General features: G+C 41.0%; 52 protein-coding genes, 1 tRNA gene and 1 pseudogene. 10 read left to right on the top strand and 44 right to left on the bottom strand.

The genetic code is table 11. The features are described from left to right. Positions 1-439: 439 nt before the first annotated feature. The 14 genes from lysS to spoIIE form a co-directional block, all read right to left on the bottom strand. The gene (gene lysS / locus GN217_RS14610) at positions 440-1,924 is read right to left on the bottom strand and encodes a lysine--tRNA ligase (RefSeq protein ID WP_156857398.1); all 1,485 of its coding nucleotides are present in this window, start codon (positions 1,922-1,924) and stop codon (positions 440-442) included. Positions 1,925-2,037: 113 nt separating this feature from the next. Then, a complete protein-coding gene (gene folK, locus GN217_RS14615; RefSeq protein WP_156857399.1) occupies positions 2,038-2,526 on the bottom strand; it encodes a 2-amino-4-hydroxy-6-hydroxymethyldihydropteridine diphosphokinase in 489 nt (162 codons plus the stop codon). Next, complete coding sequence (gene folB, locus GN217_RS14620; protein WP_156857400.1) at positions 2,526-2,888, bottom strand: dihydroneopterin aldolase; 363 nt, start codon at positions 2,886-2,888, stop codon at positions 2,526-2,528. The genes folK and folB overlap by 1 nt, the downstream gene beginning before the upstream one ends. Further along, complete coding sequence (folP, locus tag GN217_RS14625; protein ID WP_156857401.1) at positions 2,881-3,708, bottom strand: dihydropteroate synthase; 828 nt, start codon at positions 3,706-3,708, stop codon at positions 2,881-2,883. The genes folB and folP overlap by 8 nt, the downstream gene beginning before the upstream one ends. Positions 3,709-3,975: 267 nt before the next feature. Beyond that, positions 3,976-4,902 (bottom strand): cysteine synthase A, encoded by a 927-nt coding sequence (gene cysK, locus GN217_RS14630; protein WP_156857402.1) that lies wholly within the window; start codon positions 4,900-4,902, stop codon positions 3,976-3,978. A gap of 139 nt (positions 4,903-5,041) precedes the next feature. Next, a complete protein-coding gene (locus tag GN217_RS14635; RefSeq protein WP_156857403.1) occupies positions 5,042-5,947 on the bottom strand; it encodes a peptidylprolyl isomerase in 906 nt (301 codons plus the stop codon). Between the two features lie 21 nt (positions 5,948-5,968). Next, the gene (gene hslO, locus GN217_RS14640; RefSeq protein WP_156857404.1) at positions 5,969-6,838 is read right to left on the bottom strand and encodes an Hsp33 family molecular chaperone HslO; all 870 of its coding nucleotides are present in this window, start codon (positions 6,836-6,838) and stop codon (positions 5,969-5,971) included. Positions 6,839-6,851: 13 nt separating this feature from the next. Continuing rightward, positions 6,852-7,628, bottom strand: coding sequence for a type III pantothenate kinase (locus GN217_RS14645; protein ID WP_156857405.1), 777 nt, complete (start codon positions 7,626-7,628; stop codon positions 6,852-6,854). A gap of 153 nt (positions 7,629-7,781) precedes the next feature. Next, a complete protein-coding gene (ftsH, locus tag GN217_RS14650) occupies positions 7,782-9,863 on the bottom strand; it encodes an ATP-dependent zinc metalloprotease FtsH (RefSeq protein ID WP_156857406.1) in 2,082 nt (693 codons plus the stop codon). A gap of 104 nt (positions 9,864-9,967) precedes the next feature. Continuing rightward, positions 9,968-10,510, bottom strand: a complete 543-nt coding sequence (gene hpt, locus GN217_RS14655; RefSeq protein ID WP_156857445.1) for a hypoxanthine phosphoribosyltransferase — start codon at positions 10,508-10,510, stop codon at positions 9,968-9,970. A 28-nt stretch (positions 10,511-10,538) separates the two neighbouring features. After that, on the bottom strand, positions 10,539-11,927 hold the full coding sequence (gene tilS / locus GN217_RS14660; RefSeq protein WP_156857407.1) for a tRNA lysidine(34) synthetase TilS: 1,389 nt from the start codon (positions 11,925-11,927) through the stop codon (positions 10,539-10,541). Positions 11,928-11,984: 57 nt separating this feature from the next. After that, complete coding sequence (locus GN217_RS14665) at positions 11,985-12,902, bottom strand: protein kinase domain-containing protein (RefSeq protein WP_156857408.1); 918 nt, start codon at positions 12,900-12,902, stop codon at positions 11,985-11,987. Continuing rightward, positions 12,865-13,605, bottom strand: coding sequence for a vWA domain-containing protein (locus GN217_RS14670; protein WP_156857409.1), 741 nt, complete (start codon positions 13,603-13,605; stop codon positions 12,865-12,867). Before GN217_RS14670 ends, GN217_RS14665 begins: the two co-directional genes overlap by 38 nt. Before the next feature lie 199 nt (positions 13,606-13,804). Further along, positions 13,805-16,249 carry a stage II sporulation protein E gene (spoIIE, locus tag GN217_RS14675; protein WP_156857410.1) on the bottom strand — a complete coding sequence of 815 codons (2,445 nt, stop codon included), beginning with the start codon at positions 16,247-16,249 and terminating at the stop codon, positions 13,805-13,807. 434 nt (positions 16,250-16,683) lie between these two features. Here spoIIE and GN217_RS14680 point away from each other — a divergent pair. Then, positions 16,684-16,757: transfer RNA gene (locus tag GN217_RS14680), tRNA-Met, on the top strand. Positions 16,758-17,012: 255 nt separating this feature from the next. On the opposite strand, the gene GN217_RS14685 is transcribed toward GN217_RS14680, so the two are convergent. From GN217_RS14685 to GN217_RS14785, 21 genes are all read right to left on the bottom strand, one after another. Then, positions 17,013-17,396 carry a S1 domain-containing RNA-binding protein gene (locus GN217_RS14685; RefSeq protein ID WP_156857411.1) on the bottom strand — a complete coding sequence of 128 codons (384 nt, stop codon included), beginning with the start codon at positions 17,394-17,396 and terminating at the stop codon, positions 17,013-17,015. Positions 17,397-17,468: 72 nt separating this feature from the next. Beyond that, a complete protein-coding gene (locus GN217_RS14690) occupies positions 17,469-17,849 on the bottom strand; it encodes a septum formation initiator family protein (RefSeq protein ID WP_156857412.1) in 381 nt (126 codons plus the stop codon). Positions 17,850-17,854: 5 nt separating this feature from the next. Continuing rightward, complete coding sequence (gene yabQ, locus GN217_RS14695; RefSeq protein ID WP_156857413.1) at positions 17,855-18,454, bottom strand: spore cortex biosynthesis protein YabQ; 600 nt, start codon at positions 18,452-18,454, stop codon at positions 17,855-17,857. Then, the gene (yabP, locus tag GN217_RS14700; RefSeq protein ID WP_156857414.1) at positions 18,451-18,756 is read right to left on the bottom strand and encodes a sporulation protein YabP; all 306 of its coding nucleotides are present in this window, start codon (positions 18,754-18,756) and stop codon (positions 18,451-18,453) included. The genes yabQ and yabP overlap by 4 nt, the downstream gene beginning before the upstream one ends. A 52-nt stretch (positions 18,757-18,808) precedes the next feature. Then, positions 18,809-19,063, bottom strand: a complete 255-nt coding sequence (locus GN217_RS14705; RefSeq protein WP_156857415.1) for an RNA-binding S4 domain-containing protein — start codon at positions 19,061-19,063, stop codon at positions 18,809-18,811. A 2-nt stretch (positions 19,064-19,065) separates the two neighbouring features. Beyond that, entirely contained in the window at positions 19,066-20,511 is a 1,446-nt protein-coding gene (gene yabN / locus GN217_RS14710) for a bifunctional methyltransferase/pyrophosphohydrolase YabN (protein WP_156857416.1), read from the bottom strand. After that, positions 20,508-22,091 carry a putative polysaccharide biosynthesis protein gene (locus GN217_RS14715; protein WP_156857417.1) on the bottom strand — a complete coding sequence of 528 codons (1,584 nt, stop codon included), beginning with the start codon at positions 22,089-22,091 and terminating at the stop codon, positions 20,508-20,510. Before GN217_RS14715 ends, yabN begins: the two co-directional genes overlap by 4 nt. Positions 22,092-22,192: 101 nt before the next feature. Further along, on the bottom strand, positions 22,193-22,729 hold the full coding sequence (spoVT, locus tag GN217_RS14720) for a stage V sporulation protein T (RefSeq protein WP_156857418.1): 537 nt from the start codon (positions 22,727-22,729) through the stop codon (positions 22,193-22,195). A 114-nt stretch (positions 22,730-22,843) separates the two neighbouring features. Further along, the gene (mfd, locus tag GN217_RS14725) at positions 22,844-26,368 is read right to left on the bottom strand and encodes a transcription-repair coupling factor (protein ID WP_156857446.1); all 3,525 of its coding nucleotides are present in this window, start codon (positions 26,366-26,368) and stop codon (positions 22,844-22,846) included. 70 nt (positions 26,369-26,438) lie between these two features. Further along, a complete protein-coding gene (gene fin, locus GN217_RS14730) occupies positions 26,439-26,669 on the bottom strand; it encodes an anti-sigma-F factor Fin (protein WP_156857419.1) in 231 nt (76 codons plus the stop codon). Between the two features lie 73 nt (positions 26,670-26,742). Further along, positions 26,743-27,306, bottom strand: coding sequence for an aminoacyl-tRNA hydrolase (gene pth, locus GN217_RS14735; protein ID WP_156857420.1), 564 nt, complete (start codon positions 27,304-27,306; stop codon positions 26,743-26,745). 303 nt (positions 27,307-27,609) lie between these two features. Continuing rightward, complete coding sequence (locus GN217_RS14740) at positions 27,610-28,239, bottom strand: 50S ribosomal protein L25/general stress protein Ctc (protein WP_156857421.1); 630 nt, start codon at positions 28,237-28,239, stop codon at positions 27,610-27,612. A 98-nt stretch (positions 28,240-28,337) separates the two neighbouring features. Further along, positions 28,338-29,291 carry a ribose-phosphate diphosphokinase gene (locus GN217_RS14745; protein WP_156857422.1) on the bottom strand — a complete coding sequence of 318 codons (954 nt, stop codon included), beginning with the start codon at positions 29,289-29,291 and terminating at the stop codon, positions 28,338-28,340. A gap of 18 nt (positions 29,292-29,309) precedes the next feature. Beyond that, positions 29,310-30,683 (bottom strand): bifunctional UDP-N-acetylglucosamine diphosphorylase/glucosamine-1-phosphate N-acetyltransferase GlmU, encoded by a 1,374-nt coding sequence (glmU, locus tag GN217_RS14750; protein ID WP_156857423.1) that lies wholly within the window; start codon positions 30,681-30,683, stop codon positions 29,310-29,312. 191 nt (positions 30,684-30,874) lie between these two features. Then, positions 30,875-31,165: a septation regulator SpoVG gene (gene spoVG, locus GN217_RS14755; protein ID WP_156857424.1), complete on the bottom strand. Its 291-nt coding sequence runs from the start codon at positions 31,163-31,165 to the stop codon at positions 30,875-30,877. 133 nt (positions 31,166-31,298) lie between these two features. Then, positions 31,299-32,108, bottom strand: a complete 810-nt coding sequence (purR, locus tag GN217_RS14760; RefSeq protein WP_156857425.1) for a pur operon repressor — start codon at positions 32,106-32,108, stop codon at positions 31,299-31,301. A gap of 64 nt (positions 32,109-32,172) precedes the next feature. Then, a complete protein-coding gene (gene ispE, locus GN217_RS14765; RefSeq protein ID WP_156857426.1) occupies positions 32,173-33,027 on the bottom strand; it encodes a 4-(cytidine 5'-diphospho)-2-C-methyl-D-erythritol kinase in 855 nt (284 codons plus the stop codon). Positions 33,028-33,178: 151 nt separating this feature from the next. Further along, positions 33,179-33,358 carry a small, acid-soluble spore protein, alpha/beta type gene (locus GN217_RS14770; protein ID WP_156857427.1) on the bottom strand — a complete coding sequence of 60 codons (180 nt, stop codon included), beginning with the start codon at positions 33,356-33,358 and terminating at the stop codon, positions 33,179-33,181. 232 nt (positions 33,359-33,590) lie between these two features. Then, a complete protein-coding gene (veg, locus tag GN217_RS14775) occupies positions 33,591-33,833 on the bottom strand; it encodes a biofilm formation stimulator Veg (RefSeq protein WP_156857428.1) in 243 nt (80 codons plus the stop codon). 443 nt (positions 33,834-34,276) lie between these two features. Further along, complete coding sequence (yabG, locus tag GN217_RS14780) at positions 34,277-35,188, bottom strand: sporulation peptidase YabG (protein ID WP_156857429.1); 912 nt, start codon at positions 35,186-35,188, stop codon at positions 34,277-34,279. A gap of 76 nt (positions 35,189-35,264) precedes the next feature. After that, the gene (locus GN217_RS14785; protein ID WP_198042677.1) at positions 35,265-36,575 is read right to left on the bottom strand and encodes an alpha/beta hydrolase; all 1,311 of its coding nucleotides are present in this window, start codon (positions 36,573-36,575) and stop codon (positions 35,265-35,267) included. A 495-nt stretch (positions 36,576-37,070) separates the two neighbouring features. On the opposite strand from GN217_RS14785, the gene GN217_RS14790 reads away from it, so the two are divergent. Next, positions 37,071-38,870: a cation:proton antiporter gene (locus tag GN217_RS14790; protein ID WP_156857431.1), complete on the top strand. Its 1,800-nt coding sequence runs from the start codon at positions 37,071-37,073 to the stop codon at positions 38,868-38,870. A gap of 206 nt (positions 38,871-39,076) precedes the next feature. On the opposite strand, the gene GN217_RS14795 is transcribed toward GN217_RS14790, so the two are convergent. Further along, positions 39,077-39,337: a metal-sensitive transcriptional regulator gene (locus tag GN217_RS14795; protein ID WP_156857432.1), complete on the bottom strand. Its 261-nt coding sequence runs from the start codon at positions 39,335-39,337 to the stop codon at positions 39,077-39,079. Positions 39,338-39,547: 210 nt separating this feature from the next. Here GN217_RS14795 and GN217_RS14800 point away from each other — a divergent pair, with 210 nt between their 5' ends. Continuing rightward, entirely contained in the window at positions 39,548-41,242 is a 1,695-nt protein-coding gene (locus GN217_RS14800) for an FAD-dependent oxidoreductase (protein ID WP_156857447.1), read from the top strand. A gap of 12 nt (positions 41,243-41,254) precedes the next feature. After that, the gene (locus GN217_RS14805) at positions 41,255-41,500 is read left to right on the top strand and encodes a glutaredoxin family protein (protein WP_156857433.1); all 246 of its coding nucleotides are present in this window, start codon (positions 41,255-41,257) and stop codon (positions 41,498-41,500) included. Between the two features lie 52 nt (positions 41,501-41,552). On the opposite strand, the gene GN217_RS19260 is transcribed toward GN217_RS14805, so the two are convergent. The 3 genes from GN217_RS19260 to GN217_RS14815 all read right to left on the bottom strand — a co-directional run bounded on the left by GN217_RS19260 (position 41,553) and on the right by GN217_RS14815 (position 43,490). After that, positions 41,553-41,681 (bottom strand): hypothetical protein, encoded by a 129-nt coding sequence (locus GN217_RS19260; protein ID WP_255454408.1) that lies wholly within the window; start codon positions 41,679-41,681, stop codon positions 41,553-41,555. A 763-nt stretch (positions 41,682-42,444) separates the two neighbouring features. Then, positions 42,445-42,768, bottom strand: a complete 324-nt coding sequence (locus tag GN217_RS14810) for an AzlD domain-containing protein (RefSeq protein ID WP_156857434.1) — start codon at positions 42,766-42,768, stop codon at positions 42,445-42,447. Further along, the gene (locus tag GN217_RS14815; protein ID WP_156857435.1) at positions 42,765-43,490 is read right to left on the bottom strand and encodes an AzlC family ABC transporter permease; all 726 of its coding nucleotides are present in this window, start codon (positions 43,488-43,490) and stop codon (positions 42,765-42,767) included. Before GN217_RS14815 ends, GN217_RS14810 begins: the two co-directional genes overlap by 4 nt. A 98-nt stretch (positions 43,491-43,588) precedes the next feature. Between GN217_RS14815 and GN217_RS14820 the strand changes: the two genes are divergently transcribed. Continuing rightward, positions 43,589-44,140 (top strand): helix-turn-helix domain-containing protein, encoded by a 552-nt coding sequence (locus GN217_RS14820; RefSeq protein WP_156857436.1) that lies wholly within the window; start codon positions 43,589-43,591, stop codon positions 44,138-44,140. A 252-nt stretch (positions 44,141-44,392) separates the two neighbouring features. Here the strand turns inward: GN217_RS14820 and GN217_RS14825 are convergent. The 3 genes and pseudogenes from GN217_RS14825 to GN217_RS14835 form a co-directional block, all read right to left on the bottom strand. Then, positions 44,393-44,609 (bottom strand): annotated as a pseudogene (locus GN217_RS14825) (DUF896 domain-containing protein). A gap of 1 nt (position 44,610) precedes the next feature. Further along, positions 44,611-45,561, bottom strand: a complete 951-nt coding sequence (locus tag GN217_RS14830; RefSeq protein ID WP_156857437.1) for a ring-cleaving dioxygenase — start codon at positions 45,559-45,561, stop codon at positions 44,611-44,613. A gap of 54 nt (positions 45,562-45,615) precedes the next feature. Further along, a complete protein-coding gene (locus GN217_RS14835) occupies positions 45,616-46,059 on the bottom strand; it encodes a MarR family winged helix-turn-helix transcriptional regulator (RefSeq protein WP_156857438.1) in 444 nt (147 codons plus the stop codon). Between the two features lie 288 nt (positions 46,060-46,347). On the opposite strand from GN217_RS14835, the gene GN217_RS14840 reads away from it, so the two are divergent. From GN217_RS14840 to GN217_RS14850, 3 genes are read left to right on the top strand one after another with little or no spacing between them, the layout of a single operon-like run. Beyond that, complete coding sequence (locus tag GN217_RS14840; RefSeq protein ID WP_156857439.1) at positions 46,348-47,118, top strand: MerR family transcriptional regulator; 771 nt, start codon at positions 46,348-46,350, stop codon at positions 47,116-47,118. Beyond that, positions 47,111-48,025: an ABC transporter ATP-binding protein gene (locus GN217_RS14845; RefSeq protein WP_156857440.1), complete on the top strand. Its 915-nt coding sequence runs from the start codon at positions 47,111-47,113 to the stop codon at positions 48,023-48,025. The genes GN217_RS14840 and GN217_RS14845 overlap by 8 nt, the downstream gene beginning before the upstream one ends. Next, entirely contained in the window at positions 48,022-48,780 is a 759-nt protein-coding gene (locus GN217_RS14850) for a hypothetical protein (protein WP_156857441.1), read from the top strand. Before GN217_RS14845 ends, GN217_RS14850 begins: the two co-directional genes overlap by 4 nt. A 303-nt stretch (positions 48,781-49,083) precedes the next feature. Here GN217_RS14850 and GN217_RS14855 read toward each other — a convergent pair whose 3' ends face one another. After that, the gene (locus GN217_RS14855) at positions 49,084-49,497 is read right to left on the bottom strand and encodes a MarR family winged helix-turn-helix transcriptional regulator (protein ID WP_156857442.1); all 414 of its coding nucleotides are present in this window, start codon (positions 49,495-49,497) and stop codon (positions 49,084-49,086) included. A 93-nt stretch (positions 49,498-49,590) separates the two neighbouring features. On the opposite strand from GN217_RS14855, the gene GN217_RS14860 reads away from it, so the two are divergent. Together GN217_RS14860 and GN217_RS14865 are read left to right on the top strand one after the other, a co-directional pair. Further along, positions 49,591-50,637 carry an NADH:flavin oxidoreductase/NADH oxidase gene (locus GN217_RS14860; RefSeq protein WP_156857448.1) on the top strand — a complete coding sequence of 349 codons (1,047 nt, stop codon included), beginning with the start codon at positions 49,591-49,593 and terminating at the stop codon, positions 50,635-50,637. Positions 50,638-50,747: 110 nt separating this feature from the next. Next, positions 50,748-51,296 (top strand): short-chain dehydrogenase, encoded by a 549-nt coding sequence (locus tag GN217_RS14865; protein ID WP_156857443.1) that lies wholly within the window; start codon positions 50,748-50,750, stop codon positions 51,294-51,296. Here the strand turns inward: GN217_RS14865 and GN217_RS14870 are convergent. Further along, a complete protein-coding gene (locus GN217_RS14870; RefSeq protein ID WP_156857444.1) occupies positions 51,293-51,652 on the bottom strand; it encodes a GNAT family N-acetyltransferase in 360 nt (119 codons plus the stop codon). The two genes, GN217_RS14865 and GN217_RS14870, sit on opposite strands and share 4 nt — an antisense overlap. Between the last annotated feature and the right edge of the window lie 104 nt (positions 51,653-51,756).

The raw sequence follows: 51,756 nt of genomic DNA on the forward strand, positions 1-51,756 counted from the left end.
AAGATCAAACTCTCCATAAAAGTGTTTGTAATAGATGACACCGTCATCTATTCTTAGCTTCAAAAATTGATTCAAGGGATAAAAAGCTCTCGTTAGATAAATCCAACGTTTCTTCTTACCTCTTTTTCATACTGGTTGTTTTGTTCAGTTTTCAAAGAGCAAATTTTGTTTGTCGTTTCCTAACGGCGACTTTTCTAATATACCACGTTAGAAAAATTATGTCAACAACTTTCTTCAAATCTTTTTCGCTGTTTCCATTTAATCCGTTGCAGCTGTTTTGGCAACGAATATAAATGTATCATGTTTGAGTTTTAAATGCAAGGACATTTTTTTAAAAAATACCTAGAAACTTTTCCTTCCTATATATATTACCTAAGAAACAAATACAAAATAAAATACCCAGCTTACTATGAAAGTAAACTGGATATTCCTTTTATATTTATTTCGTACGCATTTGCGGGAATAACAAGACATCACGAATGGATGGTGCATTGGTCAGTAACATTACTAAACGGTCTATTCCTATTCCTAATCCTCCGGTAGGTGGTAAGCCATATTCTAATGCCTCAATAAAATCTTCATCCATTAAGTGGGCTTCATCGTTTCCTGCATCTCTTTCAGCAACTTGGTCTTCGAAACGTTTGCGTTGTTCCATTGGATCGTTCAATTCACTAAAGGCATTTGCATGTTCACGACCAACAATGAATAGCTCAAAGCGATCTGTGAAACGAGGATCCTCTTTATTTGTTTTTGCTAACGGTGACACTTCTACTGGGTGACCGTAGATAAATGTAGGTTGAATGAGTGTATCTTCTACTTTTTGCTCGAAGAATTCATTTAAAATGTGTCCGAATGTCATATTTTCTGTAATCTTTACATTATGTTCTTTCGCCAACTTACGCGCCTCGTCATCTGACAGTTGCTCACGGAAGTCAACCCCGGTTGCTTCTTTCACCGCATCCGCCATATGGAGTCTCTTCCATTCCGGCTTCAGTTCGATTGTGTAATCTCCATATGTGATTTCGGTAGAGCCGAGCACTTCAAGTGCAATATGAGCAATCATGCTTTCTGTAAGTCGCATAATATCTTCATAGTCTGCATATGCTTCATATAGTTCAATCATCGTAAATTCAGGGTTATGACGGGTAGATACTCCTTCATTACGGAAGACTCGCCCGATTTCATATACTTTCTCCATTCCACCAACGACGAGTCGTTTTAAATGTAACTCGATAGCAATTCGCATGTAAAGTTCAATGTCGAGTGCATTATGATGAGTGATAAATGGACGTGCCGCCGCTCCACCAGGGATACTATGCATCATTGGCGTTTCCACCTCAAGAAATCCTTGGCCATTTAGATATTGTCTCATCGCTTGAATGATTTTACTGCGTAGAATGAAAGTTTCGCGACTTTCAAGATTCGTGATTAAATCTAGGTAACGCTGACGATAACGTTGTTCCACATCTTTTAGCCCATGGTACTTCTCAGGTAGGGGACGTAAAGCTTTCGTCATTAATTGAAGTTCTTCCGCTTGAACAGAAAGTTCTCCGGTATTTGTTTTAAACATTTTACCGGATACCCCAATGATATCTCCAAGATCCAGTGTTTTAAACATTTCATAAACATCATCACCAACCTCGTCTTTACGTACGTAGATTTGGATTTGACCGCTCATATCTTGAATATGCGTGAAGCTCGCTTTCCCTTTGCCGCGTTTTGTCATAATCCGACCTGCGACGACTGCTGGTATAGCTTTTTCCTCTAGCTCTGCTTTAGAAAAAACATCATATTTTTCAATTAAATCCGCTGCTAAATCGGTTCTTTCAAACTTATCACCGAACGGATCAATGCCCCGGTCTTGTAAATCTTTCAACTTATCTCTCCGCACCTGCATTTGTTCTGTAAGTTCTTCTGACACCATCAATCACTCCTGTCTTTGATATATGTAAACAATCAATTATCCTAGAATTTTATTTAAGCGTACCATAACGAAGAAAAACCTACCAGTAAACACCGGCAGAGCCCTTCTTTGAACTAGATCTTCTTTACCGTCTCCAGCTCTTTCTGCGGAAGTTCCGCTAGCTGTTCCCGAACAGTATTACCTGTATCCGGCAAGATAACATCACCTGCAATTTCTGCAAGGGGAACGAGCACAAAGGCACGTTCGGACATGCGCGGATGCGGCAATGTTAAACGGTCTACTGTACTATTTTCTTGATTATAGAGCAAAATGTCAAGGTCTATTGTTCGGGGACCGAAACGGATATCCCGAGTCCGGCCTAGCTTTTCCTCTATTCCTTGTGTCGTATCCAATAACTCAATCGGTTCAAGCAAGGTTTGGATTTCTATTACCATATTTAAAAAATCAGCTTGGTCTAAATAACCGACCGGTTCGGTTTCATAAATCGAGGAACGCTGTTGAATAGCGATTGATTCATGTGCTTCTAGTAAGTTTAAAGCTTCACTCAAATAGAAATCCCGCGGCTCGATATTTGTTCCAAGTGCGATATATACTTTATTCATTATTTTTTCTCCCTATATATTTCTACGGCGACTGAGTGATATTGTCCATCAATCGGAGGATTCGGTTTAATAACCTGGACACGGCAGGCAGATAACAAATGAAAACTTTCGAGTAGACTCTTCGCAATCGTTTCAGCAACTGTTTCAATCAGATTCTTCGGTTCGCCCTCTACAATGCTTTGAACGATATTAAATACTTCTCCGTAATGAACGGAATCCTCCATCGCATCCGTTGTACCGGCCTGCTGCAAATCGAGAAAGAGTTCAAGATCAACCATAAAGCGCTGACCAAGTTTCCGCTCTTCAGGAAATAGACCATGATAACCGTAGAACTGTAATTGCTTCAAAATTATTTTATCCATGATAAGCTCCTTTTCCAAGCATAGCGTCTGTCATCATTGCAAGTTCTGCATTCATTTTGACGTTATGGACCCGCACCATTTGGACACCCTTTACAATTCCGAGGCAAGTTGTTGCCCCTGTGCCAGTATCTCGCTCTGCCGGTGGAACGTCAAGAATATGACCAATCATTCGTTTCCGCGATGTTGCGAGTAACAATGGATAAGAAAGTTCTTGGAATCGCTCTAGCTGCTGCATGACGAGTAAATCATCCTCTCTAGACTTGGCAAAACCAATTCCAGGATCAAGGATAATATTTTCTTTGGGGATACCAGCCGCTTTAGCAATGGCAATACTTTCTCTAAGGTCCTCTAGCATATCCTCAATTAGATTGGTGTAATTTTCATCAGTCCGGTTATGCATCAATATAATTGGTACCTGATGTTTCGCTGCAACTTTAGCAATATCAGGATTTTTCTTTGCTCCCCATATGTCGTTAATGATATCCGCTCCAGCTTCAATTGCCGCTTCAGCTGTATCTGCTTTAAACGTATCTACCGAAATTGGCACATCTACTTTCGCTTTAATTGCTTGAATGACTGGAACAATCCGGAAGATCTCTTCTTCACTCGTAACCGGTATGTGCCCAGGACGAGTCGATTCTCCACCGATATCGATAATATCTGCCCCTTCTTCAACCATTCGAACTGCTTGTGCAACAGCCTTTTCCACCGTAGTATAGCTGCCACCGTCCGAGAAGGAATCAGGGGTTACGTTCAAGATTCCCATAATATGGGTTCGCTCCTGTAAATGCAACTGTTTCGTTCTTGTTTTTAAAATCATACCTTCTCCTTCTCCTTCTCCTCATCATCACTTTATTCCTATATCCTATCATATTCCTAAAACACAGGCATCTGTTTATCACGTATTAACGGTCTGTTATACCCCCACTGGATGAAGTTTCACTTTATTAATTCCCCAAAAACAAAAGAATAGCACCCAACGTAGAGAATGCTAGCATATATAGTTATTCACAGTTCCCACCTCATAACCTTCTATACAAAAAAAGGATTAACAGATCCAATCTGTTAATCCTCGTCATCAAACTTCTTATTCTTCATCAAATTGATATAGTGCGGTGGATAAGTAACGTTCCCCATTGTCTGGTAAAATAGCCAAAACCTTCTTACCCTTACCTAACTTATCTGCAACTTTTAGCGCTGCTGCCACTGCTGCCCCGGAGGAAATTCCGCCGAGAATACCATTTGTAATTGCAAGTTTACGGGATACTTCAAACGCCTCGTCATTCTCAATTTGAATGACCCCATCGTATAGCTCTGTGTCGAGTACTTTCGGTACAAAACCTGCACCTATCCCTTGAATCTTATGCGGGGACGGAGATCCGCCGGATAGCACCGGTGAGTCCTTTGGTTCTACAGCGAATAATTGCACTCCTTCAAAGTGAGATTTCAGCACTCTACCTGCACCTGTAATCGTTCCACCGGTTCCAATACCGGAAATGAATGCGTCAAGACCATCTTTCATTTGACGGGTGATCTCTTTTCCTGTTGTTCTTTCATGGATTTCCGGGTTTGCCGGGTTATCGAACTGCTGTGGCATGAAATAGCCGTGCGCTTCCTTCAGTTCATTAGCTTTACCGATTGCGCCTTTCATTCCATCCGCGCCCGGTGTAAGAACGAGTTCAGCACCATATGCGCGCAATAGATTACGACGCTCCTGACTCATCGTGTCTGGCATGACAAGAATAGCTTTATACCCTCTTGCCGCTGCTACCATCGCAAGTCCAATTCCAGTGTTTCCGCTTGTCGGCTCGATAATTGTATCTCCGGGCTTTAAATCCCCCGACTCTTCTGCAGCTTCAACCATTGCTACAGCAATCCGGTCTTTTACCGAGCTTCCTGGGTTCATGAATTCAAGTTTTACATAAACATCTGCTGAATCTTCGCCTGTCAGATTGTTTAACTTCACGATTGGTGTTTCACCGATTAATTTGGTAATATCATTTGCCACACGCATGTGATCACTCCTAATCCCTAGCATTTTTGTATGAATTGTTAATTACAATGTATGTTTAATTTATCGATTTGTCAACCATTTTAACGTATTCACTCATTGAATTAGCTGATTCGTTCCATGTTGTGGGCGGACCATGTATTTAGTTACCGTAGAGCCAATCTATTTCATGTTTTTCCCAAAGTGGGGCGGCTTGAAGCGGAAGATTCCCTTCATGCAGGGCAAGTTCATTTTCTACGTAAGGTTTAATTTCCTCATAGCTGAACTTGATTTTCGGAAGAGATTGATGTAAATAGATAATACCGACCCCGTTACCTGTTGTAAAAGGGGTACTATAGGAGTGCTCTTCCATCTCATTTGCAATTTCTTCATAACCATCCGGGAAGAACTGGCTGTTCGTATTGATGAAACCAAGATAGCCCCCGCTATTTTTTGTTTCTTCATCTATGGAATATTCCCTTGCCAGCTGGTCAAAATTCGCTCCCTGTTCAAGCTCCCCATGGATTTTTTCCGCTGTTTCCATATCCGATACAAGAATATGGGATAGCTGCATGGCCGGACTGAAATCATATTGATTCTTATACACGTCATAATACTCTTCCACTTCACCTTCCGGAATGGAAATATCTTCTGTCAGTAAAAACTCAAGCTGGTAGCGATAAACAATCTCTTCCCGCCATTTCTCCTCCGCCTTTGCAAGTTCATCTTCTGCAAGCGGTCCTTGCATGGATGTCAGATAAGCAAGTTCTCTTTCAATGACCTTCTCACTGATTTCAATGTGCTTCTCATTGGCCAATTTGGAAACGAGGTGGCGATCAATTAATGATTGCAGCGTCTTTTCCCCATGGGTTTCGCGAAGAGCAGTCATCCATTCTGCATAAGTTATATCTTCTCCGTCAATCGTTGCAACAGGTTCATTGCTTCTAATGGCCGTTTCTTCACCGTCTTCACTCACAATTACATTCTCATTTTGATTCATGAACAGGAGAGTGGCTATGTTTGTAATAAGGAGGACCGTGATAATTCCCCATAATAATTTTCTTGACATACGATTCCCTTTCTCCCTCGTTTATTGTTTCAACTCTTCCAATTCTTCTGTTGTAAAATCATACTTTTCATTACAGAAGTGACAGGTTGCACTTGCTCCACCGTCTTCCTGGATCATGGCATCAATTTCCTCGTTGCCAAGACCGCTTATCGCATTTGCAATTCTTTCTCTTGAGCAGCGGCAGCGGAATTCAAGGGGCATCTTCTCATGAATTGTAAACTCTTCACCTTCGAACAGTTTTTCCAAGAGTTGTTCTGGTGAGTATCCTTCTTCAATCAACTTGGAAATTGGCGGGAACGCTTGAATCTGTTCCTCTAACCGTTCGATTACCTCTTCATCCGCACCAGGCATGACTTGCACAATGAATCCGCCAGCCGCAAGAATGGTATGATCCGGGTTTACTAACACACCTGCTCCGACCGCTGAAGGAACTTGTTCTGATGTCGCAAAATAATACGTGAAATCTTCACTAATTTCGCCTGAAACAATCGGAACCTCGCCTGTAAAATGGTCTCTCAATCCAAGATCTTTCACAACACTTAAATTACCTGACGTTCCTACAGCTCTAGCAACATCCAACTTACCTTTGTCATTTAATTCAAAGTCTACGTGCGGATTCGTAACATAGCCGCGCACATGACCAGATGCATTCGCATCTACTACAATCGCTCCAAGTGGTCCGCCGCCTTCAATTTTAATTGTATTGGAGTTGTCATCTTTTAGCATCGCTCCCATCATAGCAGCAATCGTCAGGGTTCGACCTAATGCAGCAGAGGCTGTTGCCCAAGTATCCTGTCTTCTCCTTGCCTCCTCCACTGTCGCAGTAGATGTTGCTGCATATGCACGGATTCTCCCGTTATAAGCAGTTGTCTTTATTAAATAATCCTTCATGTTCGTATCTCCTTTAACGAATATCTTTTAACCTGCGATAAATAATGTTCAATCCTTTTAGTGTCAGATGGCGATCTACCACATCAATTGTTCGTGAACCCTTCCCGATTAAACCAGATATCCCGCCGGTAGCAATTACCTGAACATCTTGATTAATATCCTCTTTCACTCTGTCAACTATACCATCTACCAAGGATACATAGCCGTTATATATTCCGGACTGCATCGCTTCAACTGTTGATGTTCCAATAACTTTCTCCGTCCCCTTGATTTCAATCTTCGGCAGTTTGGAAGCTTTACTATACAATGCTTCCATGGAAATATTAACTCCCGGAGAAATGATGCCACCGTGATAAGAGCTATTCTCATCGATGTAGCAAAAAGTGGTCGCCGTTCCAAAATCAATCACAATAACCGGCGCCCCGTAATTTTCTATCGCACTTACCGCGTTGACAATCCGGTCTGCCCCGACCTCCTTAGGATTAGGGTAACTCATGTTAATATATTTAGAAATATCCTGCTTCCCTACCACGACTGCATCAATTCCGAAATAATTCCGGCTCATTTTTTCCAGTGCATACATAATCGGTGGTACAACAGAAGAAATGATAACTCCATGGATATCAGAAAACGTGATTCCTTTATAGTCAAACAAGGAATGAATGAGTACGCCGAATTCATCCTCTGTTTTATGGCGATCTGTTTTAATCCGCCACTCATATAGTAGGTTGTCCCCTTCAAAAACCCCTAAAACGGTATTTGTATTCCCCACATCCAGAACAAATAACATAACAATCAAACCTTCCTATTTTTCTATGTTTAAATATAGCATAGGTAACAGTGAAAAAGAAAATCACAGGTACCCAATAGTAATGTTAAGCGCGCTTCAGCTTTTGAAACAAAAAAGCAGCCATATATATTAGCATGGCTGCTTTTTAATTTGTTATTTATCTTTATAATTATTGTCTTCTTCATCTACTGGAGATATTGGTTCTTCGCCCATGATCGGGTCATTGATATGTCGTTTATTCTTGGAGTCGCCTTTAGCTTCATCTGCATGTTCTTCATGCTTTTTCTCCTCGACTTCTTTTTTCACTTCTTCAAAAGATTTCCCGATCTTTTCTCCATCGTCTTCATCTTCTTTTGAATTGATAGAAACCTTCACATCATCTTCGTCCACGATATCTTCCAGTGGTTCTGGTAAAACACCTTTATGGAAAAGAGATTCAATCTGACGGCGGTCGAGTGTTTCGACATCAAGGAGTGTCTGAGCGATTAACTCCAACTGTCCGCGATGCTCAGTAAGGATCTTCTTCGCACGTTCATAACAGTAATTGATGAAGTTCTGCATTTCCTTATCAATTTCATAAGCGATTTTCTCACTGTATGTTTGGTTATTCTGCAAATCACGACCAAGGAACACATTGCCACCGTCCCCACTGGAGAATTGTAGTGGGCCAATTTCATCACTCATACCATACTCGGTAATCATCTTATGAGCGATGCTTGTTGCACGCTGGAAGTCATTATGTGCTCCCGTACTCACTTCGCCAAAGATGATTTCCTCGGCGACACGTCCACCAAGCAGTCCGGTTATCTTATCAAACAGTTCCGGTTTCGTCATGAAGTAACGGTCTTCTTTAGGAAGCATGACCGCATAACCGCCGGCCTGGCCTCGAGGTACAATCGTTACTTTGTGTACGACATCTGCATCGTCAAGTACCATCCCGATTACGGTGTGCCCACTTTCATGATAGGCAACAATATTTCTTTCTTTATCCGAAATAACGCGGCTCTTCTTCGCAACCCCGGCAATCACCCGGTCGGTTGCTTCATCGACATCCAGTGAAGATATCGCTTTTCGGTTATCCCTTGCAGCAACAAGCGCTGCTTCATTTAACAGGTTCTCAAGGTCCGCACCAGAGAAGCCTGGGGTACGCTGGGCAATTACTTTCAAATCGACTGTATTATCCAATGGTTTATTACGTGCGTGAACTTTAAGCACTGCTTCCCGTCCTTTAACATCCGGACGGTCCACCATGATTTGACGGTCGAAACGGCCTGGGCGCAGCAAAGCAGGGTCAAGAATGTCTGCACGGTTTGTAGCTGCGATAATAATGATACCTTCATTTGCGTTAAAGCCATCCATTTCAACAAGCAACTGGTTCAATGTCTGTTCACGTTCATCATGTCCACCACCGAGACCCGTACCACGTTGGCGTCCTACTGCATCAATCTCGTCAATAAAGATGATACATGGCGCATTTTTCTTCGCGTTTTCAAATAGATCACGTACACGGGATGCACCGACCCCGACAAACATTTCAACGAAGTCCGAACCACTAATAGAGAAGAATGGAGTTCCCGCTTCCCCTGCGACGGCACGGGCAAGTAATGTTTTACCTGTTCCTGGCGGTCCTACTAAAAGAACCCCTTTTGGAATTCGAGCACCGACTGCCGTGAATTTACGTGGATCTTTCAGGAATTCCACAACTTCAACTAATTCCTGTTTCTCTTCATCCGCTCCGGCTACGTCTTTGAAACGCACCTTTTCCTTTTCGCCGGAAACCATCTTAGCCTTACTTTTCCCGAAGTTCATCACACGGCCGCCACCGCCGCCACCTTGTGCTTGACTAAGAATGAATAAGAAAAATAGACCTATTAATAGGAAGGGAACTAAAGTCGTAAGGAATGTAACCCATGGACTTGGCCGTTCTTCTTCCTCTGCAGTTAATATACTTTGATCTCTTGCAATTGTTGTAATTTCAGCAATTACATCTGTGTTATCTGGTACTTGGGCAACAAAAGATTGGCCACCATCATTCAATGTACCGAAGAAACGGACGATTCCGTTTGCCGGCTGCAGTGTCAATTCTTTTATTTCACCATTATTTAAAGCACTTATAAATTGCTCCACATCATATTGTTCACTTTCTTCTCCTGGGCCATTTATGATGCCGAATACGCCGATTATGACGAAGAAAATCAGGACCCAAAAGAACACATTACGAAATATCTGACTCATTGCTTACCTCCTCCCATACCGGGAAAAACTATATTACATAGTACCATATGAAAAAGTCATTACACAACTAATTTAGCTTTATCATCCATTTTTATTTTTCAGGACTATTTTTCCTGATAAATCTCTTCTTTTAACACCCCGATATACGGAAGGTTTCGGTAACGTTGGTCATAATCTAAACCATAACCGACGACGAAAGCATCCGGTACTTCAAATCCAACCAAGTCTGCGGATATCGCAGCAGTGCGCCCTGATGGTTTATTCAGCAGGGTTACAATTTTAATAGAATTCGCTTTCCGGTACTTGAAGAGGTCGACTAAATAACTAAGCGTCAGTCCGCTGTCAATAATGTCCTCAATAATAAGCAGGTCGCGCCCTTCTACTTTTGTATCCAAGTCCTTTACAATTTTGACTTCCCCACTTGACTTCGTTCCGCTTCCATAGCTCGACACATCCATAAAATCGAGTTCCACATGGATATCCATGTGGCGAACGAGGTCCGACATAAAGGGTAGAGCACCTTTTAATACACCAATTGCAAGGGGAAACTTGCCATCGTATTCTGTAGAAAGCTGTGCTCCGATTTCTTTACATTTTGCCCGAATTTCTTCTTCTGTAATTAGAATATCCTTTATATCCTTATGCATACTGTCCTTTAGCATCCTTATCCTCCTACTAGTTGCCTTTATCCAATTGAATATATATAAACTGCTTAGCATTTACTTCTCTTCGTACACCTTTTTTTAATCCAATTAACCAAAGTATATGATCATCGTCATCCACGACGATAGGCCACGTTTCACGTTCATGAAGGGGAACTTTTGCATCGATAAAGATATCTTTCAGCTTCTTTGTTCCTTGGAGCCCTTTCCAGCTCATCCGGTCTCCATTTTTACGCGTTCTCACATGAAGAGGTAAGGTAACCTCTTTCGTGGGAATATAGAGCGAGAAGGGGTGGGCTCTATCACGTGTTGCTGTATATGTAGCTGTAAGTACCGATCCGTTTGGCAAGTATGTTTTGCCGGGAATGGTTAAGGTTAGGTTAAAGGACTGCTGCCCGGGATTATTCGCTTCGAAGTAAAGTGTCAGTCTGTCATATGCCCGATTCAGCTTCAAACCGTGCGGGAAATCTAGGGTTGCGTTCCCAGTGCGGCTTTTAATGAGGGTAAGAAATTGCTCCTCATGTTCATAAGAAAGTTGATTGGGTAATATTTCATACAGATAGTTCAATATTAGATGAAAGGCGCGTCTTTGTAAAGATTGGGAGTACTTTTTAAATAAATTAATTTCAACTGTTACCTGCCGCTTTCCCTTTTCAAAAATTACCGCACGTTGAAGTACTTTTTCCGCCTCTTTTTGCAGGAATTCTTCATCTTCCGCAAGCGTCATACTAAGATGCTGTGCTGTCACCTGGATATTTGTATTGCGTTCCTTTAGCAGCGGAACGACATGGTGGCGGTAATAGTTTCTTGTAAAATCACTTTCCAAATTCGTTGCATCGATCCGCGGCTTGATTTCGTTCTCTGCGCAGTAAGATTCTATCGCTTCTTTTGTAACAGCAAGGAGTGGCCGGATAAGCATTCCCCTCCCAATTGGACGTGTAATCGGAATTCCTTGGAAAGCTTGGGAAGATGCAGTCCGAACAAGTTTCATGATAAGCGTTTCCACCTGGTCATCCCCATGATGACCTAAAGCAAGATAGTCGGCTTCAAGATCTGCCATTTTCTCTTCAAAAAACTGATACCGAATTTTTCTTGCTGCGACTTCCGTACTAAGCCGCTCCTTATCCGCAAATGCCTGCACATCAAAGGAGGCACCATGAAACGGGATGCCCCAGCTTGCGCAAATATTCTTCACATAAATAAAGTCATCCTCCGCATCCTTCCCACGCAGCTGGTGATTAAGAGAAAGGGCATGTATATCCAACTCCCATTCCTTCCTCCACTTCACCAACAAATGCAATAGACCGATGGAATCCGGTCCGCCCGAGACTCCGACAAGTACCCGCGCGCCTTTATGTAAAAGCCGATGTTTTTTAATAAAGGATTGTACTTCTTTTTCCATTTCCTCGCTCCGTCCATAATCGATACTGTTCTTATCTTATCATAGTTACCGCTGCCTCTAAAAGCACAATGAGGTAAGGATGGAAAGGATACTAAATAGGAAAATCCACATGGCCTCCGATAAGCCGATTTTCCCTGTTTTACTTCTGCTCTGATTTTTCCGGGAAAAGATAATTTGTTTTAATTCTCGCTGCATTTCAGCACTTGTTGTATATTTGCCGGTAATTGCCTTCTTTAGCACAGGTGCGTAGGGTTGTAGTGCTTTCACTTTATCGATCTTTTTAAATAAAAGATTTGCTCTCTTCGTTTCTGGCCGCGCGAACCGCTGTGGGTAGAAGATTTCGAGGAAGATGATTGCAACCGAGAATAAATCATAGCTTGGTTCAGCTCGTCGGGAACCAAGACCCCAATATCCTCGGTCGTAAAACTCGGTATACTCTTTAATGGCCCGTCCGATTTGTGTCACCCCACCAACATCAATCCAGCGAATCTTCGGTGGCGCTTGGCTAATCAGGAGATTGTCAGTCTTCAAATCCCCAAACACCCAACCTGCTTTATGGAGCTTTTCCAAATCCTCTAAAAGTTGGACCATAAGCAGACCGAGCCAGCTTGCCCCATTTTTCCTGAAAAATTGCTGCATGCTCTCACCTTGCACATATTCCATAACATAGAATGTATATGTTTGCCTGTTCGGTGCAAGCCAATCGTCCACATCTAATAAAGCAGGCCCAAGAAGATTCCCTCGGACCTGCTTTAATGCTTTTAACACATTGACCTCCAAGGTCATCGATGTTTGTTTTTCACTTATTTTGAGAGCAGCTGTCTGTTTCCCGAATTGACAAAGGTAGACAGTACCAATTGCCCCTTCGCCGATCTTCCGTTTGATCAGGTAACTGTTTCCTTTAAATTTCCCTTGAATCTGAGTCCCTGAAGGTATACTAGTAACCTGTTTCTTCCAGGCCCGGTTCATCGCCATGACGAATACTCCTTAATAAACCCTTTTTACCAAACTGATAGATAGCCTCCCGAAGTGCGGGACCGGTCGGAGTGATTCCACCACTGGTTATCTTCGGGAATACCGATGAGATCGAATCAAGCTTCGGTGTCCAATCGAGCACCTTCTGGATATTTTTCCTTTTCCCTGGGAAGCTGTAGATGGTGAAGCGATTTTTTCCCGCCCGGGCATTGAGACTAATGGAGAGATCAATCAAAGCTTCCTTCACCATCTGGAGCTTATGATGCATGCTCGCGCTTGTATCTAGCAAAATTAATACCTCAAGATCAGAAGTTTCCCCCAACTCCTCGACTACTTCAATAATTTCACCGCGTTTTTCGGGTTCGAGGTCCTCAAGGCGCTGGTCTTTTCCAAGAATTTGTTTTAGCTCCTGATTAACAAAACCTTGCAATGTCTCGTTCATCGCTTGCTTCGTCACCATCTGGACAGTCTGGGATAATGCTTCACTATAAACGAGTTGACTTACTCCGCCCCCTGATAGAGCGATATCTTCTACTTCCTCAAGACCATGACTGTCTTCATTCTCATCATGATCAAGAATTCCAATAACGTTCACAGTAATCCCCTGCTCGAAAGCAAGGGCCGCTGTTGCCGCCGGATCCTCTCCGTAGTTCGAGCACCCATCCGTTAACAATAAAATTTGCCTTAATGTTCCTTTTTTCATTACGTTACCCTCCCGTTTCCTAGTTTTACTAGCATCACCAGAAAACAGATAGGATATACTTAGCCAAGTGCTTTATTTAGGCAAAGTGAAACTTCATTCAGTGGCGGGTTCATCCTCCACCGAATATTAGATGAACCAATCGAGCCGTTACCTTCAACTCCCTCATAGAATTATAGAACCTTCTTGAAGTTGGAATTTATCAACCAGTTACACTGCGATAAATCGGAACTGACGCCCATTTCGGCTGGTTCTTTTTAATCTTCGCAACAAGAACGGTCATATCATCATCGATTTCTCCCGATTTTGTGCGAATCACCTCCTCTAGTAAAAGATCTGCGATTTCCTGTGGATCTTCCGTCTTCATTTCTTTTAGTGTCCGCTTCAACCAAAGATCTGTATTTTCCACATGTCTAGGACCATCGAACACCCCGTCACTAATCATAATTAACAGATCCCCAGAAATGAGCTGGTCACTTACAATATCAATATCAACATCGTGGAGAATCCCCATCGGTAAATTACCCGCTTCTATCTTTAAAATTTCATCCCCCCGTTTCACAAAGCTTGGTGATGCACTAACCTTAAGGAACTTCACCATCGCATGGTTCAGATCAATAACAGCTAGATCCAACGTGGCAAACATTTCATCAGTTGTGCGCAGGGCAAGTATCGAATTGATCGATTTAATCGCCACTTTTTCCGGAATACCGATTTGTAAGATTTGCTGAAGCAGACGAAGCGTTTCCTCACTCTCCTCATGGGCTCTTCTACCATTTCCCATCCCGTCACTAATCGCCATGGCATACTTTCCTTCACCAAGTTCCATCGTTTTAAAGCTATCACCGGAAATGAAGCCACCACCTTTCGCCGCATTGGCTGCTCCTGTTTCCACAATATATTCTTTCGCCGACCCGAAAGACAAGTAGCTGTACCCATTTGGGAATGGAGAGATTTCTTCATCTTTTACAACGATCATTTCCCCCAAAATATCTGTCAGTACGGGAGCAATGAGTTTCTCCCCTTCCCCATGATAATCATAGAAGGAGACCATTATTTCAATATCGACACTCCCTTTATTCAGCTGATAGATATCCAATTTTTCCAATTCAATACCGAGTCCTTTTAATGCTTCGATAATTTGCAGTTCTTGTTTTTCATGATGTTCCCTTTCTTTTAAAATCTCATTGGCAAAGTCATCCATCACTTCAGAGACACCAAATAGTTGATCGGCCACAATTCGCTTGCTTTCCAAGACCTGTCTCCTGAGGTGATCGTTCGCCATATAGAACGTCATCTCCTCCTTCATGACTTCAAGCGTTTTCTTCGATTTGACACAATGATTCTCAAACTCCTTTCTGATTTTCAAGCTCGGTTCTTGATTTTTCGCATAGGCTTCCTTGACCCCCTCCATAAGCTGATACGTTTTATCGAAATCCTTCTCCCAGCAGCGTTCCTTCATGAAGCAACTCTGGCATGTCCTTTCCGTCACCTGACTAAGAAATTGATCAGTATCCCGTTTCTTTGCCAAGTGACTGGATGGATCACTTTCACCCACGGCGAAACTGCGGGCAAGTGCATCGAACACACCGGAAAACTGTTTCACCCGTTTTGCCGTCACATCACGCACCTTCTGAGAGTATTGCTGCTGTTCCTGTGCATGTTCTTCCGTTCCTGGTATGTAACGAGAGATACTTGAAAACCAGCTTGCCGGTGTAATAAAGAAGAGGAAAATAGCAATAAATGACTCGGTTAGCGAATGGGCTAAGGTAAAACTCTCTCCGTAGATGACGATAAGTAAAGTCCCGACCAATAAACCGGCTGCGACACCAAACTTCCTCCCTTCTTTTAATAAACCTCCTAATAGTCCCGAAAAAGCTAGTAAACTCATCTGAAATAGATTGGCCACATTGGCAAGGGATAAAATTAAACCGACAACGACACCGACAGTAGAACCAATCGCTGCCCCGCCGACATAAGCAAAGACTAAAACAAAGTAACGGGCAAATATTTGCTCTAATGCAGCTCCGTAGATAACCCAGCCAATTGTGCCGGTTAAAATCGAGGCAATTAAAATAATCATACAGACAATCTCTTCATTTCTTAGAGCCGGTTTATATCTTTTTGGTGATAATAAAGGAATGCTCTGCATAAAGATAAGTACAAGCACCGCACCAAGCACACCTTCCACAACAATGAGCAGCCATTCATAAGACGTTATGGGTCCCTGCAGCGAATATAAGAAAATACGCGGCAGCATCGTCGCAAACCCAACTGCAAAAGGAAGTATTAATTTCTCCCTGTTAAGTTGCATGAATATCGCGAGAAGGATTAGAAATACAAGAACAGAAAGCATAATGAACCCAGTGTGTTCAAATGAATAAGTCACCGCTCCTAAAGAAATGGCTAACAGCGCATGTAACGTTTTCTTACGTTGCATCAGCCATACACTTGCAAGAAATGCTAGAGCAAACGGAGAAACTGCTGATAAAATGACTGCCCTCCCCAGTAAAAAGCCTATCATCACTAACAACAGGCCTCGATCGATAAATAATACTTTCGCCTTTGTTTTCCATGGATGCTGTTTCTTCTTCTGGACCTTTTCTTTCCAACCGACATACCCCGCCGGTTCCACCGATTGCATCATTCACCATCACTCCATTCTTTTCTGTTTAGTAAACCATATTCAGAAAACTTTTGTTGTCAAAATTTCAGTGCTCGTCCTAAAAATCGTTCGACGGAAAGAGATAAAGAACCCAAGATTAAGGCACGAACGCCTGTCTGCTTCTAATCTAGTAAACTCGATGGCAGCAGCGAGAAGTCGGTAGAATGGAAGCTGCCAGAAATCTGCAGAAATGATGAATGTTTGACGAATAAGTGGGAAAGAAGGAGCTAGGCGTGTGAGATTCGGGCCGGTATTTGTGAACTTCGATATTTTAGTTGTTAACTTCAGCGGATACTTTTTGAACTTCAGCATCTTCATGATGAACTTCAGCAATACCACTGTGAACTTCAACATTCTTTAAAAAATCATTGACATAACCTTATTCTTGTTGTATTATAAATCTCGTTGACAATTTTGGCGGCGTAGCTCAGCTGGCGAGAGCGTACGGTTCATACCCGTAAGGTCGTGGGTTCAATCCCCTCCGCCGCTATATCCAAAAGTAAAAAAGACCGGTTAGGGACTGACGAATTGGACTGTGGTGCAGGAAGATAAAGAAAACACGGTGAGGAAACGAACCGATGTTGACTTATCGACCGGAAGCACAGGAAATTCGTGCAGTCCCTAGTCTTTTTTAATCTCCCAAACAAAGTGCCAATAAAAACACAAAGCAGCAGACCCATCTTCTAGATGAATCTGCTGCTTCTCTATCACAGAGCATTGTAATTTCCTTCGGGCAGCAAACTTATTAACCGCGCTTAGCACCTCGACCTCCACGCTTGGATTCCGTATGCTTCTTAAGTGAGGCTAGACGATCTTCAGAATCCTTAAGGAAACGACTCATTTTCGATTCGAAACTTTCTTGACGCTCTTTAACATTCTTTTGGCGAACCGGACGTTCCTTTGCCTTCTTGATTGATAGGCCGATTTTACCATCCTTCTCGACATTGATTACTTTAACTTCAACAGTATCGCCAACACTTAAGTGATCGTTAATGTCCTTTACATAATTGTCAGCAACCTCACTAATGTGGACCAAGCCTGTTTTACCTTTCTCGAGCTCAACAAACGCTCCAAAATTTGTGATTCCTGTAACCTTACCTTGCAGCTTGCTGCCTACTTCGATTGACATAAAAAAAATGCTCCTCCTTAAAAGTTTGAGTGAAATTCTCTACATATAGTATATGTCTGTTCATGTAAAGTGTCAATATGACGGGTCTTCATTCGGAAGTTTAAAGATCAATTCTCCCTTTTTTGTAAAAAAGTAATTCGTTCTAGCGATATCCAAAACGTATTCTTCATCATTTAATAGTTCAATTTCCTCAAGCAGTTGTTCTTCTTCCTGCTGTAACCCCGCTAACTCGGATTGCAGCTGCTCGTATTCCTCCGTTTTTTCGGCATGTAGTGCCCGTTGGTTCCAATGATAGACTCCCATAAAACCAATAATCAACACGGTCACAAGGGAAGATAGAACAAGACGACGAATTAAGCGCTGCTTCTTGCGTTTCTGTCTTTCTATGTATGCATCATACTGTTGTACATAGCTCGAATCTAATCTCGTTACCCTTTCTCTTTCTACGGACAATCATCCTACCTCCTTTTAAACGTGGCATACTTTAAGCCCTTTTTTAATATATCTCTTATTGTACTATAAATTGGATATAATTTGTGTAAAAATTTAATAAGATTTTCAGGAATGAGGGGTTTAAGTAGCTTTCCGATTAATAGGAACGGAAATAGGATAACTTTCAATAAAATTGCCAGTATCTTTACTATCATATTTAAAAGAAATAGGATGATGCTAGCACTTAGAAGAAATATCCATTTAATCGGTGTGACAATAAGAATGAAGAATACTTGTTTGAAAAACCTAAAAACCGCACGAAATACCGAAATTAATCGTTCCAGCCCCTGCCGGTAGACAGTTTTCAATAAGGCTTGATAAAATGAGAAACCTAACAGACAAGCTAGAAATATATAAAAGCGAATTTCCCCTGAATTGACAAGAAATAAAAGATAGAAAACAATAAGAGTCTGTAAAAGCCAAAAGCCAATTTCAAAAGAATAGCTGATGATTGGTCGCTTTTTCCAATAAACAGAAATACGCCGGAACGTATCCAGGGCAAGCCCTAAGTAAATTCCACTTAGCACCATAACAGCCATTGTCGTAAATTGCACGGAGAGCGTCATCGGAATAACTTGCTAAGGAATCCCTTAGCTTTCTCCCCGCTTGCTTCATCAATATAGGAAAACTCATAAATTTTTCCTTTTATCGTTACATTGCCAGCATTGACATCAAGGTTTTTCAACTGAAGGTTTTGTCCGCGGATGATAAGATAGCCTTGCACAGTTTCTAGTAGAAATTCTTCATTATCAAAGCTATCGACTTCCTTGACGCCACTTATTTCAAGCGTTTTGCGGTTCACGAGTCTTACCTGATGGTCTAAATCTGTCCGATTATTATTAGATGGATAATTCCCTAATTCATTCATAAAAAAACCTCCTTCTCATTGTAATTTATGAGAGGAGGGACAAGTATAGAACTTATATTTTTTCTTCTTTTATGACGGTATATAATGTTTCTGCTTCGCCCTTTCTTACCGTTTCCCTTGTATCGTTCACTTGGACAGTGACAAGCTTCTGTCCAAATTCGATCGTGACGGTGTCACCAGGGGCAATCGTCGTCGATGCCTTCGCTTGGTTACCATTCACCGCAATCCTGCCTTGTTCAGCAACTTCTTTTGCAAGTGTCCGACGTTTAATCAACCGTGATACTTTTAAAAATTTATCCAAACGCATTGTTATTCACTCTCCTTTGCTTCTTGCCAGTACGCTTCCATTTCGTCTAGCGTTGCTTCTTCCAATCTTTTCCCTTTTTCCTTGGTTCTTTGTTCCACATACGTAAATCTTGAAGTAAACTTCTGGTTCGTGCGATTCAAGGCAACTTCCGCATTAATCTGATAAAACCGCGTCAGGTTAGCAATGACAAATAGAACATCACCAAACTCATCCTCGATATCTTCACGTTTTCCACTTATAATCGCTTCTTCGACTTCCTTTATCTCTTCTTCAAGCTTGGCCCAAACGTCTTTTACCTCAGCCCAGTCGAAACCGACCTTCGCTGCCTTTTGCTGAATTTTCGCTGCTTTTGCAAGTGCTGGTAGATGCTTCGGAATTCCCTCCAGGACGGAATTCCTTTGTTTACCCTTTTCTTGTTCCTTCAGCGCATCCCAATTCGTAAGCACTTCATCTGCCGAATCAACTTGAACGTCACCGAAAACATGGGGATGACGATGAATCATCTTTTCAGTAGCCGACAGGATGACATCATCAATTGAAAAATATCCCGAATCTGCGCCAATTTGACTATGGAGGACGACGTGCATGAGAAGATCACCGAGTTCCTCCGTAATATTCTCATCATCTTTTTGATCAATCGCATCAATCAGCTCGTATACTTCCTCAATTGTATGAGCTCGCAAAGATTCATGTGTCTGCTTCTGATCCCACGGGCAACCTCCAGGCCCACGCAGTGCAGCGATTACTTCCACAAGACGGGTAAAGCGGTGGGATAGTTGTTCATGATTAATTGGCGGAACATAAACACTTGTCAGGTTATTAACCTCAATAGATCTGTCCAGATCTTCTAACCTGAGCTTCGTAAGCTTTTCTCCAGCCGTCCCAGCCGCTTCCACAATCGTCACTTCATACTCAGGAGGTAAGTCTTCAAGCAAGCTAAGCTTTACTTCTGACGCAATGAAGGAATCATATACTTGGCAAAAGACGAGATGCTGTTCATAATTCAACTGTCTACGCTCGAAGCTCGTCCCATCGACAAATTGAAATCCATCAATCGGATCAATTTCGAGCGAGGTAAATAGTGCATCCAGATAACTTTGTCCACCCAAAATTTCAACAGGGATCTCCTGTTGCTCCAATAGCAGTTGCACCGTTTGCTCGGCAAGCATCGGATGCCCAGGAACGGTATAAATAATAGAACCCTCTTTTGCTTTTTCCAATAAATAGGCACTGATTTTCTCATAGACACCGGAAAAATCTGCCGTCTCCTCATAAACCTTGTCAAAGGAATGAAAATGGACTCCTTCCTGCTTTAAATCAGCAATAACAGGATGGTCCAACGTCCGTGTGTAGACAACTTTTTCAGTATTTACTAGTTTCTTATATACTCCTAACGGAAGCTGATTTAAATCACCAGCTCCAAGGCCAATTACTTCAATTTTGTTCATGGACTCTTCCTCTCCTTATAAATACGCATCCAAACATGCGACCATGGCAACATATTTATTTCCTCGGAAATAAAAGTACGCCCGCGCAATAAAATGAAAAGATAAATACATGCTCCCGTCCCAGCTACAAAACCAACGTAAAGCAGGGAACCGAACCGCGAAAGCTCAGTCGGGACAAATAAATCGATAACAAAAATATATATAAGCATCGCAGAAACAGCAAGTACCAAGGTCGACCAATTGATTTGTCTCATTAACTTTAATGCCGGCAATTTTCGCTTCAACCCTATATAGACAAGTAAGGAAAAGCATGCTAAACCTAGAATCGTAGCAAGTGCTGCTCCAGTTATTCCGAAAATTGGCACAAGCATCCGATTCCCAAACCACTTCAAAAAGATTGAAAGGATGATAAAAACAGCTGTCTGCTTTGTCCCGCCGAGTCCTTGTAAGATTGTCGCACAGGTTACTCCGATGGAACTGAGCAAGATCGCAATAACGAGAATCCGTAAATCATTTGTTCCTAGCGTATCCTGATACAATAACATATTTGCTTGAGGCATAATTGCAATTAGACCTGCAGTAGCGCCTACCGCTAAATAAAACCCAATCGCAATACTACTACGGATATGCTGATAAAATGCAGCTTTCGCGTCTTGTAATTTCTGTTGTGAAACAGATGGGATCATCGCTAGCGCAAACGACGAACCAAGTACAGTCCCTAACTGAATGAGCGGCTGACCCCGATCGAGCACCCCTTTTGCCTCCATAGCCTTAGTCTGCGAGAGTCCATATTCCTGTAAACCGGAAACGAGTGTGAACGCATCAGCAAACTGAAACAGAAGAAGCACCATATGATTGAGCGAAGCAACAAGACCGAACAGGAGCAATGTCTGAATATAATAACGCCAGGGAATAGTTGCTTGCAGCGGTTGAACCGGTTGTTCCGACTTGCGAATAAACATAGTTAACAAAAGAATAGCTGCAAGACCGCCACCAATACTTGCAATTGCCGCCCCTTCCCCAATCCGGTAAAGGTCTGCTCCTGTGAAGCTAACGTAAATCGCAACGGCAATAATTAGTAATACGCGAAAGAGCTGCTCTCCCATTTGCGAATAAGCGGTTGGTTTCATATTCCCATTTCCCTGAAACACTCCGCGGAGCAAAGAAGTAAAAGGGATAAGCAATAAACTCAAAGCCACAAGCTGATAGGCCTGTGTTAAACTAGGATCTCCAATCCAACTTGCTAAACTACCAGCAGAAACAAATAGCAACACGGCTAGTGTTCCTACTACAAGGAGCAGAATAAGAAAGATCGGGAAATAAAAATTAGCAGTCGTCTGGGTGTGACCCTTTTCTTTTGACTCCGCTGTCAATTTCGATATTGCAGATGGGAAACCATATAACGCAAGAATCATCCCCATCCCAAGCAATGGATACACTTGCTGATAAATATAAAATCCGATATCACCTGTAAGATTCTGAAGCGGAATCCGGTATCCGGCACTCAGCACTTTACTGATCAACCCAGCAATTGTTAAAAGCAAAGCTCCCCGCAGCCAACCTTTACCATCACTACTCATTAAAAAACGTCCCTTACAATACATAATTTGAGTCCATTATACCACTTAAAACACAAAAATGAGCCATTCAAGGATACCCCTGAATGACTCATTCCATAATGTTACTCCATTTGCTTTCCTAAAAATACCGCCGCTGTTTCGGTTACTTTCGCTTCTACATCGGTCAGTTTATCTCCCTCTGTCGAAAACAGGAATACACAACCAATCGGGTCGCCATTGGCGATGATCGGGCTCAGGCAATAGGAATCGAGTTCCAATTCCTTGCCTTCTAACAGCTCGATTGTTTCTTTATCGGTTTTAAGTAGCTGGGTACGATTTTCAATTGCTTTCGTCACATCTGAACCAATCATTTTATTTAAATAGTCCTTTTTCGATTCACCAGCAACCGCAATGACATCATCGCGATCACAAATTAACACCGGTATTTTCAATGAATCAAATAGAGACTCTGCATATTCCTGCGCGAAATGTCCCAGTTCGCTAATAGGCGAATATTTCTTCAAAATTACTTCTCCATCTCGATCGACGAAAATTTCAAGAGGGTCCCCTTCTCGAATGCGTAATGTACGCCTTATTTCTTTAGGTATAACAACTCTGCCTAAATCATCGATCCGTCGTACAATTCCTGTCGCTTTCATACCATGCCTGCCTCACTTTCAACTAAAGATTACAATTCTTAAGAAGTTGTAAATATCACCAGTGTTGATGTTAGTATGAGGCAACATGGGATAAATATACATGATGAGAAAAGTTTAGGATTCGCGGTTTACTTCTGCCAAGTTTTTAATTAATTCTTCTGCAACTTTATACCGCTCATGCGCTGTATCCCGCTGCCATGTAACGACTATTTTAAGCTTTGTATTTTCCGTTCCAAGTTGGACATTGCGTCCGAATCGGTTCGCGAGTTCAAAGAGCTTCGCGCCATCAACCATTTGGCTCCGGTCTTCTTCCAGCAATAATTCAAGTTTTTTATTCTTTTCGGTTATAAATTCAACGCGTTCTTTACGACCATACAACCTAAGTTTCGACACGGTGAATAAATGTTCCACTTCTTCCGGATAATCGCCAAATCGGTCAATGAGCTCATCTTCAAGATCGGAAATATCCGTTTCCGATTCAATCGTCTGGAATAATTTATAAATATCAATCTTCTGCTTGCCGTCTGGAATATATGATTCCGGAATATAGGCATCTATTTTCAAGGAAATCTCTGGGTCAAACGGCATAATATCCTCGATTTCTTTGCCTTGTTTCCGTGCATCGATTGCGTCCTTCAACATCTTCGAATAAAGATCATACCCGACAGAATCGATAAAGCCATGCTGCTGGGAACCAAGGAGATTTCCCGCTCCGCGAATCGATAAGTCACGCATTGCAATCTTAAACCCTGAACCAAGCTCGGTGAATTCCTTGATCGCTTGTAACCGTTTCTCCGCTACTTCGCTTAAGATCTTGTCTTTCCGATAAGTGAAATACGCATAAGCGACCCGGTTCGAACGACCGACACGCCCTCTTAGCTGATAAAGCTGACTTAGACCCATTCGGTCTGCGTCATTTACAATGAGCGTGTTCACATTCGGAATATCGACCCCTGTTTCAATGATCGTCGTACTTACCAACACGTCAAATTCCCCTTCAAGGAAGCTCAAGATCACATTTTCAAGCTCAGACTCGTTCATCTGTCCATGGGCGACTCCAACCCGCACTCCGTCAACAAGCATACCAACGTCACGGGCGACCTTATCGATATTCTCGACACGGTTATAAAGGAAAAATACTTGCCCACCACGGGCCATCTCCCGTTCAATTGCTTCCCGTACAAGAATTGGGTTGTATTCCATCACGTACGTCTGAATTGGGAAACGATTCTCTGGTGGTGTTTCAATAACAGAAAGATCACGCACACCAAGCATTGACATATGAAGTGTACGCGGGATTGGTGTTGCTGTTAATGTTAGGACATCGACATTCGTCTTAATCTGTTTAATCTTCTCCTTATGCTTCACACCGAAACGTTGTTCTTCGTCTACGATAAGTAAGCCTAAATCAAAGTATTCAACGTCTTTTGATAACAAACGATGGGTACCGACGACAATATCGACGGTTCCTTTCTTCAAACCTTTCAACGTCTCTGTCTGTTGCTTTCTAGTCCGGAAACGACTAAGTATCCCAATATTTACAGGATAATCCTGGAACCGTTCACGAATCGTTTCATAATGCTGCTGGGCCAAAATTGTCGTTGGAACAAGGAAAGCGACTTGTTTTCCGTCCATGATTGCTTTGAATGCAGCCCGAATTGCCACTTCTGTCTTCCCGTAGCCAACATCCCCGCAAAGCAAGCGGTCCATTGGACGTTGCCTCTCCATATCCTCTTTAATTTCCATAATACAGCGGAGTTGATCTTCTGTTTCTTGATAGGGGAAAGCTGCTTCGAATTCTCGCTGCATTTCAGTATCTGGGGAAAATGCATACCCTTTCCGCGATTCCCGCTCTGCATAAAGTTTAATAAGGTCATCGGCAATATCCTCAACAGAAGACTGGACACGACGTTTTACTTTCGTCCACTCTGACCCGCCAAGTTTATAAAGCTTCGGTTCCTTCCCTTCTGCACCGACAAATTTCTGAACGAGATCAATCTGATCAATCGGGACGAATAATTTATCATCTCCAGAGTAATGGATAAGCATGTAATCATTATGCATCCCATTCATTTCCAGTGTTTCAATCCCTATATATTTCCCTACACCATGGTTCGCATGGACGACATAATCCCCGACATTTAATTCCTGATAACTCTTGATGCGCTCCGCATTGGAAATTTTTTGGCTCTTCGGTTTCCGTTTCGTCTGTTTTTTAAAAAGTTCATTTTCCGTAATCACAACTAGTTTATGCATCGGAAGTTCAATCCCGCTCGATAAGCTCCCTGTAACAATGGTCGGCTTCGTTACCGGAAGCTGCAACTCCTTCGCAACGACTGATTCAATTTGATAATCTTCTAAAATTGATTGGATCTTTCCGGCTCGTTCCGCGTTCGGTGCTAGAATTAAGACAGATACGCCACCTTTTTCCCAGCGTTCGAGTTCACCTTTAAATAAAGGCATCTGTCCGTGGAATTCCTGCATTGCCCGAGATGAGAGATTAATAATATTCTCTGGTTGTGTATTCGGGATATGTCGGAGGAAAACAGACATATATATGCGCTGTTGCTTCATCTTCTCCATTACGGTCTGCCAATCAAAGGAAAAATGGGTGTCTTTCACCATTCGGTTCGATTCAAGTAAGCTGCTATACCACTCGGCCTCCTCTGTATCAAGGTTCGTAGCCGTTTCTTGAATTCTTCCCATTTCCTCTAAAATAAGCAGACCGTCACTCGGAAGATAATCTAGTAAACTCTTAGGATCTTCGTAGAAAAATCCAATATACTTATGCATCTCCTGAAAGCGTTCCATGTTCTTGAGTCGGCTAATATCATACTCGACCGTTTCAAGCAGCTCTTCCTTTGCTTCTTTCGATGTTTTATTCTTGAGGCTTTCCGCCAGTGCCTTTTCAATTCGTGCAGCAGCGGCAAGAAGGTCTTCCTGCGTGAGAAGAAGCTCGGTTGCCGGGCCAATTGTAATTTCTTCAGTCCGTTCGAGAGACCGTTGTGTATCCGCATCGAAAAAGCGGATGGAGTCAATTTCCACATCAAATAATTCAATCCGGACTGGATGTTCCTCTGTTAGTGGATAAATATCAATAATTCCACCGCGTTGGCTGAATTCTCCCGGCGCCGTTACCATCTGCGCTCGTTCGTAGCCCATCTCGACTAAAAAGGAGAAATAAGCTTCTACATCTATTTCTTCACCCTCTTTAAAATGGAGCTGATATTTCAACCATTCACTAGGATGTGGCAGCATCCGTTTTAGACCTGCAATCGGGGCAATTAAAATATCCGCCTTCCCAGCAGTCCAGGCCGAAAGTGCTTCCAAACGCTGACTTCTCAATTCGGGGCTAGCTGTCGCAATTTCTGATGCGATCAGCTCGTTCACTGGGTATAGATGTACCCGCTCCTCTCCTACAAGCTCGGCTAAATCGTCATATAGCTGCTCCGCCTGCAACAATTGATGAGTAACTAATAATACCGGTCGCTTCAACGACTCATTAATAGCTGAAACGAGCATACTCCTAGCGGGCCCAGTAAGACCCGCCACGAGCTGCTCCCTCATCCCATTCGATATTCCACTCATAATCGACTGGAAATCTTCTTTTTCCTGTAAAAACTGATATATTTCTTTAATCATTATACCACTCTACCTATTTCAAAATAAATGCAAAAAACGCTTTGGTCCGTACCAAAGCCTGTTCAACCTATTGTATAAAATAATCGAGTTCATGATAATGAGGATGCTCCTGCAATGCAGCCTCACACGTATCACAAATCGCGTAAATCTTTATATCACCATTTGCCTTATATTCCATCATTTCCTGTTTTTCCTTTGCTGTTAATCGATCAATTCCAAGAACCGAGGCATCTAGAACTTGTTCCTCCAGTCTGCCAATCACTTGGGTGCAATGTCTGCAATGATAGATAATTGCCACGTAAATCGCCTCCTCGGATATCTATACTAAAAGTGTATCCGAAAAAGCCCCGATTATACGCGCCTACTCACACTTACTCGTTATAATCATTCATGACATCAATGAACTTTTTACCCGCCACCCACTCTTCGCAAGCGTCAGCAGATTTCGCAATACTTTCCTTGATCGTGTCCCGTTCTGCTTTAGCAAAATCAGCAAGTACATAATCAACGACAGCAACCGTATTAGCCGGTCTACCTACGCCGAAACGAATGCGGTTAAACTCTTTCGTTCCAAGATGTTCGATTATAGAACGCATCCCATTATGACCACCATGACCACCTTTTGCCCGCAAGCGAATCTTTCCGGTCGGTAAATCAAGATCATCATAAATGACGAGCAAATCTTCCGGTTCAATGCTGAAATACTCCATTAATGGGCGGACAGCATTACCGGACAAGTTCATGAAGGTCTGAGGTTCTAAGAAAATGACCTTTTCTCCAGCGAGGTCCTCCATTGCATATTCACCGTTGAACTTCTTCTTATTCAATTTAAACCCATGACGGGATAACAACTCGTCGACAACCATAAAACCAATATTATGACGTGTCTTCTTGTACTTTCTTCCAGGGTTTCCTAACCCGACAATTAGCTTCATCCTTATTCTTCCTTCTGTAAAATTTTATCACGTATGAACAGTCTGTAATACCCCCTCCTCAAAATATGAGGGAAACCCAAAATATGAAGGTATGGGGATATACAGTCCGTAAATACCTGATTCTGTTCAACTAACATTCAGGGGTGGGTGGTAAGGAAACCCCCACTGAATGAGTTTCACTTCATCCGGAATTTTCAAAAAATATGCCCTTATATTCTCATAACACTTAACAAGCCCTCCTATAGAAACCAATATGTTCCTGCTAGGAGGGTTGTTCTTTACTATATCATTAAACTGCTTAAATTATTCTTCGTCTGATTCTTTCGCATCAACAAGCTCAGGCTCTGCACCATCGTCAGGCAGCTGTGTTTCTGGCTCCTCTTCAGTTGGTGGTACGATTGTGACAATAACTGCATCCGGCTCATCCACAAACTCATACTTATCAGATGCTGGTAAATCCTGCACGGTGATTACATCTCCAATTTGAAGTTCAGATACATCCACTGTAATCTCATCTGGGAAGTTAGCAGGCTTTGCATTAACAAGCACTTCATACTGTGGCTGCTGCATGACGCCGCCCTCTTTTGCACCAGCTGCTTCTCCTTCGATACGTACCGGTACAGAAACTTCCATTTCCTCGGACATATCAACAACGTAAAAGTCAACATGGATGAGCGAGTCTTTAATTGGATCGATTTGATATTCGTGAAGCATCACATCAACGGAAGTGCCATTTTCAACATCCAATGTGATAATTGCGTTTCTTCCTTCGTCACGAACTGTTTTCAATAATTCAACACTATCAACTGCAACGGTTTTCGAATCTTTATCTTTACCGTAAACAACTGCAGGAACTTGTCCATCTGCACGTAATTGTTTTGTTACTGAATTACTTAAATCGTCCCTCTTTAATGCTTTAAGCTTTATTGCCATCTTCATCATCCTCCAAATAATTTTCTATTGTAAAATAGACAAATTTGATCATGTAATTAAGTATAGATATATACCTTTTTACGTAATGAATGAAACTATTAATCGAATAGAATGCTTACAGACTGCTCTTCGTGAACACGAATGATTGCTTCACCAATTAAAGGAGCGACCGACAAGGCAGTAATTTTATCCAGTTTCTTCTCTTCTGGAAGTGGAATACTGTTCGTAACAACCAACTCTTTGATCGCGGAATTTTCAATTCGGTCAATAGCTGGACCTGATAAAACAGGATGTGTACAACAAGCATACACTTCTGTTGCACCATTTTCAATTAAAGCGTCTGCCGCAAGGGTGATTGTACCACCTGTATCAATGATATCATCAATTAAAATTGCAGTTTTACCTTCCACGTTCCCAATGATATTCATGACCTCTGCAACGTTTGGCTTCGGTCTGCGCTTATCAATAATCCCGAGAGGCGTTTTCAGACGGTCAGCAAGTTTTCTTGCTCTTGTTACACCACCATGATCCGGAGAAACGACGATAATGTCTTGTAAATTCTTTTCCTCAAAGTAGTCAGAAAGAATCGGCACACCTTGTAAATGGTCAATTGGAACATTAAAGAATCCTTGAATCTGCGGTGCATGAAGATCTAGTGTGATGACACGCGTTGTACCAGCTGTCTCAAGTAAATCAGCAACAAGCTTCGCTGCAATTGGTTCCCTTGCACGCGCTTTCCGGTCCTGTCTTGCATATCCATAATAAGGCATCACGATATTGATTGATTTTGCTGAAGCACGTTTCAGTGCATCGATCATAATTAATAATTCCATTACATGATCATTAACCGGTGCACAAGTGGATTGCAGAACGTAAACATCACTGCCACGAATGCTTTCCTCGATATTAATTTGAACTTCACCGTCACTGAATCTTGATACGGTACATTTACCCAGCGGGATACCAAGATGTTCTGCGATCTCCTCTGCCAGTGCGGGATTTGAATTTAGTGTAAATAGTTTTAACGAGCCATCCTCATATTTAGATGCCATGGAATTAACCCTCCGTTGTTATTTTTTTCCTTTAAATCGTTCTGCATAATCTTCTTTATTCGTTTGTCTTGCTCTTGCAATTGATAAAGCATTTTTCGGTACATCTTTATTGATTGTTGAACCTGCAGCCACATAGGATCCTTCGCCAATCGTAACCGGCGCAATCAAGTTTGAGTTACAGCCGACAAATGCATTGTCTTCAATTTTTGTAAGGTGCTTTTTCTTCCCGTCATAGTTAACTGTAATCGTTCCGCAACCAATATTTACATGTTCCCCAACATCCGCATCACCCATATAACTTAAATGGGAAACCTTACTATTATTGCCAAGGGAGGTTTTCTTCAATTCGACAAAGTTACCGACCTTCGTATCGTTGCCGATAACAGACTCTGGGCGCACATGAGCAAATGGTCCAACAGCGACGCCTTCACCGATTTTACTATCGTGAACAACGCTTTGCTTGATCACTGTTCCTTTACCAATCGTCGACTGGTGCAGTTCACTGTTCGGACCAATCACAGCATCTGCTTCTATGGTTGTCTTTCCGGTAATCCGTGTTCCTGGATAGATCGTCACATCTTGACCGATAACAGCATCTAGTCCGATATACGTATTGTTCGGGTCAATAAGCGTAACCCCGTTTCGCATATGCAATTCATTGATACGTTGCTTCATAATCCGCTCCGCTTCAGCAAGCGCCACTCGGTCGTTTACCCCAAGTGTTTCCTCAAAGTCCGGTGTGAGATAAGCGGTTACTAATTTATTTTCGGCTTTTAAAATTTCAATAACATCTGGTAAATAATATTCACCCTGGGCGTTATCATTGGAAACTTTCCTAAGTGCCTCAAATAAATCTTGGTTATTAAAGCAGTATGTACCAGTATTTATTTCATTAACGAGTAATTCGGCTTCATTCGCATCTTTATGTTCGACAATGCGTTCCACTTCTTTATCCGCATTCCGAATAACCCTCCCATATCCAGCAGGGTCAGGAGTGTTCGCTGTTAAAATTGTTGCGCTAGCTTTCGTTTCCTCGTGATGTTCTACTAGCTTGCGGAATGTTTCTCCTGTAATCAGCGGGGTATCTCCGCATGCAACAATCGTCGTCCCTTGGGCATCCTTTAATAGATCTTCCGCCTGGAGGACAGCATGGGCTGTTCCTAATTGTTCTTCCTGCACAACATATTCTGTTTGTGCTCCAAGCTCTTCTTGAACTTTTTCCGCACCAAAACCAACAACTGTAATATTTTTATCTAAATTAACGACATTTAACTGGTCAATGACATGCTGTACCATCGGCTTTCCCACCACAGGGTGCAGCACCTTATAAAGCTTTGATTTCATTCTTGTACCTTGCCCTGCAGCAAGAATTACCGCATAGCGATTTGTCATAAAGAAACCTCCATTATTCTATTTGTCCACTTTAAAATATATCGTAAACGTATGAGGATTTCAAGAATTGTTGAATATTGCGCTGGATTTTAAACGCCGAAAAAAGATGGTATTGGAAGGTTTGTGAATTAATGGCAAAAAAAGAGGCTAACCTGTGTAAGATTAGTCCCCCCTGTCTATCATCATTCATTTTAGGAAGCACCTGCTTCTTCAAATTCGACTTCATTTTCTCCCGATAGTCGGTAAGCTTCCAGTACCGCCTCTTGAATCTTATTTCTCGTATTTGAATTAATTGGATGGGCAATATCTCTAAACTCTCCATCCGGCGTACGTTTAGACGGCATTGCTACGAAAAGTCCATTATTTCCGTCAATCACACGAATATCATGGACAACGAATTCTTGGTCCAAAGTAATTGATGCAATTGCACGCATTCTGCCCTCTGTATTTACGCGGCGCAATCTTACGTCAGTAACTTCCACGATGTGTTTCACCACCTTTTCCCATTTGAACTCTACATGTATAGTTCAACAAAACTCTTAAAATTCCTGCTTTAATTCATAAAAAAATTAATTTTCTTACTAAAAGTTTTAAAAGGAAAAGATTACGGTGAAATTATTTGAAATTACCAGGTACAATCTCCATCTGATTTCCCTTCGTATCCACTTCGGAAATCTTAATCAGTGATGTATAGTTCGTTACTTTTCTTTCTTCGTCTTCGTCATCTGCTTCCGCGAATACTCCAATTGCTTTCACTTCCGCATCAAACTCGGCAAGTAAATTCGTAATCCCTGTTATCGTTCCTCCTGCCTTCATGAAATCATCGATGATACATACATTTGAACCTTCTTTCAAACTGCGTTTCGGAAGGACCATCGTTTGAATTCTTCGGGAGGAACCTGAGACATAATTGATACTAACCGAGGAACCCTCCGTCACTTTCGGGTCCCTTCTTGCAATTACGACCGGTACCTGGAGAAAAGATGCTACTGCATAGGCAAGCGGAATCCCCTTCGTTGCTACGGTCACAATTGCATCAAGTTCAATTTCTGAAAATCTGGAAGCAAAAATACGGCCGATTTCTCGGACCGTTTTCGGGTCACCTAAAAGGTCACTCATATATAGATAGCCACCGGGTAAAATCCGTTCCGGGTCTTTTAGCTTTTCACATAATTTAAGGATGAAAGACTCGTCATAAGCATCAGCATTTTTCGGAATATAACGGACGCCTCCACCAGCTCCTGTCGTCCGGTGAAGTATCCCCAGCCCTTGCTGCTCAAACACATCATGTATAATATCAAGATCCTCACTTATCGAGGACTTTGTTGTACCGCATAAGTCCACAAAGTAAGGTAATTGTGTATGTGTATGGGGGTTTTCCAAGAAAAATTGTGTTAACACGATTAAACGGTTACTTCTTTTCATTACGACACCTCAAAACCGTATATTTTATCTAAATATACCACTTTCGTACGTGTTTTGGCAATATTTAGCCGAGGAGGCGGACTAGATACACTTCATCACAGAAACCGCGCATTCCATTATAAATCTTCTTCGCCTTCTCTTGATGCTCCACTAAACCATATACGGTCGGTCCCGTACCGCTCATTAAAACACCGGGTGCCCCCAAATTTTTCATCGTATCTTTAATCCGCTTTACTTCCGGATGAAGCGTAATTGTAATTGCTTCCAAAGAGTTGCCAATATACTTACAGATCGCGGATAAATCTCTCGCATGAAGCGCTCGAATAAGGGCTTCATTATTAGGATGCGTTAGCTCCTCCACTTTTACATGTTGGAAAATCGTTCGAGTCGATACACCAATATCCGGTTTTGCCAAAACAACCCAACAGGGCGGCGGAGAGGGAAGCTTTTCCACAATTTCACCGAAACCACGCGCAATTGCCGTCTCACCGTACAGACTAAACGTCGCATCGGACCCGCACTTCGCCGCAATGAGGGCTAAGTCCGCCAGTTCAAGGTCAAGGGACCATAATCGATTGAGTCCTCGAACCACAGCCGCCGCGTCGGTACTACCGCCCCCGAGACCGGCCGAGACAGGAATATGTTTATCAATCTTAATATGGACACCTTTTGTAATACCAAATTTTTCTTTAAAAAGCTTTGCCGCCCGATATGCTAAATTCCGCTCATCATTCGGTACATAACGGCTTTCCATGGAAATTCTAATTCGATCTTCTTCAAGAGATGTAAATTCCAGTCGATCAGCTAAATCAATTGTCGTCATAATCATTTCCACATCATGGTATTCATCAGTTTCCCGTTTGCGCAATACATCAAGCGACAAATTTATTTTTGCTGGTGCCTTCTCTATGATCGTCATGCTCCTTCACCTGCTCCTGAAACGAAAAGTTAAACAAATTGTATCATAATCCCCATAGAGGTGCGACCTTCAAAAGCGGAAGCGCCCGCATATCGACGTACGGTGCCGGAGTGGGACTAGCGGAACCTTCGCAAAGGAAAAAAGCAAGCGACTAGCGCTTGCCTTTTTCTAGGTTCTCCTCAGCCATTTCAATAGCACGTTTCACCATATTCCCGGCATCCCGTGCTTTGATGCCACCCCAGCCCTCTTGCTGGACCGTGTCGTAAAACCCTAACTCTTTGGCGATTTCTTCTTTCAACTGGTCTGACATGATTCCTCTACGCCTTCCCATGAAAAAACAGCTCCTTTTCGTTAGTATCGTTACGACACACTTAGCTTGACCTATCTGCAAAGAATGAACCGCGGAAGGTTACGGAAACGGTGGGAAAATCGAACAAAGGAGCTTGAGCCGGACGTGCTAGCCCTGGATACTTAAGTTATCACAGCATTTTTATTTTATACTTATCTTTTTTTAAAAAATAAAGCAGTGGAATGTTACAACTCCACTGCTTTATTCACGTTCTCTATCTTTGGTCTAAAAATTTTAGTTCAACTGTCTCTGTTAAAATGTCTGCGTAGCTGTATGACACACGTTCGAATGCATTTTCGTCTTGATCAAGTTCCACGATAAATACAGAAGGATAAGTTTCTGCTAATACCCCGGATCTGACAATCGTTTTTCTTCTGCCTCCATTTGCCTTCAAGCGCAAACGTCTACCTATTTGGCAGTCAAGACCTTGCTTAATTTCGTTCAATGTTTTAGCCAATACACTCCACCTCACTGCTTCTTATTATAGCATAGGCTCGTTCATTAGTCAAATGAAACTAAATATTATAACAGGATTGCATTTTACCTGTCAACAATAAAATTAGGTCTTATTACGTATTATTAGTAATTATTAACTTTTTATGTACGGTTTGCATAAAAATTATCGGATAACGCTTTATTACTGCCCAAGTCTCCAAAAAAACAAGACAAATATCCTGAGCTAGAAAGCAGATAAAGGAGAGGAGAGCAGCGCCCGCATACACACTTTTTTCAATATCGGGTTTAGCATGAGTATTAAAGTCCATTATGTGTAGCGTTTCAGCGGGGATGATTACACATCGTATCGCCGCTGGAGAGCACTGACAGAGCTTATCAGTGATCTACTCCCTGCATTTTATTGTCACTGGAAGTCACGGACAAGCTCTTCGTATTTTTTAGGTTTTAAAATTCAATGATGTTATTGGTTGAGGTGTTTGGCTCGGTAGGTTCTTCTTCTGTGCCGTCAAGGTAAGGCATTCCCGTTCGAAGGAGACCGCGAGTTTCGACGCCACCCATGCCTTTTTCTCCAGTTAATGTGTTGCGGAGAACGTCCGAAACATTGACGCTTTCCATAAAAGGAGTATAAGCAATTTTTGCTGCGATATAAACAGGATCCAATGCGTGAATGTTAATTCGGTATGGTGAGCTTGCGAAATTCGCACCAGCTCGGATAATCGACTCAAAATGGGATTGGCACGCACCGGCAAAAATAACGAGCTGATCAAGATGGGGATTCACCCTTCTTGCTTCCCGCACCGTTTCGGCAAAATACTTGGAATTTCGGTATGCACGTAAATCCTTTTTTTCGCCTTTGTTTTTTGAATAGGAGTCATGACCGGTAATGATAATTAAATTTGGCTGAATCCTTTCAATCAGTGGGCCAATCGCCTGGGGCATATCCTTTTCAAGTAAGTGGACACCGTGCACATGTAAGCCTACCCGCTGATAAAGACTGATACATTTCCGCAAATAAATCGGGTCACCATCCAAGTGTAGGACCTTAGCAGGAAGCTGGAAATATGAAAAGTTCCGCTCATAACCGCCACTTATCTGATGTGCTTTTTTCTCCCGCATCAACTGGTAATCTTGACGGAATAAACGATAAGAAAATTCTTCTTTCTCTTTCGATTTTTTTTGCCGTATTTCCAAATCCGCACGAGCTACTATCGTTAAATCTTCAATTGGCGCATCAGCTTGCAGACGCATTTCCGTACCACGCAAGAGTACTTGCTCTTTTTCTAATTCGGACACACGAAAAACTATATCATGGTTATAGGATTTCCGTGTTACAATATCACCAATTTTTATATCCATATATCCACCTCATCGCCCAGCATTCCTTTTATAGGCTATGAAAGATGTTTATAATCTGTGCTTTTAAATCCGTGCTTCACTGTTTTAAAACTTGCCTTAAAAAAGCTAATTTTTTCTTTGTATAATCAGTGGTGTAGGTGGAATAGGTATCCATAAAAACATGGCTTAATCTTACTTTATTTTTATCAATTAGATACAGCTCATTTGTTACACCAAGACGATTTAATTTTGCCGCCAAATCCTTTGCTTGATCAGGGAATGTACCTGTATTCCCATCTGCAATAAACACAGGTGGAAAATGTTCCGTCGCGTGGTCAATTACATTTCCTTGTTCAGCATATTCATCCGTACCATTAAGCAAATGTTCCTTTTGGAAATAATTTCTGCTGAATTGATAGAAAATCCAATTAGAAGAAGCAACTGGGGATTTTGTTTTCCCCATTCTTTCTAAATCAAGTGCCGCAGAATCTAAAACAGCAGCTTTAATAGCATCCCGAGAGATAACAGGAGTAATTCCTATTTTCTCTGCATACGCCTGATTCGTTTGCACGTTCAAAAACTGTCCGACAATCTGCCCTCCAGCACTGCTACCCGCAAAAATAACTGCTGACATATCTACCCCATATTTATTCCCCTGTTCTTGCATAAATTCGACAGCCTGAGACAATTGTTGTAAAGGCACTGGATAGGTATATCCTGGAGATAGAGCATAATTGATTGAGACGACATTATATCCTGCATCAAGCAACTGCTCATAGTAAGCATTATCCTCCAGCTTTTTATCACCTATCGTCCAACCACCGCCATGCACAAAAAAATACGTTGGTCTTTCTATATTCGGATCGTTGTTTACAATATACACATCTAAATAGCTATTTGGATAATCCTTGCCATACTCAATATCACTTATCTTTAAATGACCATGTTCCAACGTTTTCTTTTCCGGGGGAAGTGCATCATAACTATTGCCATATCCCTTGTACGATTGAACGACACTCATTAATGGAGCGGGCGTTATAAAGTTTACAATCACAACAAATGAAACCAAACTTGAAATGACAATTCCTACTGATTTTAGCAACCGACGTGTAATTCTCCACCTATTCGACCCAGTATTTTTATCACGTTCAAATAACTTTCCGCTGATAATAAAGCAATAAAATCCAATTCCAATTACAAGCATTTGAGCCACTACAAAAGCTGGATACCAATCCGTAATAAGCCAAGTCACTTCAAACAAAATAGCAAGCCCACTGGAAGCAAGCGTAACAGTTCGAATAATTCCTCCATTCCTTTTAAGATAAAGGCTGGAGATAACAAGAAAAATAAGCAAGCATAAAATCAGTACACCTATCATTCTGCCAGCATTCACATAATAACTTTCCATCCACACTAGGAGTATGAATAGTCCCCCCGCTATACTCCATACATAACGATATAAACGGCGGCTTTTATTCCCCATTAGCATTTACATCACCCAACACATTTTTAGGATTTTTTATACACTTTCTTTAATCAGGCTTCCACTTATTTTCTAAATCAAACGTATACGACAAAGAGAAGGCCACAATTACTATTATACAAAACAATTCCCCTTAAGATTAAAATCTTAAGAGGAAATTGATACTTATATCTTCATCTTAATTGAGCAACATATTTATGATATATTCTTCTTTTAAATCAGGAGAAGCTTCGCGCTACAATAGTATGAAATGAATGCGCTTTAGCTTTTGACTTTTCCGTCCGTGCCCCGTCACCATGTTTGAAAGAAGGGGGAATGACAGCCGATTAAAGTGAAATTAAAAACTACTTTTTCAATAAAACATAGGGCTGAAATTACCGCATTTCTTAACATGAATACAAAAGAATCGGAGAATGGTATATGGAAAATATTGTTTTGGTTAGTATCGCAGTTATCATTGTCGTTGGTATTTTCTCACAATGGCTAGCTTGGAGGATTCAATGGCCATCCATTGTCATCATGTCAATTGCCGGTTTATTGCTGGGACCTGTATTTGGCCTGTTTAATCCACAAGAAGCTTTGGGAAACCTGTACAGTCCATTGATCTCGCTCTCGGTCGCGATCATTTTATTTGAAGGCAGCTCGAGTCTTGATATTCGAGAAATCAAAGGCGTATCCAAATCCGTCTTTCGGATTGTTACGATAGGTGCATTCATCGCTTGGATCGGCGGAGCAATTGCTGCGCATTTTATAGCCGGCCTGAGCCTAGAAATTTCATTTATTATCGGTGGTCTATTTATCGTAACAGGACCTACCGTTATTCTTCCTTTGCTAAGAAACGCAAAGTTAAAACCGCGAACGGCAGCAGTACTTAAATGGGAAGGTATTATTGTAGATCCCTTTGGTCCGCTGCTTGCACTATTTGCTTATGAAATAATCAAAGTATTAACGAATGATAGCCTGCACGCAAATTATATATTTAATTTCCTTTTAAGTGCAGTTTTTGCTATTATTCTTGGTTATGTAATCGGTATGCTTGTCAGTTTTATGATTAACAAAGGATTATTTCCGGAATATTTAAAGTCCCCTATTATCATTTCCTTTGTACTGCTTTGCTTTACCTTGGCAGAAGTTGTGATGCATGAAACAGGTATGCTCGCAGTAACGGTAATGGGATTAACGATAGGTCGTACGAAACACTATATATCATCGATTGGGCAAGACGTGAGCCACTTTGTGGAAAATGTTTCTGTTTTATTAACGTCAACCATTTTTATTTTACTAACCGCTTCCTTGACACGTGAAACCATTGCCGAAATGTTTACATGGCCAATTATCGGGTTCGTTCTTGTAATGCTATTTATCGTGCGTCTTTTATCCATTTGGCTCTCTACTGCCGGTACAGAGCTTTCCAATGCTGAAAAAATTCTGATTGGCTGGATAGCGCCACGAGGAATTGTCGCACTATCTGTTTCCGGATATTTTGCGACCATTCTCTTGAATGATGGTTATGAAGGTGCTGCAATGCTTACAGCCCTAACCTTTGCACTTGTATTTATTACGGTTTGCGCACATGGTTTTTCCCTCAGACCAATCGCTAAGGCTCTTGGGCTCGCTAACGACGCTGCACCCGGTATTCTTTTAGTTGGGGCCAATAGTTTTTCAATTGCACTCGCGGATTATTTACAGAAGATAAATATACCTGTGTTAATTAGTGATTCTTCGGCCACACTGCTTCAACCTGCCGTGAAAAAGAAAATTCCTGCCTACCACGGTCAAATTCTTGCAGAGCACAGCGAATACGAGGTAGACCTAACACCATATGAAACCATCCTTTGCTTAACTGGAGATGCTGCATTTAATGTGCTAGTCAGCCAATCCTATGCACCAAAATTCGGACATAATCACACCTTTACGCTTACCAGCGAGAGCTATAAGCAGCAGGATTCGAAAAAAATTCCTTTTGCAAGGAAGGCTAACCTTTTATTTCGTGAAGATGCTGTATTCACCGAACTAAATAAGAAAATCAATACGGGATATAAAATACAAGCATTGCCAATGAACCACCAAGATAAAATAGATTTAGATTTGCTTCCTGAGGACGCTATTCCGCTGTTAATCAGAAAGAAGAATACCATTCAGCTGATTACGCTTAGAAGCAAAATAATGCTTGATGAAGGAGATCAACTCGTCGTTTTACAAAAAGGTAAGTCAGAATAACAGAAAACCACCACTTATTCTTCTTTTATAGAACAAGTGGTGGCCTAGCTTGTTGACTTACTTTATAATTGTGTAGCTAAAAAAAATTAATATTTTTTTAATAATCATGTATTACAGTATAGACAACACGATAAATCAAGGAGGTAAAAGTATGGGTCCTTCACTATTATAAGATATCCGGTAGAAAAAAAGTCAACCTCCTGTTCTTATCTGCTTTTAACAAGTAGGCTGACAGCTTCTTTAATTAATTCTCCTTCATCTGTTCCATCTTTTTCTGCAGCTCGAACACATTCAACTAAATTCGAACTCACAATAACACCTAATGTTCTATCTACTGCGGACCGAACAGCTGATAATTGTGTAACAACATCCTTACAATCTTTATTTTCTTCCATCATCTTTAAAATCCCTCGGAGCTGCCCTTCCATCCGCTTTACTCTATTTTTCATTTGATCATTATATTCCATGCTTATTCTCCTTTTTCAAGAAATAGTAAACAACCTTATAATATACCCACGCCCGTATTTTGTCAATATAACTGCAAGGACTCACAATTTCATAACAATTGACACATTACCCTAAGGGGTATATGATATAAGCATAAGTCAAATTTCTTACGCCTTACGATAAATAACATATACCCTACCAGGTAAATTAGTAAAAGAGGAGTGTGCATGATGGGAGAAAAGATAGTAATCATTGGCGGAGTAGCCGGTGGAGCCTCCGTTGCCGCTAGAGTAAGAAGATTAGATGAGCGTGCAGAAATTATCATGTTTGAAAAGGGACCTCATGTATCATTTTCCAACTGTTCCTTACCCTATCATCTGAGTGGAATTGTTGAAGATAGCGAGCAACTCGTTCTAATGAATCCAAACATATTTAAACAACGCTATAACATCGAGGCACGAGTTAATCAAGAAGTTATCAAGATCAATCGAGATAGAAAAACAATCACTGTAAAAGATTTAATGACAGATAAAACCTACGAAGCAGCATACGACAAATTGGTATTATCACCTGGAGCGAAACCGATTAAGCCAAACTTAGAAGGCATCCATAACGACAACGTGTTTACGATCCGTAATGTGGTCGATATCGAGAATGTAAGGAATTTTATCAAACAAAAAGACTTAAAGGACATCGCCGTAATTGGGGGTGGCTTCATTGGTGTAGAAGTTGCTGAAAACCTTAAGCTCGCTGGACACAATGTATCATTAGTCGAGTTTGCCAACCAAGTCATGGCACCGTACGATTACGATATGGCACAAATCCTTCATAAAGAAATGGTGGATAATGGCATTGAACTCATTCTAGACGATGGATTAACAAAAATTGGAGACGGTTATGTCGAAACAAGTTCAGAGAAAAGGATAAAGGCAGATGCGGTCATCTTAGCCATCGGTGTGAGACCGGAAACGACATTAGCGGAAGAATCAAACCTCGAAATTGGGAACACCGGCGCAATCAAAGTTGATCATAACTATTTAACAAATGATAAAAATATTTATGCTGTCGGAGATGCAATTGAAGTGCATCATCGCTTATTACACAAACCGACAAGACTTGCACTGGCAGGACCAGCTCAAAAGCAAGCGAGGGCTGCGGCTGATCATATGTATGGTATTCCGAACAGAAATCAAGGCGTAATCGGTTCATCATCCATCAAGCTTTTTGACTTGAATGCAGCTTCAACTGGACTAAATGCGAAAACCGCTGAACAAGCTGGAATTACTCATGATACCGTTTATGTCATGCCTGGAGATAAGGTAGGTTTGATGCCGGACAGTAATCCGATGCATTTTAAATTAGTCTATGAATACCCGACAGGTAGAATTCTTGGTGCTCAAGCAATCGGGAAGGGAAATGTCGATAAACGGATTGATGTTATTGCAACGATGATCACAATGAATGGTACATTGGAAGACTTAAAAGACCTTGAGCTAACATACTCTCCAATGTTAGGGACAGCTAAAGATGTTGTAAATCATGCTGCACTTGTGGCCCTCAATCAGTTAGAGGGACGCTATCAGGAAGTAAAAGTTTCCGAAGTCCGTGGATTAGTTGAGAACAATGCCTTTATTATCGATGCTAGAGAAAAAGGCGAATTTGAATCAGGTCATCTAAAGAACGCAGTGAATATTCCGCTAAGTGAATTCAGAGAACGACTAACCGAAATCCCTACAGACAAACCGGTGTATATCCACTGTCGCTCAGGTCAACGAAGCTATAATATGGTCATCGCGTTAAATAATCTTGGGTATACAAACATACACAATATTTCCGGTTCCTACTTAGGTATTAATCTTTATGAATACTTTAATGATCTCGTTACTGGAAGAGAAAAAATCGTAACTGCATATAATTTTAACTAATGAGGTATTCACATGAATCAGACAACAATCGTATATACATCAGCGCTATGCCCAGTATGCGGCATGGTTAAAAGCTTTCTCGATACGTTAGAAATACCGTATCAAGAAGTGAATGTGGATATGAACCCGGTCGCCATGCTTCAACTGATCACGAAAACAGGAAGGTTGTCTGTTCCACAAACGAAGATAAATGGGAAGTTGATTTCCGGTTTTAATCCGGAGAAGATGATGCAAGCATTGAATGGTTCATTACTATAGCAAAAGGCTGGGACAAAATAGAGCAGAGCGATGTCCCTGCCTTTTTACTTTTTCATTCAAAAATATGACTTAAATCCAGCTCCAATCCAGGTAAGCTTTGAATAGCAATGTTATCATCTTTTGTAAATATTCCTTGCAGTTTGTACCCAGCATCCGTTAAAAGATGAATAAACTTGCCCATCAATTAATTCGATTCGTTTTCCTTCAGACCATATTAGGTAATCAGCATACGAATACTTTTTATCACTGCTCGGGATAGCCATATTACCATTCCTTTCAACTACTATTAAAGTCTAAGAAAACTTACGATCAATTCTTCCGATCACTTTCATTCAGCGTTAGTGCAATTTTCTTCTGGAGGTCCGCAGTCCAGACACCTCTCGCTTTCCGCAGGCGGCTGGTGAGCCTCCTCGGGCTGCCGCCCTGCGGGGTCTCACCTATGCCTTTCGACGAACAGGAAGTTCTAATGCCAGCGTTGGTCGCAGGACGTGACCGTTCTTAGCCGGCCTCCTGCAGGAGTCTCGAGGTGTCTGGACTGCTCCGAGGAAAAGCGTGATTTGGATTACTGTTTAATATTCCGGAAGTACAATCCTTATCATAACGGAATAATTTCTTTTTAAAATAATCCTTTAGACTAGTTCAGTTGCCCGGCGGACGGTGACTCCTACGGGAAAAGCACGAGTCCGAAGACCTGAGCGGGAAGTGAACTTCTACCGAGGCAGACTAAGAACGCTCTCGTATGTGGCAACGTCTGCATTAGCACGTCCTGTGCGTCGAGGCTTCGGCCGTGCCTTAGGATGCGCATCCGTCCGCCGGGCAATTGAACGGCGATTAGAACGCCATAATTAGTGAACGAACCAGACACTAACGCTGAATGAAAGTAATAGGGTCTCTTTTGGATAAGGATATCCAAAGAAGGCTGGTTATGCAACATGACCTAGAATTCAAACGAAAAACCGGACCGTCGCCATACATATAATCCCTACAAGAACGGTAGCTGATAAACTCTTTGTCCACAAGGCAATAAAAAGCGTTGGGATGATTGCAGCAAGCACTCTCCAATCTATTGCTAATACTGACGCATCTTGAATGATAAAGCTATCAACAATCAAAGCGGTAAAAATACAAACCGGTATAAATGAAAGCCATTTGACGACAACTTTTGGAAGGGCTATATTTCTAATAACGATGAATGGAATAACCCTCGGAATAAAAGTTACAATCGCACAGCCCAATATAATTAAAAGTACGGTTAGATTAATACTCATTTGTCTTTTACCACTCCAATCGTAGCAACAATGACTGTAGTTAAAAGAATCGCGATATAGGAAGGTACGAACAGACAAAATACGATCATCAGTACAACGACATAACCAATTAAAGATAAATAAAAATTCAGTTTACCTACATCGATATGCTCTAACTGCAGTACAAGTAAGGCAAGGAACATAGCGGTTAAAGCAAAGTCCAAGCCGAGTACTTCCGGATTGGAAATCCATTTTCCAAAAATCGCACCTGCGACACAGGATAAAATCCAAAAGATATACGCGGTTATATTCAATCCGTTCATCCAGCGATCATTGAACGTTTCTTTTTGGACAATCTTATTCGCAGCGACACCAAATGACTCATCTGTGACAAGGGCACCGATCCCAATATTTTTCAACAGAGAATAGTTTGTGAAATAAGGAGCCAATGTCATACTCAATAGCAAATGCCTTAAATTCACAATGAAAGTTGTAAATACAATAACAGAAAAAGGACTGCCTGCTACAATCAAAGCGCAGATAATAAATTGAGATGCACCAGCATAAACGAGTATAGATAAAAGGGCAACTTCAAGCACACTCAAATTTGATGAAGCACCCACAATTCCCGCAGCAATGCCTATACTGATATAACCAAATAAAGTTGGAATACAATCCTTTACACCTTGAGAAAAAGTAGACAATTTATATCCATCATCCATCTTTTTTGCCAACTCACTCATTATTTCCTCACCCTCTTGTACGCAATACTAAACATATGTATGTTATATTATTCCCTACATGCTATAATAAACATATCAAAGAGTCAAGGAGATTTTGTATGGAATTCATTCAAGAAGTGATTGCAGACAATCTTGCTGAAATAAGAAAAGCAAGGGGATTAAGCTTTGACCAATTAGCCGAATTGACTGGTGTCAGTAAAGCAATGCTAGCTCAAATTGAAAGAGGCAAGTCCAATCCGACCGTCACTACACTTTGGAAAATCGCTAACGGGCTACAAGTATCTTTTTCAAGTTTTCTTAAGGAAAATGAGAAACCTAAAATCGAAAAAATAGACATGTCGAAGCTCAGTCCTGTCCTCGATGACGGAGGTAATTATCTTGTCTATTCCGTCTTTCCATTTCATCCGGAGAAGAAATTTGAAATTTTCACCGTAGAATTGCAGCCTGGTTTTAGTCACCAAGCAGAGAAGCATATTGGTGAAGAGTATATATTAATCCAACGCGGGACACTTACGATTGAGATTCATGATGAGGAATTTGAATTAAAGGCGCATGAAACCATTAAGTTTCCTGCAAATACAGTTCATGTCTATACAAACGACACGGATGAGCTGGTCAGATTTTACACCGTTATTTTTTATCCGGAATGATCATAAGAATTTGAACCTCTCATGACTAAGTCACGAGTTTCTTGGGAAGAGAGTCTTAATGAACGGTGGCATTCACGGTTCATAAGCGGTTTCTCTTATCGATCAAAGCTAGCCTCGTGGTTTTTTTGATGGCAAAAATAGCGTACTATTTTCCATTGTAAAACTAAGCCGTAATAGAAAATCAAAAAAAGACAGGCCTTTATCCTTAGAGAGGGAAAAAGACTTGTCTTTTTTTATTAAAAAAATGTTCCGTTACCCTATTGTTTCTTTCAAATGTCGAACCTTCTCAGGTGTTACATCCTGCCCAAGCGGGTCCATTACCTTCATCCCAGAGAATGTATCAAGCACTTGCCCGCGGACGTAAATAACTTTCCCGAAGCATGTTCTGTTCAGCTTTTTCCTCATGAGTTAGCCCTGCTTCACGTTGCTTTTTCGCTAATTCATTAATTCTCGGTAAGATTTCAATCATGTTATTTTTCCTCCTGCTCTTCAATCGGAGCTAACTTCGCTTCAATCTCCTCTCGACGTTCTTCAAGTAACGGTGGTAAATCAAGTTGCTCGCCTAAGCTTTCGACATCACTATCCACCGTAAATCCTGGTTCATCCGTTGCTATTTCAAAAAGAATGCCGTTTGACTCTCGGAAATACAAGCTCTTGAAGTAGAACCGGTCAACAATACCTGACGAATGGAAACCTCTTTGTTTTACCTGTTCACTCCAATACTCTAGTTCTTCGTCATTTCGCACACGGATTGCCAAATGGTGAATACTGCCGCGACCTGGTCTTTCAGCAGGTCCATCCATATATTTCACAACAATTTCTCCAAAAGCTTCTCCTTCAACGGATTGAAAAATTGCTTCACTTTCATTCCGGATTACCTCTGTATAACCGAACATATCTGTAAGTGTATTTGCTAACTTTTCAAGTCGGCGTACAGTCATTTCAATCGGACCCATTCCTTGAATCTGATACTCTTTCGGAACATTTGATTTCTCCCATGTTTCCCAGTGGCCGATTCTTTCACTCGAAGCAAGCAACACGAGACGCAGTCCATCTGGATCTTCAAATTTTAATGCCGGGCGGTTCGCATATGTCCCTATTTCATCATGATATACGTCATATTTTTCAAAGCGTTCCTTCCAATAATGGAGGCTTTCCACTGATGGTACTAATAACCCGATTCTTGTGATCGCGTTTGTTCCACGGTACGTATGTCCTGACATCGGAATCTCAAAAAAGGTCAGTTCCGTACCCGGACTACCTGTCTTGTCTCCATAAAATAAATGATACATCGATGGATCATCTTGATTCACCGTTACTTTCACACGGCGTAAACCTAATATTTGTTTATAAAAGTGATTATTTTGACTGGCGTTCTTTGTAATCATCGAAATATGATGATGACCTGGTATGGTAAACATGTCAATCTCCTCCGTTTTTAAGTTTACTAGTCAACTGATAGCTAAAAAAATTGTTTATGCTTCATCTTCTAATTTTGCTTCGGTATGCTTCTGTAGTTTTGTCATTAATTTATATAATGTCTTCTGCTCTTCTTCTGTCAAACAACCATTCAGCATCGATGTTTGAAAATCAAGCTGATGGTGAAACACTTGCTGCATCTTCTCTTCCCCTTTATAGGTGAGGGAAATCCATTTCGTCTTCCAATCTTGCTTGCGCTGTATATAACCCTCTTGCTCTAGGCGAGTGAGCATGCGCGATATCCCACCTGGTGATACCGTTACCTTTGTGGCAAGATCACTTTGCATGATCGGCTGGTAAGTGGCTACCTGGTTCAACACATCGAATTGAGCAGCTGTAATATCGAATTGTTTTAGAAATTCATTTGATAATAGGTTACTTTGATGAGTAAATCGCGCAATCCGTAACCAGATTAAAGAACCCAACGTATTCTTTTTCAAATTGCCTCACTCCCTTTCGTCGCTATCACTTTACTACTCAGCTGATTGAGATGCAAGGAATTTGTTTTGAATTAAATGTATTATTTTACGCGTAATCTACCTTTGGCATTTATAATCAAGTCCCCCCTTAATCAACCAATTTTTATCCTATATGGAGGAAAAGATGAGGATTTATACAGAGAAAGTGCAAATTATATCACAATACACAGCGTCATTAGCAATACTTTTTTTAAAAGTATTGCTAATGACGTTACGTAATGTGATTTAATTAATTCAGGGGGTTATGGAATGAAAGAAAAACGATATACTGTCGGTGAATTAGCAAAGTTATCTGGAGCAACGGTAAGAACCATTCAATACTACGATAGGATCAATTTACTTGTTGCACAGCGAGATAAGAATAAAAAACTAAGATACTATAACAAAAATGATTTAATGAGGCTCCAACAAATTTTATTCTATAAACGAATTGGCATGCCACTTAAAGAAATTAAAAATCACTTAACAAATTTCAATGATTTCTCTGATATGAAAAAGATTTTAAATAAACAGGTTGATATTCTATTCCAGCAAGAAATGGAAATTAAAATGAATATGATTATTATTGAGGTTGTCAAAAATTCCATTGAGATGAATCCCAATAAGGATATAGAGCCGATAATGAAGCTGATATGCGGCTTAAATAAACAAACTGTATTGGATTATGCAAATGTTGAATACGATGAACAAACTAAAAAGGTATTTCAAAGCAGAGATATTGACTATAGAGAGATTATAGATTTCTACTGGCAGTGGAAACAGCTTATTTTGGAAGCCGCTGCGTTAAAGCTAAACAGTGACCAATATGAAAGTGAAGCGGGATACCAATTGGGAGAAAAATGGGATATATTCATCAAAAACGCTACGGATGACCCTGACATACTGGCGGAATATGAAAGAGGCTCTGAGCTAAGCGACCAATGGCCAGAGGAAGATTTAATTTTATACAATTTTTCCAAAGGTTTCATTGAAGCAGCACATCGCTATTATCTTGAGAGGAAGGATGAAATAAATGATTAAAACAGACAATCTGACAAAAAAGTTCGGTGACAAAACAGCGGTTGATCATTTAAATTTAACTCTTCAGCCAGGAGCAGTTACAGGCTTCCTTGGACCTAATGGATCTGGTAAATCAACAACGATGAAAATGATCATTTCCCTCGTTCAACCTACACATGGAAAAGTAATAATTGACGGAAAAAAATACAGTGATTTTTCAGAACCAGTGAAAAGAATCGGAACATTAATTGACCCATCCGCATTAGATAAAAACTTTACTGCAGAACAACATCTGTCGATTATTGCAACAGCGGCAGGTATTGAAAAAAGTAGAATAGAAGAAATGCTGGAAGTAACTGGATTGGAAAGTGTAAAAAATAAAAAAGTGAAATCTTATTCGTTAGGGATGAAACAGCGCTTGGGTGTTGCAACTGCATTGATTGGCAATCCCGACACAATTATATTAGATGAGCCCTTTAACGGTCTAGATATAGACGGTATTAAATGGCTGCGTAAGCTTTTCAGACAACTTGCTGACCAAGGTAAAGCCGTTATTGTTTCCAGCCATTTAATGAGTGAAATACAAGCAGTTGCTGACCGGGTTATCATTATCGGACAGGGAAAGTTGCTAGCAGACATGACAATAAGGGAAATGAATGAAAAAAGTTTAAGTTCCTATGTTTATGTTGAAGCAAATGATATTGTTAAATTAAAAAGCGTACTACAGGAAAAACATGCTTTAATCAAACCTCATAACCCAGGTCTCGAAGTACGAAACTTAGAGGCAAGTGAAATCGGAAGGCTAGCTCATGATCATCACATTATCCTATTTCAACTAACAAAAGTAAATCCTTCTTTAGAAGACCTATTTACCGAAATAACCGATGGGAAAGTAGAATATGTTGCAAAAGGAGTTGAGACCAAATGAAAAACTTAATTAAGGCAGATTTCAAAAAAACATTCTTCCTTCCAAGCAATCGATACTTTCTGCTTTCAACCATTTGTTTGAGTACCTTACTGGGAATGATTTTTTTATTCACCACGAATGTTACACAAGGGAGAGTATTAATAGAGCTATCTAGTATGGAAGTTATTGATATAACATTACTTGGTATGGACGCTGCAGCAATAATGCTCGTTATATTTACTGCTAATTATATCAAAAAAGATTTAACTTCAGGAGCAGTTCATACAAACCTTGCAATTACTCCCGTTCGGCGAAATTATTTTCTGTCTAAAGTTTCATTTATATCCATTCTCGCCATTCTTACTAGCATTATATTAATACTACTTTTCTTGGCCATTGATCAGCTGGTATTATCAATGAATGATATGGGAGGCTTATCAATATTCGTTATAAATATTTTTACTAGGATTGTTGGTTCTGTCGTGATGGTATTATTCTACAGCCTATTAAGCGCGTCAGGTACTTTTTATCTACAATCCGCATTTGGGGGGGCAGCTTTTGCACTAAGCGTGATGTTCCTTCCAGCGCTCATTAAAATGTTTCCCGCCGATATTTCTAATATATTATTACCGCTTTTTCCCGAGGATGCATTATCCACACTCATCGATGTTTATTCTGCTGATGGGTCACTTTCCCAAGCAATATTAATACTATTATTATGGATCATTGTTTCAAGTCTAATAGGACAATGGAAATTTAAAAGAATTGATTACTAACTTTTCAAGGGGGAAGTTGCAGCAAAGCATAGCAGGCCTTTCCATTTTTTACTCTATCTATTGCTAGGTATTCACCTTCCTGTCCCCTTGCTGCAATTATTCCCTTGATTTCAAATATTCAACGACAAATTTAGCTTGTTCTCCACCTTTGTCTACATGGAGGATTCTTAATTTTTAATTGCTCCTATAACGAGAATAATTATCATTATCAATATATTTCACTTAAATTCTTTGATAAAGAAAGCCGGAATCCTATGAGACCTGATTAGTCTATATTTGATAATTTCGAAACCACATCACTTTTCACTCAACAAGCCGCTTAATATTTATTATATCCTTCTCTACCATTCTCGATTGCAAGCTCTCATTAATCAGCATTTGCATTTCAGAAACAAGTTCTTCTCCCTTTTCTAGAAGCCTAATAGCAACCGATCGTTTATCTTCCTTGTCCGCTTGCCGCTCCACCAAGGCACCATCCCGATATTTCTCCAGTCTTGTAACTAACCGTGATAACGCGCTATGACTGAGACCCACTTTCGGAACTAAATCCGATAATCTCATCTTTTTCTGTTCAGATTGCTGTAAATAATACATCAGATAAAACTCTTTTATTCCTATTTGATACTGATCATGAAGTGTATAATCAATTGCTTTTAATATGCGGTCATGATATTTTGTCAGTTTGATCCAAGCATGAAACAGTTCATTATGATCCATAAGAATAATCTCCTCTAAACATATTTATTGCACCTGCATATATTGTACGTTATATTATATGCATGCGCAAACAAATGAAAGGAGTTTTACATGATGAGTCAACTATTCAGCCCTTACACGGTTAAGAATTTAACATTAAAAAATCGGATTGTAATGGCACCAATGTGTCAATATTCCGTTACAAAAGAGGATGGGATTCCAAATGATTGGCATTTTGTCCACTACGTCTCACGAGCAGTTGGAGGAACTGGTCTCATCATAATGGAAATGACGAGTGTCACTCCCGAGGGTCGGATCACAGATAACGACCTTGGATTATGGTCAGATGAACATATTCCACATTACGAACGCCTTGTTCAAGCTATCAAAAAGCATGATGCCAAGGTTGGTATTCAAATTGCTCATGCTGGGAGAAAAGCGGAAGATGCAAAACAACCGGTAGGGCCTTCCAATATTCCAGTAGAAGTATTGCCAGAAGAAACAATGAATGGTGGACTAAAAGCCCCACGAGCTTTAACAACCGAAGAAGTAAAAGAAACGGTTCAGCAATTTAAGGAAGCTGCCGTGCGAGCAGTAAAAGCTGGATTTGATACGATTGAGTTACACGGTGCTCATGGCTATCTTATTCATCAATTCATGTCGCCGAGCATTAATAATCGTACAGATGAATATGGAAAAGATTTGGCTCTGTTCGGGGAAGAAATCGTTAAAGCAGTAAAAAGCGTAATACCTGCAGATATGCCACTTCTTATGCGTATGTCTGCTGTAGAATATATCGATGGAGGATATGACTTAGATCATTCAATCGCGATTGCCAAGCGATTTAAAGAAGCAGGTGTTGATGTCTTTCACGTTTCTAGCGGTGGAGAAGGTCCTCCAGGTAAACGTAAACCATTAAACACCCCAGGCTATCAAGTTCCTTTCGCACGCGAATTCAAAAAACAATTGGACGTTCCAGTAATCGCAGTAGGTAATTTGAGCAACCCAGAACTTGCTGAAGCGACCATTACTAATGGAGATGCAGAGCTTGTATCTATAGCAAGAGGGATGCTTAACGATCCTTATTGGGGATTACACGCAGAGAAAAAACTAACTCGGAAAGTAAGTCCACCGTTTCAATATGAGAGAGGAATAAGGTAAATATAAAATCTTATCATTACCCGTTCATGTGTCTGAACGGGTGATGATTCCCAATATCGCGGTGATACAACTTGATTTTAAAAAAATTAACTTAGAAGGAGCAGATTGGAATGAAACACGCACTAGTAGTCGGTGGAACAGGCATGTTATCAGACGTATCACTTTGGCTAGTGGATCAAGGTTACCACGTGTCCATCGTTGCTCGTAATCCTGAACGGATGGAAGAACTAATGAGCAAGACTGTTTCAAGTGAAAAGATAACACCACTCTTCGTTAATTACAGAAATGAAGAGAAATTACAAGAAAAAATTAACGGTACAATTAAGAAAAATGGCAACATCAATATCGTAGTAGCATGGATTCATTCCATTGCCGAAAATGCCCTGCCAATAATCACAAATGAAGTCGCTAAAAGTCAAAATGAGTGGGAATTATTCCATATACTAGGCAGCAGTACAGACTTAGATGAAATCCAAAAAAAGACGATTGTACCTAATAATTGTTTGTATCATCAAGTCCAACTGGGCTTTGTAATCGAGGGCAATCACTCTAGATGGTTAACTAACAAGGAAATTTCTAATGGTGTAATTGAAGCAATTAAAGGAAAAAGGCAAGTGCTCACGGTTGGCCAACTTGAATCCTGGGAAGACAGACCTTAACCAATTCGTCGTAAATAGCGCCCCTTCTGATCCAGCTGCCGAAAGCCACGAGCCTTATAAAAAGGGATGCCAAGTTTATTTCCCTCTTCAACAGATACATACTGTTCCCTTGCACCTTTTTCTACATGTTCCATCGTAAATGCCTCGAGTAGCCTTGCACCAATACCTTGATATCTATAGTTTTCATCTACATAGAAAACATATATCTCACTGACACTTGGACCTGTCATCACCCCTCCGATTGTCCCAGCAACTTCTCCATCTACCAATGCGACGTGCGTGTATGCACCTTGAACAATATCTTCAAGAACCCGTTCATGGTTATACCAATGTTGTAAAGCTCCACATTGTTCCATCTAAAACACTTGCTAATTGTTCAAATTCCTCCAGATTAAAAATAGACTTCCCTGCTATAATGTGCTAAGTTTTTTTCATATTAATAGAGGGGAGTTTTTTAATT

Origin of the sequence: Oceanobacillus sp. AG (assembly GCF_009746545.1) — a bacterium.
GTDB classification, from domain to species: Bacteria; Bacillota; Bacilli; order Bacillales; family Amphibacillaceae; genus Oceanobacillus; species Oceanobacillus indicireducens.

Bases quoted from the DNA above. Each gene is read 5' to 3' on its own strand.
- lysS (WP_156857398.1), bottom strand. From the start codon at position 1,924: ATGGTGTCAGAAGAACTTACAGAACAAATGCAGGTGCGGAGAGATAAG.
- folK (WP_156857399.1), bottom strand. From the start codon at position 2,526: ATGAATAAAGTATATATCGCACTTGGAACAAATATCGAGCCGCGGGAT.
- folB (WP_156857400.1), bottom strand. From the start codon at position 2,888: ATGGATAAAATAATTTTGAAGCAATTACAGTTCTACGGTTATCATGGT.
- folP (WP_156857401.1), bottom strand. From the start codon at position 3,708: ATGATTTTAAAAACAAGAACGAAACAGTTGCATTTACAGGAGCGAACC.
- cysK (WP_156857402.1), bottom strand. From the start codon at position 4,902: ATGCGTGTGGCAAATGATATTACCAAATTAATCGGTGAAACACCAATC.
- GN217_RS14635 (WP_156857403.1), bottom strand. From the start codon at position 5,947: ATGTCAAGAAAATTATTATGGGGAATTATCACGGTCCTCCTTATTACA.
- hslO (WP_156857404.1), bottom strand. From the start codon at position 6,838: ATGAAGGATTATTTAATAAAGACAACTGCTTATAACGGGAGAATCCGT.
- GN217_RS14645 (WP_156857405.1), bottom strand. From the start codon at position 7,628: ATGTTATTTGTTCTGGATGTGGGGAATACAAATACCGTTTTAGGGGTT.
- ftsH (WP_156857406.1), bottom strand. From the start codon at position 9,863: ATGAGTCAGATATTTCGTAATGTGTTCTTTTGGGTCCTGATTTTCTTC.
- hpt (WP_156857445.1), bottom strand. From the start codon at position 10,510: ATGCATAAGGATATAAAGGATATTCTAATTACAGAAGAAGAAATTCGG.
- tilS (WP_156857407.1), bottom strand. From the start codon at position 11,927: ATGGAAAAAGAAGTACAATCCTTTATTAAAAAACATCGGCTTTTACAT.
- GN217_RS14665 (WP_156857408.1), bottom strand. From the start codon at position 12,902: ATGGCGATGAACCGGGCCTGGAAGAAACAGGTTACTAGTATACCTTCA.
- GN217_RS14670 (WP_156857409.1), bottom strand. From the start codon at position 13,605: ATGAAAAAAGGAACATTAAGGCAAATTTTATTGTTAACGGATGGGTGC.
- spoIIE (WP_156857410.1), bottom strand. From the start codon at position 16,249: ATGATGCAATCGGTGGAACCGGCGGGGTATGTCGGTTGGAAAGAAAAG.
- GN217_RS14685 (WP_156857411.1), bottom strand. From the start codon at position 17,396: ATGTCAATCGAAGTAGGCAGCAAGCTGCAAGGTAAGGTTACAGGAATC.
- yabQ (WP_156857413.1), bottom strand. From the start codon at position 18,454: ATGACGCTCTCCGTGCAATTTACGACAATGGCTGTTATGGTGCTAAGT.
- yabP (WP_156857414.1), bottom strand. From the start codon at position 18,756: ATGAATGAATTAGGGAATTATCCATCTAATAATAATCGGACAGATTTA.
- GN217_RS14705 (WP_156857415.1), bottom strand. From the start codon at position 19,063: ATGCGTTTGGATAAATTTTTAAAAGTATCACGGTTGATTAAACGTCGG.
- yabN (WP_156857416.1), bottom strand. From the start codon at position 20,511: ATGAACAAAATTGAAGTAATTGGCCTTGGAGCTGGTGATTTAAATCAG.
- GN217_RS14715 (WP_156857417.1), bottom strand. From the start codon at position 22,091: ATGAGTAGTGATGGTAAAGGTTGGCTGCGGGGAGCTTTGCTTTTAACA.
- spoVT (WP_156857418.1), bottom strand. From the start codon at position 22,729: ATGAAAGCGACAGGAATTGTACGACGGATCGATGATTTAGGCAGAGTT.
- pth (WP_156857420.1), bottom strand. From the start codon at position 27,306: ATGAAGCTAATTGTCGGGTTAGGAAACCCTGGAAGAAAGTACAAGAAG.
- GN217_RS14740 (WP_156857421.1), bottom strand. From the start codon at position 28,239: ATGGCAATAAAGCTTAAAGCATTAAAGAGGGACGATTTAAGTAATTCA.
- GN217_RS14745 (WP_156857422.1), bottom strand. From the start codon at position 29,291: ATGGCATCTAAATATGAGGATGGCTCGTTAAAACTATTTACACTAAAT.
- glmU (WP_156857423.1), bottom strand. From the start codon at position 30,683: ATGACAAATCGCTATGCGGTAATTCTTGCTGCAGGGCAAGGTACAAGA.
- purR (WP_156857425.1), bottom strand. From the start codon at position 32,108: ATGAAAAGAAGTAACCGTTTAATCGTGTTAACACAATTTTTCTTGGAA.
- ispE (WP_156857426.1), bottom strand. From the start codon at position 33,027: ATGACGATCATAGAGAAGGCACCAGCAAAAATAAATTTGTCGCTTGAT.
- GN217_RS14770 (WP_156857427.1), bottom strand. From the start codon at position 33,358: ATGGGAAGGCGTAGAGGAATCATGTCAGACCAGTTGAAAGAAGAAATC.
- yabG (WP_156857429.1), bottom strand. From the start codon at position 35,188: ATGGATATAAAAATTGGTGATATTGTAACACGGAAATCCTATAACCAT.
- GN217_RS14785 (WP_198042677.1), bottom strand. From the start codon at position 36,575: ATGGAAAGTTATTATGTGAATGCTGGCAGAATGATAGGTGTACTGATT.
- GN217_RS14790 (WP_156857431.1), top strand. From the start codon at position 37,071: ATGGAAAATATTGTTTTGGTTAGTATCGCAGTTATCATTGTCGTTGGT.
- GN217_RS14795 (WP_156857432.1), bottom strand. From the start codon at position 39,337: ATGGAATATAATGATCAAATGAAAAATAGAGTAAAGCGGATGGAAGGG.
- GN217_RS14800 (WP_156857447.1), top strand. From the start codon at position 39,548: ATGGGAGAAAAGATAGTAATCATTGGCGGAGTAGCCGGTGGAGCCTCC.
- GN217_RS14805 (WP_156857433.1), top strand. From the start codon at position 41,255: ATGAATCAGACAACAATCGTATATACATCAGCGCTATGCCCAGTATGC.
- GN217_RS19260 (WP_255454408.1), bottom strand. From the start codon at position 41,681: ATGGGCAAGTTTATTCATCTTTTAACGGATGCTGGGTACAAACTGCAA.
- GN217_RS14810 (WP_156857434.1), bottom strand. From the start codon at position 42,768: ATGAGTATTAATCTAACCGTACTTTTAATTATATTGGGCTGTGCGATT.
- GN217_RS14815 (WP_156857435.1), bottom strand. From the start codon at position 43,490: ATGAGTGAGTTGGCAAAAAAGATGGATGATGGATATAAATTGTCTACT.
- GN217_RS14820 (WP_156857436.1), top strand. From the start codon at position 43,589: ATGGAATTCATTCAAGAAGTGATTGCAGACAATCTTGCTGAAATAAGA.
- GN217_RS14830 (WP_156857437.1), bottom strand. From the start codon at position 45,561: ATGTTTACCATACCAGGTCATCATCATATTTCGATGATTACAAAGAAC.
- GN217_RS14840 (WP_156857439.1), top strand. From the start codon at position 46,348: ATGAAAGAAAAACGATATACTGTCGGTGAATTAGCAAAGTTATCTGGA.
- GN217_RS14845 (WP_156857440.1), top strand. From the start codon at position 47,111: ATGATTAAAACAGACAATCTGACAAAAAAGTTCGGTGACAAAACAGCG.
- GN217_RS14850 (WP_156857441.1), top strand. From the start codon at position 48,022: ATGAAAAACTTAATTAAGGCAGATTTCAAAAAAACATTCTTCCTTCCA.
- GN217_RS14855 (WP_156857442.1), bottom strand. From the start codon at position 49,497: ATGGATCATAATGAACTGTTTCATGCTTGGATCAAACTGACAAAATAT.
- GN217_RS14860 (WP_156857448.1), top strand. From the start codon at position 49,591: ATGAGTCAACTATTCAGCCCTTACACGGTTAAGAATTTAACATTAAAA.
- GN217_RS14865 (WP_156857443.1), top strand. From the start codon at position 50,748: ATGAAACACGCACTAGTAGTCGGTGGAACAGGCATGTTATCAGACGTA.
- GN217_RS14870 (WP_156857444.1), bottom strand. From the start codon at position 51,652: ATGGAACAATGTGGAGCTTTACAACATTGGTATAACCATGAACGGGTT.